General features: G+C 63.3%; 51 protein-coding genes and 1 pseudogene (2 of these 52 only partly in view). 32 read left to right on the top strand and 20 right to left on the bottom strand.

Annotated features, from left to right (window positions below; all coding sequences use genetic code 11):
- On the bottom strand, positions 1-801 hold the 5' portion of the coding sequence (locus L6D64_RS02235; RefSeq protein WP_176507857.1) for a LysR family transcriptional regulator. The gene continues 111 nt to the left of window position 1, outside the view; 801 of the gene's 912 nt are visible here — the first part of the coding sequence; the start codon lies at positions 799-801; its stop codon lies beyond the left edge, outside the window.
- Positions 802-930: 129 nt separating this feature from the next.
- On the opposite strand from L6D64_RS02235, the gene L6D64_RS02230 reads away from it, so the two are divergent.
- From L6D64_RS02230 to L6D64_RS02215, 4 genes are read left to right on the top strand one after another with little or no spacing between them, the layout of a single operon-like run.
- Entirely contained in the window at positions 931-2,217 is a 1,287-nt protein-coding gene (locus L6D64_RS02230) for an MFS transporter (RefSeq protein ID WP_176507858.1), read from the top strand.
- A 9-nt stretch (positions 2,218-2,226) separates the two neighbouring features.
- Positions 2,227-3,006 carry a 5-oxoprolinase subunit PxpA gene (locus tag L6D64_RS02225; RefSeq protein ID WP_176507859.1) on the top strand — a complete coding sequence of 260 codons (780 nt, stop codon included), beginning with the start codon at positions 2,227-2,229 and terminating at the stop codon, positions 3,004-3,006.
- Positions 3,003-3,689 carry a 5-oxoprolinase subunit PxpB gene (gene pxpB / locus L6D64_RS02220; RefSeq protein ID WP_176507860.1) on the top strand — a complete coding sequence of 229 codons (687 nt, stop codon included), beginning with the start codon at positions 3,003-3,005 and terminating at the stop codon, positions 3,687-3,689. Before L6D64_RS02225 ends, pxpB begins: the two co-directional genes overlap by 4 nt.
- Complete coding sequence (locus tag L6D64_RS02215; RefSeq protein WP_176507861.1) at positions 3,686-4,603, top strand: 5-oxoprolinase subunit C family protein; 918 nt, start codon at positions 3,686-3,688, stop codon at positions 4,601-4,603. Before pxpB ends, L6D64_RS02215 begins: the two co-directional genes overlap by 4 nt.
- 52 nt (positions 4,604-4,655) lie before the next feature.
- Here the strand turns inward: L6D64_RS02215 and L6D64_RS02210 are convergent, their stop codons facing one another.
- The 3 genes from L6D64_RS02210 to L6D64_RS02200 all read right to left on the bottom strand — a co-directional run bounded on the left by L6D64_RS02210 (position 4,656) and on the right by L6D64_RS02200 (position 7,877).
- Positions 4,656-5,834, bottom strand: a complete 1,179-nt coding sequence (locus L6D64_RS02210) for a vWA domain-containing protein (protein WP_176507862.1) — start codon at positions 5,832-5,834, stop codon at positions 4,656-4,658.
- Between the two features lie 13 nt (positions 5,835-5,847).
- Positions 5,848-6,693, bottom strand: coding sequence for an AAA family ATPase (locus L6D64_RS02205; protein WP_054883962.1), 846 nt, complete (start codon positions 6,691-6,693; stop codon positions 5,848-5,850).
- 110 nt (positions 6,694-6,803) lie between these two features.
- The gene (locus L6D64_RS02200) at positions 6,804-7,877 is read right to left on the bottom strand and encodes a DUF748 domain-containing protein (protein ID WP_176507863.1); all 1,074 of its coding nucleotides are present in this window, start codon (positions 7,875-7,877) and stop codon (positions 6,804-6,806) included.
- A gap of 133 nt (positions 7,878-8,010) precedes the next feature.
- Between L6D64_RS02200 and cysK the strand changes: the two genes are divergently transcribed.
- From cysK to L6D64_RS02185, 3 genes are all read left to right on the top strand, one after another.
- The gene (gene cysK, locus L6D64_RS02195; protein ID WP_054883960.1) at positions 8,011-8,985 is read left to right on the top strand and encodes a cysteine synthase A; all 975 of its coding nucleotides are present in this window, start codon (positions 8,011-8,013) and stop codon (positions 8,983-8,985) included.
- 172 nt (positions 8,986-9,157) lie between these two features.
- Positions 9,158-10,093 carry an aspartyl/asparaginyl beta-hydroxylase domain-containing protein gene (locus L6D64_RS02190; RefSeq protein ID WP_176507864.1) on the top strand — a complete coding sequence of 312 codons (936 nt, stop codon included), beginning with the start codon at positions 9,158-9,160 and terminating at the stop codon, positions 10,091-10,093.
- 394 nt (positions 10,094-10,487) lie between these two features.
- Complete coding sequence (locus L6D64_RS02185) at positions 10,488-11,369, top strand: DMT family transporter (protein ID WP_176507865.1); 882 nt, start codon at positions 10,488-10,490, stop codon at positions 11,367-11,369.
- A 3-nt stretch (positions 11,370-11,372) separates the two neighbouring features.
- Here the strand turns inward: L6D64_RS02185 and L6D64_RS02180 are convergent, their stop codons facing one another.
- Positions 11,373-11,831 (bottom strand): DUF4265 domain-containing protein, encoded by a 459-nt coding sequence (locus tag L6D64_RS02180; RefSeq protein WP_176507866.1) that lies wholly within the window; start codon positions 11,829-11,831, stop codon positions 11,373-11,375.
- A 13-nt stretch (positions 11,832-11,844) separates the two neighbouring features.
- Entirely contained in the window at positions 11,845-12,720 is an 876-nt protein-coding gene (locus tag L6D64_RS02175) for a DMT family transporter (RefSeq protein WP_176507867.1), read from the bottom strand.
- A gap of 224 nt (positions 12,721-12,944) precedes the next feature.
- On the opposite strand from L6D64_RS02175, the gene aceK reads away from it, so the two are divergent.
- A complete protein-coding gene (aceK, locus tag L6D64_RS02170) occupies positions 12,945-14,660 on the top strand; it encodes a bifunctional isocitrate dehydrogenase kinase/phosphatase (RefSeq protein WP_176507868.1) in 1,716 nt (571 codons plus the stop codon).
- A 2-nt stretch (positions 14,661-14,662) separates the two neighbouring features.
- Here aceK and L6D64_RS02165 read toward each other — a convergent pair whose 3' ends face one another.
- Entirely contained in the window at positions 14,663-15,523 is an 861-nt protein-coding gene (locus L6D64_RS02165; protein WP_176507943.1) for a DUF6279 family lipoprotein, read from the bottom strand.
- A gap of 130 nt (positions 15,524-15,653) precedes the next feature.
- On the opposite strand from L6D64_RS02165, the gene L6D64_RS02160 reads away from it, so the two are divergent.
- Positions 15,654-16,490: a CvfB family protein gene (locus L6D64_RS02160; protein WP_176507869.1), complete on the top strand. Its 837-nt coding sequence runs from the start codon at positions 15,654-15,656 to the stop codon at positions 16,488-16,490.
- Here the strand turns inward: L6D64_RS02160 and L6D64_RS02155 are convergent, their stop codons facing one another.
- Together L6D64_RS02155 and L6D64_RS02150 are read right to left on the bottom strand one after the other, a co-directional pair.
- Positions 16,491-16,871, bottom strand: coding sequence for a hypothetical protein (locus tag L6D64_RS02155; RefSeq protein ID WP_099815538.1), 381 nt, complete (start codon positions 16,869-16,871; stop codon positions 16,491-16,493). It lies immediately after the preceding gene.
- Positions 16,872-17,045: 174 nt separating this feature from the next.
- Positions 17,046-18,515 carry a right-handed parallel beta-helix repeat-containing protein gene (locus L6D64_RS02150; RefSeq protein ID WP_176507870.1) on the bottom strand — a complete coding sequence of 490 codons (1,470 nt, stop codon included), beginning with the start codon at positions 18,513-18,515 and terminating at the stop codon, positions 17,046-17,048.
- Between the two features lie 223 nt (positions 18,516-18,738).
- Here L6D64_RS02150 and L6D64_RS02145 point away from each other — a divergent pair, with 223 nt between their 5' ends.
- From L6D64_RS02145 to def, 3 genes are all read left to right on the top strand, one after another.
- Complete coding sequence (locus L6D64_RS02145; protein ID WP_060510377.1) at positions 18,739-18,918, top strand: CsbD family protein; 180 nt, start codon at positions 18,739-18,741, stop codon at positions 18,916-18,918.
- A 145-nt stretch (positions 18,919-19,063) separates the two neighbouring features.
- Positions 19,064-20,017 (top strand): YihY/virulence factor BrkB family protein, encoded by a 954-nt coding sequence (locus L6D64_RS02140; protein ID WP_176507871.1) that lies wholly within the window; start codon positions 19,064-19,066, stop codon positions 20,015-20,017.
- Positions 20,014-20,550, top strand: coding sequence for a peptide deformylase (gene def, locus L6D64_RS02135; RefSeq protein ID WP_176507872.1), 537 nt, complete (start codon positions 20,014-20,016; stop codon positions 20,548-20,550). Before L6D64_RS02140 ends, def begins: the two co-directional genes overlap by 4 nt.
- On the opposite strand, the gene L6D64_RS02130 is transcribed toward def, so the two are convergent.
- Positions 20,505-20,873 carry a GNAT family N-acetyltransferase gene (locus tag L6D64_RS02130; RefSeq protein ID WP_176507944.1) on the bottom strand — a complete coding sequence of 123 codons (369 nt, stop codon included), beginning with the start codon at positions 20,871-20,873 and terminating at the stop codon, positions 20,505-20,507. The two genes, def and L6D64_RS02130, sit on opposite strands and share 46 nt — an antisense overlap.
- A 355-nt stretch (positions 20,874-21,228) precedes the next feature.
- On the opposite strand from L6D64_RS02130, the gene L6D64_RS02125 reads away from it, so the two are divergent.
- From L6D64_RS02125 to L6D64_RS02090, 8 genes are all read left to right on the top strand, one after another.
- Complete coding sequence (locus L6D64_RS02125) at positions 21,229-21,486, top strand: DUF2790 domain-containing protein (protein ID WP_176507873.1); 258 nt, start codon at positions 21,229-21,231, stop codon at positions 21,484-21,486.
- Positions 21,487-21,597: 111 nt separating this feature from the next.
- Positions 21,598-22,563 carry a threonine dehydratase gene (locus tag L6D64_RS02120; protein ID WP_176507874.1) on the top strand — a complete coding sequence of 322 codons (966 nt, stop codon included), beginning with the start codon at positions 21,598-21,600 and terminating at the stop codon, positions 22,561-22,563.
- A 132-nt stretch (positions 22,564-22,695) separates the two neighbouring features.
- Positions 22,696-22,863 (top strand): type II toxin-antitoxin system HicA family toxin, encoded by a 168-nt coding sequence (locus tag L6D64_RS02115; RefSeq protein ID WP_309295810.1) that lies wholly within the window; start codon positions 22,696-22,698, stop codon positions 22,861-22,863.
- Positions 22,860-23,192 carry a type II toxin-antitoxin system HicB family antitoxin gene (locus L6D64_RS02110; protein ID WP_054885700.1) on the top strand — a complete coding sequence of 111 codons (333 nt, stop codon included), beginning with the start codon at positions 22,860-22,862 and terminating at the stop codon, positions 23,190-23,192. The genes L6D64_RS02115 and L6D64_RS02110 overlap by 4 nt, the downstream gene beginning before the upstream one ends.
- Before the next feature lie 149 nt (positions 23,193-23,341).
- Positions 23,342-23,767 (top strand): YybH family protein, encoded by a 426-nt coding sequence (locus L6D64_RS02105; protein ID WP_054885699.1) that lies wholly within the window; start codon positions 23,342-23,344, stop codon positions 23,765-23,767.
- Between the two features lie 43 nt (positions 23,768-23,810).
- Positions 23,811-24,155 (top strand): YciI family protein, encoded by a 345-nt coding sequence (locus L6D64_RS02100; RefSeq protein WP_176507875.1) that lies wholly within the window; start codon positions 23,811-23,813, stop codon positions 24,153-24,155.
- Positions 24,156-24,176: 21 nt separating this feature from the next.
- Entirely contained in the window at positions 24,177-24,662 is a 486-nt protein-coding gene (locus tag L6D64_RS02095; protein WP_176507876.1) for an SRPBCC family protein, read from the top strand.
- A complete protein-coding gene (locus L6D64_RS02090) occupies positions 24,662-25,900 on the top strand; it encodes an RNA polymerase sigma factor (protein WP_176507877.1) in 1,239 nt (412 codons plus the stop codon). The genes L6D64_RS02095 and L6D64_RS02090 overlap by 1 nt, the downstream gene beginning before the upstream one ends.
- 89 nt (positions 25,901-25,989) lie before the next feature.
- Here the strand turns inward: L6D64_RS02090 and L6D64_RS02085 are convergent, their stop codons facing one another.
- Both L6D64_RS02085 and L6D64_RS02080 read right to left on the bottom strand, forming a co-directional pair.
- Entirely contained in the window at positions 25,990-26,460 is a 471-nt protein-coding gene (locus L6D64_RS02085) for a MaoC family dehydratase (protein ID WP_054885695.1), read from the bottom strand.
- Positions 26,461-26,493: 33 nt separating this feature from the next.
- A pseudogene (locus L6D64_RS02080) lies at positions 26,494-27,437 on the bottom strand (lysophospholipase).
- A 209-nt stretch (positions 27,438-27,646) separates the two neighbouring features.
- Here L6D64_RS02080 and fadD2 point away from each other — a divergent pair.
- On the top strand, positions 27,647-29,335 hold the full coding sequence (fadD2, locus tag L6D64_RS02075; protein ID WP_176507878.1) for a long-chain-fatty-acid--CoA ligase FadD2: 1,689 nt from the start codon (positions 27,647-27,649) through the stop codon (positions 29,333-29,335).
- A 355-nt stretch (positions 29,336-29,690) separates the two neighbouring features.
- A complete protein-coding gene (gene fadD1 / locus L6D64_RS02070; protein WP_176507879.1) occupies positions 29,691-31,388 on the top strand; it encodes a long-chain-fatty-acid--CoA ligase FadD1 in 1,698 nt (565 codons plus the stop codon).
- A 148-nt stretch (positions 31,389-31,536) separates the two neighbouring features.
- Here the strand turns inward: fadD1 and L6D64_RS02065 are convergent, their stop codons facing one another.
- Both L6D64_RS02065 and L6D64_RS02060 read right to left on the bottom strand, forming a co-directional pair.
- The gene (locus tag L6D64_RS02065; protein ID WP_176507880.1) at positions 31,537-32,844 is read right to left on the bottom strand and encodes an NAD(P)/FAD-dependent oxidoreductase; all 1,308 of its coding nucleotides are present in this window, start codon (positions 32,842-32,844) and stop codon (positions 31,537-31,539) included.
- Positions 32,845-32,874: 30 nt separating this feature from the next.
- Complete coding sequence (locus L6D64_RS02060; RefSeq protein WP_176507881.1) at positions 32,875-34,239, bottom strand: glutamine synthetase family protein; 1,365 nt, start codon at positions 34,237-34,239, stop codon at positions 32,875-32,877.
- Between the two features lie 531 nt (positions 34,240-34,770).
- Here L6D64_RS02060 and hrpA point away from each other — a divergent pair.
- Together hrpA and L6D64_RS02050 are read left to right on the top strand one after the other, a co-directional pair.
- Positions 34,771-38,676 carry an ATP-dependent RNA helicase HrpA gene (hrpA, locus tag L6D64_RS02055; RefSeq protein ID WP_176507882.1) on the top strand — a complete coding sequence of 1,302 codons (3,906 nt, stop codon included), beginning with the start codon at positions 34,771-34,773 and terminating at the stop codon, positions 38,674-38,676.
- Positions 38,677-38,884: 208 nt separating this feature from the next.
- Positions 38,885-40,006 carry a beta-ketoacyl-ACP synthase III gene (locus tag L6D64_RS02050; protein ID WP_176507883.1) on the top strand — a complete coding sequence of 374 codons (1,122 nt, stop codon included), beginning with the start codon at positions 38,885-38,887 and terminating at the stop codon, positions 40,004-40,006.
- A gap of 204 nt (positions 40,007-40,210) precedes the next feature.
- Here L6D64_RS02050 and L6D64_RS02045 read toward each other — a convergent pair whose 3' ends face one another.
- Positions 40,211-41,455 carry a putative porin gene (locus tag L6D64_RS02045; RefSeq protein ID WP_054885688.1) on the bottom strand — a complete coding sequence of 415 codons (1,245 nt, stop codon included), beginning with the start codon at positions 41,453-41,455 and terminating at the stop codon, positions 40,211-40,213.
- 261 nt (positions 41,456-41,716) lie between these two features.
- Here L6D64_RS02045 and L6D64_RS02040 point away from each other — a divergent pair, with 261 nt between their 5' ends.
- Entirely contained in the window at positions 41,717-42,844 is a 1,128-nt protein-coding gene (locus L6D64_RS02040; protein ID WP_176507884.1) for a GNAT family N-acetyltransferase, read from the top strand.
- Positions 42,845-42,931: 87 nt separating this feature from the next.
- On the opposite strand, the gene L6D64_RS02035 is transcribed toward L6D64_RS02040, so the two are convergent.
- The 4 genes from L6D64_RS02035 to L6D64_RS02020 form a co-directional block, all read right to left on the bottom strand.
- Positions 42,932-44,764: an ABC transporter ATP-binding protein gene (locus L6D64_RS02035; RefSeq protein WP_176507885.1), complete on the bottom strand. Its 1,833-nt coding sequence runs from the start codon at positions 44,762-44,764 to the stop codon at positions 42,932-42,934.
- Positions 44,765-44,825: 61 nt separating this feature from the next.
- Positions 44,826-45,383, bottom strand: a complete 558-nt coding sequence (locus L6D64_RS02030; RefSeq protein ID WP_176507886.1) for a peptidylprolyl isomerase — start codon at positions 45,381-45,383, stop codon at positions 44,826-44,828.
- Entirely contained in the window at positions 45,377-46,189 is an 813-nt protein-coding gene (locus tag L6D64_RS02025; RefSeq protein WP_176507887.1) for an alpha/beta fold hydrolase, read from the bottom strand. The genes L6D64_RS02030 and L6D64_RS02025 overlap by 7 nt, the downstream gene beginning before the upstream one ends.
- A 13-nt stretch (positions 46,190-46,202) precedes the next feature.
- A complete protein-coding gene (locus L6D64_RS02020; RefSeq protein WP_027918709.1) occupies positions 46,203-47,126 on the bottom strand; it encodes a LysR family transcriptional regulator in 924 nt (307 codons plus the stop codon).
- A gap of 48 nt (positions 47,127-47,174) precedes the next feature.
- Here L6D64_RS02020 and L6D64_RS02015 point away from each other — a divergent pair, with 48 nt between their 5' ends.
- From L6D64_RS02015 to L6D64_RS01995, 5 genes are all read left to right on the top strand, one after another.
- Entirely contained in the window at positions 47,175-47,489 is a 315-nt protein-coding gene (locus tag L6D64_RS02015) for a hypothetical protein (RefSeq protein ID WP_054885684.1), read from the top strand.
- 110 nt (positions 47,490-47,599) lie between these two features.
- Entirely contained in the window at positions 47,600-48,199 is a 600-nt protein-coding gene (locus L6D64_RS02010) for an FMN-dependent NADH-azoreductase (RefSeq protein WP_054885683.1), read from the top strand.
- 320 nt (positions 48,200-48,519) lie between these two features.
- Positions 48,520-49,395 carry a carboxylate/amino acid/amine transporter gene (locus L6D64_RS02005; RefSeq protein WP_176507888.1) on the top strand — a complete coding sequence of 292 codons (876 nt, stop codon included), beginning with the start codon at positions 48,520-48,522 and terminating at the stop codon, positions 49,393-49,395.
- 1 nt (position 49,396) lies between these two features.
- Positions 49,397-50,332: an AEC family transporter gene (locus tag L6D64_RS02000; protein WP_176507889.1), complete on the top strand. Its 936-nt coding sequence runs from the start codon at positions 49,397-49,399 to the stop codon at positions 50,330-50,332.
- Between the two features lie 275 nt (positions 50,333-50,607).
- On the top strand, positions 50,608-51,969 hold the full coding sequence (locus L6D64_RS01995) for a purine-cytosine permease family protein (protein WP_176507890.1): 1,362 nt from the start codon (positions 50,608-50,610) through the stop codon (positions 51,967-51,969).
- A gap of 51 nt (positions 51,970-52,020) precedes the next feature.
- Here L6D64_RS01995 and L6D64_RS01990 read toward each other — a convergent pair whose 3' ends face one another.
- Positions 52,021-53,322 carry a mechanosensitive ion channel family protein gene (locus L6D64_RS01990; RefSeq protein ID WP_176507891.1) on the bottom strand — a complete coding sequence of 434 codons (1,302 nt, stop codon included), beginning with the start codon at positions 53,320-53,322 and terminating at the stop codon, positions 52,021-52,023.
- A 106-nt stretch (positions 53,323-53,428) separates the two neighbouring features.
- Here L6D64_RS01990 and L6D64_RS01985 point away from each other — a divergent pair, with 106 nt between their 5' ends.
- Together L6D64_RS01985 and L6D64_RS01980 are read left to right on the top strand one after the other, a co-directional pair.
- On the top strand, positions 53,429-54,790 hold the full coding sequence (locus L6D64_RS01985; RefSeq protein WP_099815967.1) for a DEAD/DEAH box helicase: 1,362 nt from the start codon (positions 53,429-53,431) through the stop codon (positions 54,788-54,790).
- A gap of 155 nt (positions 54,791-54,945) precedes the next feature.
- Positions 54,946-56,393: the 5' portion of a ShlB/FhaC/HecB family hemolysin secretion/activation protein gene (locus L6D64_RS01980; protein ID WP_176507892.1), read on the top strand. 262 nt of this gene lie beyond the right edge of the window; 1,448 of the gene's 1,710 nt are visible here — the first part of the coding sequence; its start codon is at positions 54,946-54,948; its stop codon lies beyond the right edge, outside the window.

The following is a 56,393-nucleotide window of genomic DNA, read 5'->3' as shown; positions in this document are numbered from 1 at the left end:
CACCAACTCCAGGCTCGGCGGTGGCTGCAATCCCTCCAGCAGCACCAGCTCACCCCGGCTCAATTCGGCATCGACCAACGCCGGTGGCAAGGCACCAATGCCGAAACCGTCACGCAACAACCGGGTAATCGCCGCCACCGAGTTCACGCAGTTCAACCGCGGCGTCTCGGCACCGGCACTGTGCAGCAGGCTGAGCAGCTCCTGGTGCGGCCGGGAGTTCCTGGAAAAGGTCACGATGCGCTCGCGGCCCAGCTCAGTGAGCGAGGCGAAGTCGCGGTGGTACACGGAGCCGGCCGCCACCACCCAACCCATCGGGTAGCGCGCCAGGTCCTGGCTGCGGATCGATTGCTCGCGCAGCAGGTCGGTCTGCACGATCACGTCGAGAAAGCCCTTCTGCAACTGTTCGCGCAGGTTCAGCGCGGTGTCGGCGACCAGTTCGATCTCCACCTGCGGGTAGCGCTCGGTCAATTCCGCTACCAGCGCGCTCATCCAGGTGTGGATCACCGTGTCCATCACCCCTATGCGGATGTGCCCGACCTTCGTCCGATCGCTGTCGAGCGACTGCTTCATCGCCTTGGCCGTGTCGAGCATGCGCTCGGCGTACTCCAGCACTTTGCTGCCTTCCGGCGTCAGGCTGACCCCGCGGGAGTCGCGCAGCAGCAGCTTCACGCCAAGGTCGGCCTCCAGCGCGGCGATGCGGCTGGACACCGAGGCCTGGGTGGTGAACAGCTTCTCGGCGGTAAGGCGGAAGCTCTTGAGCCGAGCGACCCAGACGAAGGTTTCGAGGAAGCGGAGGTTCATGATCAGTTTTTCTTGTTCCAGACCGGCGGTTTTTCTCGTTGGACTCAGGCAGCACGGCCTCTGAACATGACGCCCAGGCCGCGACGCCCGACGTCGCCCGTAAAACAATACCAACAAGCCGAGGCAAGCATGAACCCAAGCGGCGTGCAGCAGCAGGTGCAATCCCCCCCTTCGACCGGGCCGTTCGCCTGGTACCGCGATATCGACCCCCAGCAGCGGCGCACATTCTGGAGCTGCAAGATCGGCTATGGCCTGGACGGCATGGACACCCAGATGCTCAGTTTCGTCATCCCGACCCTGATCATGCTGTGGGGCATCAGCACTGCCGAAGCCGGGCTGATCCACACCAGCACGCTGATTGCCTCGGCCATCGGTGGCTGGGTCGCCGGCATCCTCTCCGACCGCATCGGCCGCGTGCGCACCTTGCAATTGACGGTGCTGTGGTTCGCCTTTTTCACCTTCCTCTGCGGCTTTGCCCAGAACTACGACCAGCTGCTGATCGCCCGCACGTTGATGGGCTTTGGTTTCGGCGGCGAGTGGACCGCTGGCGCCGTGCTGATCGGTGAGGTCATCCGGGCCCAGGACCGTGGCAAGGCAGTGGGCATGGTGCAGTCGGGCTGGGCGCTGGGTTGGGGGCTGACAGCGGTCCTGTATGCGCTGCTATTCTCCTGGCTGCCGGCCGAGCAGGCCTGGCGTGCGCTGTTCCTGCTGGGGCTGGTGCCAGCGATCTTCGTGATCTTCGTCCGTCGCCTGGTCAAGGACCCGGAGGTCTATCGCCAGGCCAAGGCCGAGGAAAAGGCCGAGGCGCCCTCGCATTTCTACGAGATCTTCGCCCCCGGCATGCTCTGGACCACCGTGCGCGCCTCGCTGCTGACCACCGGCGCTTTGGGTGGGTACTACGCCATCACCTCGTGGCTGCCGACGTTCCTCAAGAACGAGCGCGGCCTGAGCGTGCTCGGCACGGGCGGCTACCTGGCGATGGTGATCGTCGGGTCCTACATCGGTTATGTGGTCAGCGCGTACCTTTCGGACCTGCTGGGGCGCAAGAAGAACTTCATCCTGTTCGCGGTGGGCTCGTTCATCATCGTGCTGCTGTATACGCAGATGCCGGTCAGTGACAACGTGATGCTGTGGCTCGGGTTCCCCTTGGGCTTCTTTGCCTCGGGCATCTTCAGTGGCATGGGCGCGTTTCTGACCGAACTGTTCCCGACTCGGGTGCGTGGTTCGGGGCAGGGCTTCTGCTACAACGTCGGCAAGGTCATCGCTGCACTGTTCCCGCTGCTGATCGGCTTGCTCGGCGAAAAGATCCCTTTGGGCCTGGGTATCGGCGTGTTCTCTGCGGTGTCTTATGGCGTGGTGATCGTGGCGGCGCTGAGCCTGCCGGAAACTCGCGGCAAACAACTCCAGGCGCGCTAAGGTAGGCCTATGAACATCGACACGGGAGCACGTCAGGTGAAACCCCTGCTACTCAATTGCGACATGGGCGAAAGTTACGGCAGCTGGCACATGGGCCTGGATGCCGAGGTGATGCCTTATATCGACTGCGCCAACATCGCCTGCGGCTACCACGCCGGCGACCCGGGCATCATGCGCCGCACCGTGGCCATGGCGCTGGAGCACGGCGTGACCATCGGCGCGCACCCGGCCTATCCGGACCTGGTCGGCTTTGGCCGCCGCTCCATGGCCTGCAGCCCGGAAGAAATCCGCGACCTGCTGCATTACCAGATCGGTGCCCTGGACGGCATCTGCAAGGTGCTCGGCGGCCGCGTGGCCTATGTGAAGCCCCACGGCGCGTTGTACAACGACATGATGGCCGACCCGCTCAAGCTGCGCACCGTGCTGGAAGCCGTGGCGGCCTATGACAGCGGCCTGCCGCTGATGCTCATGGCCACCGCCGACAACCGCGCCGCTCAGGCGCTGGGTGATGAAGTCGGCGTGCCGCTGTGGTTCGAAGCCTTTGCCGATCGCGCCTACACCGCCAGTGGTCACCTGGTGTCGCGGCGCCTGCCGGGCGCGGTGCACCATGACCCGGCACAGGTGGTCGAGCAGGCTTTGCGCCTGGCCCGCGGCGAAGCGCTGGTGGCGGCGGACGGCAGTGCGCTGAAACTGTTGGCCAGCACCCTCTGCGTGCATGGCGACAATGACAGTTCGGTAGCCGCCGTGCGGCAGATCCGTCAGGCCCTCGATGCGCTGGAGGCGCGATGAAGCTGCGTATCGAAGTCGTGGCCATCGACAGCCTGATGGTGCGCCTGTTCGACCGTATCGACGAAGCCAACATGCCGTGGATGCTTGCCGCCAGCCAGCGCCTCAGTGCGGCGTTCGGCAAACACCTGGTGGAGCTGGTGCCGTCCTACACCACGCTGATGGTGCAGTTCGATCTACCGCCGCGTGAAGCGCGGGCGCTGATCAGCCAGGCGCTGGACGGGCTGCAGCCGGACCCTGGCAGCGGTGGCCGGCACCATGAAATCCCGGTGTGGTACGACGCCAGCGTCGGCCCGGAGCTGCCCGTGCTGGCAGCGCGCAGCGGGCTGAGCGAAGCCGAGGTGATCCGCCTGCACAGCGAACGCGAGTACCCGGTATTTGCCCTTGGCTTCGCCCCCGGCTTCGGCTTCATGGGGCTGGTCGACGAACGTCTGGCCAGCCCGCGGCTGAGCACCCCGCGCAAGCGCGTGGCGGCGGGCAGCGTGGGCATTGCCGAACGCCAGACGGCGGCTTACCCCGCGGTATCGCCGGGCGGCTGGAACCTGATCGGGCGCACACCGGTGCGCCTGTTCGACCGCGAACGCGAGGGCTACAGCCTGCTGCAACCGGGCGACCGGGTGCGCTTCGTGGCGGTGTCGCGTGACGAGTTCCTGGCCCTGGGCGGCGATGTGGAGGCGCAAGGATGAAGCGGTTGAAGATCGAAGCCAGTACTGCCTTGTGCCAAATGCAGGATGCCGGGCGTTTTGGCGTGCGCCACCTGGGCGTGACCCAGGGCGGGGCGCTGGACTGGGTGGCGATGCATTGGGCCAACTGGCTGCTGGGCAACCCGCTGGGTGCGCCGGTGGTCGAGGTGGCGCTGGGTGGCTTTGCGCTGGTGGCCGAGCAGGATTGTGTGCTGGCGCTGGCCGGGGCTGACCTGGATGCACGGGTGGATGAGCAGCCACTGCTGCCATGGCGCAGCTTCATCCTGGCCAAAGGGCAGCGCTTGACCCTGAAGCAGCCAAAGCAAGGAGTGCGGGTGTACCTGGCCGCCCCGGGCGGGTTCCAGGGTGAAGATGTGCTGGGCAGCTGTGCCACGGTGGTGCGCGAGGGGCTGGGTGGTATCGATGGACGGGGTTCAGCACTTGGCAAAGGGCAAACGCTCACTTTTGCCGGTGGTTCGCCGGCTTTGCGTGAGGTGCCGGCGGCCATGTGCCCGCGCTACGTGGCAAAACCTGTGCTCGACCTGGTGATGGGGGCGCAGATCGGTGATTTCAGCGGGACCAGCCTGTTTGAAGCGTTCAACCGTGACTGGACGCTGGACAGCCGGGCCGACCGCATGGGTATCCGTTTGCTGGGGCCAGAGCTGGTCTACCAGGGGGCGCCAATGATTTCCGAAGGGATTCCGTTGGGGGCGGTGCAGGTGCCGCCGGATGGGCAGCCGATCGTGCTGCTCAATGATCGGCAGACCATTGGCGGCTATCCGCGGCTGGGGGCGTTGACGCCGTTGGCGTTGGCTCAGCTGGCGCAGTGCATGCCAGGTGCAGTGGTGCGATTCAGGGCCGTGGTGCAGGAGGAGGCCTGGCGGGAGCAACAGGCATTTCTGGGGCGTTGGTTGTAAGGCTACCGGCCCTTTCGCGGGCAAGCCCGCGAAAGGGCCGGGGCTGGCAACATCATTTGGACAGGTAACGCATCCCGTCTTCCAACCCCTGCAAGGTCAGCGGATACATCTTGTCCTCGATCAGATCTCGCACCAGATGGGTCGAAGCGGTGTAGTCCCAGGCCTGCTTGGGATACGGGTTGATCCAGATGATCTTCCTGAATTTCTCCATGAAGCGCTGCATCCACACATACCCGGCTTCTTCGTTCCAGTGCTCGACGCTGCCCCCCGGTTGGGTGATCTCGTAAGGCGCCATGGCCGCATCACCGACGAACACCACTTTGTAGTCATCGCCGTACTTGTGCAGCAGGTCGAAGGTGGAGAAGCGCTCGGAGGTGCGGCGCAGGTTGTTCTTCCACACCGATTCGTACACGAAGTTGTGGAAGTAGTAGTACTCCAGGTGCTTGAACTCGGTCTTGCAGGCCGAGAACAGCTCTTCGCAGACCTTGACGTGGGCGTCCATCGAACCGCCGATGTCGAACAGCAACAGTAGTTTCACCGTGTTGCGCCGTTCCGGGCGCATCTGGATGTTCAGCAGGCCGGCGTCACGGGCGGTATGGTCGATGGTGCCGTCGATGTCGAGTTCTTCGGCGGCGCCTTCGCGGGCGAACTTGCGCAGGCGGCGCAGGGCCAGCTTGATGTTGCGCGTACCCAGCTCGACCTGGTCGTCGAGGTTCTTGTACTCGCGCTGGTCCCAGACCTTGACCGCCTTGCCCTGGCGCTTGCCGGCCTCGCCGACGCGGATGCCTTCGGGGTTGAAGCCGCCCGAGCCGAACGGGCTGGTGCCACCGGTGCCGATCCACTTGTTGCCACCGGCGTGACGTTCCTTCTGCTCTTCGAGGCGCTTCTTGAATTCCTCGATGAGTTTGTCCAGGCCGCCCAGCGACTGGATCTGTGCGCGTTCTTCGTCGTTCAGCGAGCGCTCGAATTCCTTGCGCAGCCATTCATCGGGAATAAGCGCCTCGATGTGCCGGTCGAGGTTTTCCAGGCCCTTGAAGTAGGCGGCGAACGCGCGGTCGAACTTGTCGAAGTGGCGCTCGTCCTTTACCAGGATGGCACGGGCCAGATAGTAGAAGGCGTCCATGTCGGCGAACACCACGCCTTTTTGCAGGGCGTGGTGCAGGTCGAGCAGTTCGCGCACCGAAACCGGTACCTTGGCCGCACGCATTTCATTGAACAGGTTGAGCAGCATGGCCCGGCTCCTGTCAGCGGTTGCCGCGCCGGCTCATGAAGGCCAGGCGCTCGAGCAGTTGCACGTCCTGCTCGTTCTTCACCAGGGCGCCGGCCAGCGGCGGGATGGCCTTGGTCGGGTCGCGTTCGCGCAGCACGGCTTCGCCGATGTTGTCGGCCATCAGCAGCTTGAGCCAGTCGACCAGTTCGGAAGTGGAGGGCTTTTTCTTCAGGCCCGGCACCTTGCGTACATCGAAGAACACGTCCAGTGCCTCGCTGACCAGCGACTGGCTGATGTTCGGGTAGTGCACGTCGACGATCTGCTGCAGGGTGCTGCGGTCAGGGAAGGCGATGTAGTGGAAGAAGCAGCGGCGCAGGAAGGCGTCGGGCAGCTCCTTTTCGTTGTTGGAGGTGATGATGATGATCGGGCGCTGCTTGGCCTTGATGGTCTCGTCGATTTCGTAGACGTAGAACTCCATCTTGTCGAGTTCCTGCAGCAGGTCGTTGGGGAACTCGATGTCGGCCTTGTCGATCTCGTCGATCAGCAGGATTACCCGCTCGTCGGCCTCGAAGGCCTCCCACAGCTTGCCTTTCTTCAGGTAATTGCGCACGTCGTGGACCTTGTCCACACCCAGCTGCGAGTCGCGCAGGCGGCTGACCGCGTCGTACTCGTAGAGGCCTTGGTGGGCCTTGGTGGTGGACTTGATGTGCCAGGTGATCAGGCGTGCGCCGAACGAGGCCGCGAGTTGCTCGGCGAGCATGGTCTTGCCGGTGCCGGGCTCGCCCTTGACCAGCAGCGGGCGTTCGAGGGTGATGGCCGCGTTCACCGCCAGTTTCAGGTCGTCTGTGGCGACGTAGTCGCGGGTGCCTTCGAACTTCATGGGTCTGTCCTCTGCAGGGTGCCTATAGTTTGTCAACGACTATAACGCGGGCCCAGGCAGCTGGAAACGCAGACCGGGTATTCAGTCCCTGAATGGCCCGTCACGAAAAATCAGTCAGACTTGGGTGGGGGTTGTTCATAACGTGCATTGAACGCCTCGATGAAACCGTTGCGCAGTATCTGCAAGAACGCCTCGAAACCACTGATGTTCTGCTGGTGCACACTGCCGCTGAGCTCGACGCGGGTGGCGAACTGGTTTTTCGGCTGGTTCTTGAGCACGGTCTCGGTGGCACCTACCACCGCTTCCCACACCGAGCGGAAAAACCCTTTGTCCTTTTCCTCCACGTCCTGCTGCCAGTCGAATACATCGACATCGCGCAGCAGCGGCTTGATGTAGCCATTTAGCCTGCCATTCTCGGCCTGGGCCTCGATCACGACATCCCCGTGCCCGGCATTGAAATCGAACTTGCCGTAGGCGCTGGCGAAGTCATTGAGCCGGCGCAATTCGATGCCGGTGGCACGCAGCCGGAACTCGAAATCATCGAAGTCGCTGAACGGGTCGAAGGTGGCGCGGCTTTCCACCTTGGCGTCCCCGGCGATCAGCGCAGTCCCGTCGAAACTGGCATCGCGTCGGCCTTTTTCGTCGCGTACATTGGTCAGGTTGCGGATATCGGCGTTCAGCTGCGTGGCTTTCAGGTCGACCCGTGGCTTGGAGTTGAAATTGCGAAAGGTCAAGGTACCGTTTTCAACGTGCACCTCGTTCAGGGTGATCGGCAGCAGCTTGTCCAGCTGCTGGCGCCAATCGGTGCCCTGGCCCGTCTGCGAGGCCTGTTTGCTGCCGCCGTCGACGAAGTTGAGCACGGGGCGGGCGAACGCCACCTTGGCCACCACGGCTTTGTCGTAGATCAGCGAATGCCAGCTCACCGACAGGTCGATCAACGGTGCCTCCAGGAACGGAACCGGCACCTTGCCGCTGGTCTTGACGATTTTCAGGCCGTTGATCTGATAGGCGCCACGCCACCATGCCAGGTCGACATCCGTGACCTGGCCACGGTATTCGCCCATGTCGGCCAGTTTGTCGTTGAGGTAGTCGCGCACCAGGTAGGGCAGGGCAACATGCAGTGCCACCAATAGCACGACCAAGCTGGCCAGGCCGATCAACGGCCAGCGGTAGCGAGCTTTCATCGCAGGGTTCTCCAAAGCCGGTCGAGCGGTTGACCACGCCGCGCCTGGCTTGGTTCGAACGGGCTTTACGGGGTGCCGGGGCAGGCTTACCCTTGAGGTCTTTCCCTGCTCTTTTCATGTCAAGGACCCTGCCATGAGCCGTATCTACGCAGACAACGCCCATTCCATCGGCAATACGCCGCTGGTACAGATCAACCGCATTGCCCCGCGCGGGGTGACGATCCTGGCCAAGATCGAAGGGCGCAACCCGGGCTACTCGGTCAAGTGCCGGATCGGCGCGAACATGGTCTGGGACGCCGAGAGCAGCGGCAAACTCAAGCCGGGCATGACCATCGTCGAGCCGACTTCGGGCAACACCGGTATCGGCCTGGCGTTCGTCGCCGCCGCCCGTGGCTACAAGCTGATCCTGACCATGCCAGCCTCGATGAGCCTGGAGCGCCGCAAGGTGCTCAAGGCGCTGGGTGCAGAGCTGGTGCTGACCGAGCCGGCCAAGGGCATGAAGGGCGCCATCGAGAAGGCCAACGAAATCGTGGCGTCCGACCCTGCCCGGTACTTCCTGCCGGGCCAGTTCGACAACCCGGCCAACCCGGCGATCCACGAGAAGACCACCGGGCCGGAGATCTGGAACGACACCGACGGCGCTGTCGACGTGCTGGTTGCCGGCGTGGGTACCGGTGGCACCATTACCGGCGTGTCGCGCTACATCAAGCACACCCAGGGCAAGTCGATCCTGTCGGTGGCAGTGGAACCGGTGGCTTCGCCGCTGATCAGCCAGACCCTGGCCGGTGAAGAGCTCAAGCCCAGCCCGCACAAGATCCAAGGCATCGGCGCCGGTTTCGTGCCGAAGAACCTCGACCTGTCGATTGTCGACCAGGTCGAGACCGTGACCGATGAAGAGTCCAAGGCCATGGCCATTCGCCTGATGCAGGAAGAAGGCATCCTCTGCGGTATTTCCTGTGGCGCGGCGATGGCAGCCGCGGTGCGTCTGGCCGAAAAACCGGAGATGCAAGGTAAGACCATCGTCGTAATCCTGCCCGACTCGGGCGAGCGCTACCTGTCCAGCATGCTGTTCAGCGACCTGTTCAGCGAGCAGGAAAACCAGCAGTAATCGGCCCTGCCGCTGACCCGGCGCAACATTCAGCGGCCTGGTTCATTGCAAAATCTTCATGAGTGAGATCCCGCCCGGGTTGTTTTTACCAGGGCGGGATGGGTTTATGATGGCCGGATGATTTTTCTGGGAGCTGGCAGCGCTGGCCTGCTCCCACTCCAAGGAGTGTTGCATGACCTTTTCCTTCCTCGCCAAGGCAGGTGTGCTGCTGGTGTTCTTCGGCAGCGTGCTGTACGTGCACCTGCGCGGCAAGGCGCGCCTGCCAGTACTGCGCCAGTTCGTCAACCATTCGGCGCTGTTCGCACCTTATAACAGCTTGATGTACCTGTTCTCCGGGGTGCCGTCCAAGCCCTACCTGGACCGCCAGCACTTCCCGGAGCTGGATGTGCTCAAGGACAACTGGCAGGTGATCCGCGAGGAGGCCATGCGCCTGTTCGACGAGGGGTACATCCGTGCCGCCGAGAAGGACAACGACGCCGGCTTCGGTTCGTTCTTCAAGAAGGGCTGGAAGCGCTTCTACCTGAAGTGGTACGACAAGCCGCTGCCGTCTGCCGAAGCCCTGTGCCCGAAAACCGTCGAGCTGGTCAGTAGCATTCCCAACGTCAAGGGGGCAATGTTCGCCCTGCTGCCCGGTGGCAGCCACCTGAACCCGCATCGTGACCCGTTTGCCGGTTCGCTGCGCTACCACCTGGGCCTGTCGACCCCCAACTCCGACGCCTGCCGCATCTACGTCGATGGTGAGGAATATGCCTGGCGTGACGGCGAGGACGTGATGTTCGACGAGACTTACGTGCACTGGGTCAAGAACGAAACCGACGTGACTCGGGTGATCCTGTTCTGCGATATCGAGCGCCCGTTGAGCAGCCCGCTGATGACCCGCATCAACCGCAAGGTCAGTGCCTTCCTCGGCCGCGCCACCGCGCCGCAGAACACCGATGACGAGCGTGTCGGCGGGATCAACCAGGCGTATGCCTGGAGCAAGCGCTTCAGCAACAGGATCAGCAGCCGCATGAAGCAGTTCAAGCGCGCCAACCCCAAGGCCTATCGCATCCTGCGGCCGGTGCTTGCGGTGGTGGTGGCTTACTTCCTGTACCGCTGGTTATTCTGAAGCAGGTCCGGCCTCTTCGCGGGTAAACCCGCGAAGAGGCCCGCCCAGGCTATTGCCCATCCTCTGATTCACCGCTATATTCCGAACCACGTCTCTTCCCTGAAGACCCGCTCATGCCAGCCATCCCTTCCACCACAAGCTTTGCCCTCGCGCCAGTCGCGGGCATGGTCGTGCGTGGCAGCCAGCAGCCGGTCATGATCAGTCACTACCCACCACCACCTGTCAGTGGCGTCGTAGGCGGCGTAGCTCCGCCTCCTTGCGTGGTCGTACTGGGCTGATCGGCTTCTGGCCGCATCCCTTCGCACCCGCAACCTACTGAACACGGTCGGCACCTTCCCTCGCTGAAGTTCACGCCCGCCGTCTGGCTTATTTGCCTTACATCAGGTGGCAATACATGTCTGTCTTCAACAAAGCATCCGTGGCCTCGGCGGCCACCACCAGCCTGTTCGTCCTGCTCTGGAGCAGTGGCGCGATCGTTTCCAAACTCGGCCTGGCCCATGCCAGCCCCTTCGCCTTCCTGTTGCTGCGCTCGGCGCTGGCCCTGGCCGGCCTGCTGCTGATCGGCCCGTTGCTCGGCCTGCGCTGGCCGCGTACACGCGGGGCGATCTTGCGTGCTCTGGGCACCGGCTGCGTGCTGCTCGGCGCCTACCAGATCTTCTACCTGCTGGCGCTCAACACCCATGTCACCCCCGGCGTGATGGCCACGGTGATGGGCGTGCAACCGATCCTCACTGTAGTGCTGATGGAGCGCCAGCGCTCATGGAGCCGCTTGTTCGGCCTGGGCCTGGGGCTGGGTGGGCTGGTGATGGTGGTCTATCAGGGCATCAACCTCGGCGGGGTGTCGCTGCTCGGCATGCTGTTCGCGTTGCTGGCCCTGGCCAGCATGACCTTCGGATCGATCCTGCAGAAGCGCATCACCGACAACCCGATGGGCACACTGCCGTTGCAGTACATGGCCGGGTTCGCCCTGTGCGCGCTATTCGCACCGCTGCAACCGTTGCAGGTCGACTGGACCGGTGGTTTTATCGGCGCGCTGCTGTGGATGGGGCTGGTGGTGTCGCTGCTGGCCACCCTGCTGCTGTATCGGCTGATCGCCAAGGGTAACTTGGTCAACGTCACCAGCCTGTTCTACCTGGTGCCGGCAGTGACAGCAGTGATGGACTTGCTGATCTTCGGCAATCGCCTGGCGCCCTTGAGCCTGCTGGGCATGGGGCTGATCGTGGTCGGCCTGCTGTTCGTGTTCCGCAAACCGGCGGCGCGGCTGGCCGAGGCGTAAGGCCTAGCGGAACTCTTCGGGGATGGCGTGGCGCAACACGCCTTCCTCGAAGTCCAGGGTGCCGGCTTCGCGCTGGGTCAGCAGGTAGTAGAGCAGGGTGTCGGCCGATTGCCTTTCCGGCACTTCGACGGCTAGCATCCTCACCGCTTTTTCCACCTCGCAGGTGCAGCCGAACTCGGTCAGGGCCGCGTGCACCTGCTCCACGGTTTCCGGTGGCCTGACGACGACCCGGAACACCGACGTCCCGGCGCTTTGCTGCAAGGCGTCGAACCAGGCCTGGTCGCCCTCGTGGCGAATGCTGATGATGTCGCCGGGGGCGATTCCATAGACGTGGAAGGGAATGCTGTCGACCCGATAGCCCCCTGCGACCGACCGTGTCCACAAACCTTCCACCGAGGCTGGCGGGTAACCGCTTGCGTCCTGTTCCAGGCGGAACAGCACCTTCTTGACTGTGTTGCTCATGGTCCGCATCGCCTCACGTGCGCGCCGGCCGCAGCACCAGCCACAGCGCCACGCCAATCAGCATGCCGCCGTACAGGTGCGCCATCGACAGCGGCTCGTCCAGCAGCCAAGCGCCCCACAGCACACCGAACACCGGGATGAGGAAGGTCACCGTACTGGCCTTGACCGGGCCGATCTCGGCCAGCAGGCGGAAGTACAGGATGTAGGCGAAGGCGGTGCACAGCAGGCCCAGGCCCAGCAGCGACAGCCAGACCTGCCAGCCGCCCCAGCTCGCCGGTGGCTGGGTCAGGGCGCTCCAGGCGAACAGCGGGCTCAGCATCAAGGTGGCGCCGAGCATGCTGCCCAGGGCCGACAGGCGGCTGTCCAGGCCGCCGATCCAGCGCCGGGCGAGGAAACCGGCGAAGCCGTAGCAGGTGGTGGCAGCCAGGCAGGCCAGGGCGCCTTGCACCAGGGCCATGTCCAGGGCGACCGGGCCGGCGCCGCTGAGGATGCCGACCCCGAACAGGCCGAGGAAAATGCCGCCCAGCTTGGGCAGGGTCATGGCTTCGCGGAAGAACAGCGCGCCGATCAACACCCCCATCAGCGGGGTGGTGGCGTTGAAGATGGCCGAATAACCAGCGGGCAGCACTTGTGCGGCCACGGAATAGAAGGTAGCGGGTATCCCCGAGTTGATCATGCCCAGCACCAGGCAGGCGCCGAGCTTGCCGTCGAAATTCCAGCGCACCCGGGTGGCGGCGAGGATGGCGATCAGGCCCAGGCAGGCGATGGCGACGCGGAAGAACGCCGTGGGCAGGGTGCCTAGCTCCGGGGCGATGATGCGCATGAACAGGAAGCTCGCCCCCCAGACAGCGGCAAGGGTCAGCAGGCGGGCTAGGGCGATGGGGCTCACAGCGGTCTCCGGGTACAGGGCAGGGCGCGAGTGTACGTGACTCGCTGGGGTGATTCTTGTGCTTTCTTGCGCTGAAACCTGTATCAGCCTCTTCGCGGGCACGCCTGATCCCACAGGGCCTGTACTGGGCTTTGCGGCGGCGACACCCTGTGGGAGCGGGTTTGCCGGCGAAGAGGCTGGTACAGGCTAATCTCATAAGCTCACCCAGCCCCGAGGTCCTTAGCATGCCCCAGCCCTGGCCCGCAGCCGATATCGCCCGGACGATCCTCGACGGCTTCGACCACTACCGCGAGCACTTTCGCCAGATTACCCTGGGCGCCCGCGAGCGCTTCGAGCAGGCGCGCTGGCAGGACATCCAGCGTGCCTCGGCGGCGCGCATCAACCTGTATGAAGAAAAGGTCGCCGAGGTCAACGGCTGGCTGCGCCAGGCTTTCCCGGAAGCGGTGTTGCTGGATGTGGAACAGTGGCCGCTGGTGAAAAATGCCTACATCCGCCTGATCGACCCGCGGCTGGACGACGAGCTGGCGGAGACTTGGTACAACTCGCTGTTCTGCAGCCTGTTCAGCCACGACCAGATCAGCGACGGCTGCATGTTCATCCACACCACCCGGCCGTCGATTCGTGCCCACGAGCGCGCGGCGCAGACCCGCACCTACCCGCTCGGGGCCGGCCTGAAGAGCCTGCTGCGGGCCATCTTCGCCGATTACCCGTTCGACGCGCCCTACGGTGACCTGGAAGGCGACCTCGTACGCCTCGAGGAGCAACTGCGCGAATGCCTGCCAGACTGGGTATGCAAGGACCCGGCGCTGGCCGTGGAGCTGTTCGTACCGGTGCTGTACCGCAACAAGGGCGCCTACCTGGTCGGCCGCCTGTACAACAGTGACGAGCAGTGGCCGCTGGTGATCGCGCTGCTGCACCGTGAGGGCCATGGCATCGAGGCCGATGCCTTGATCACCGACGAGGCCGAGGTGTCGATCATTTTCTCGTTCACCCGTTCGTACTTCATGGCCGATGTGCCGGTACCGGCGGAGTTCGTCAACTTCCTCAAGCGCATCCTGCCGGGCAAGCACATTGCCGAGCTGTACACCTCGATCGGCTTCTACAAGCAGGGCAAGTCAGAATTCTACCGCGCCCTGATCAACCACCTGGCCAGCAGCGACGACCGCTTCGTCATGGCCCCCGGGGTGCGCGGCATGGTCATGAGCGTATTCACACTGCCGGGCTTCAATACCGTGTTCAAGATCATCAAGGACCGCTTCTCGCCGTCCAAGACCGTGGACCGCGCCACGGTGATCGACAAGTACCGGCTGGTGAAAAGCGTCGATCGGGTAGGGCGCATGGCCGATACCCAGGAATTCGCCGATTTCCGCTTCCCGCGTGGCAAGTTCGAGCCCGAGTGCCTGGCCGAACTACTGGAAGTGGCACCCTCGACCGTGGCGCTTGAAGGCGACACGGTGCTGGTGCGCCACTGCTGGACCGAGCGGCGCATGACCCCGCTCAACCTGTACCTGGAGCATGCCAGTGAAGGGCAGGTGCTCGAAGCGCTCGAGGACTACGGGCTGGCCATCAAGCAACTGGCGGCGGCGAACATCTTCCCGGGTGACATGCTGCTGAAGAACTTCGGCGTTACCCGGCATGGGCGGGTGGTGTTCTACGACTACGACGAAATCAGCTTCCTCACCGAGGTGAACTTCAGGCACATCCCGCCACCGCGCTACCCGGAGGATGAGATGTCTGGCGAGCCGTGGTACTCGATCGGGCCACACGATGTGTTTCCCGAGGAGTTCCCGCCGTTCCTGTTTGCCGATATCGGCCAGCGCCGGCTGTTCAGCCGGTTGCATGGGGAGTTGTATGATGCGGACTACTGGAAGGGGCTGCAGGCGGCGATCCGTGAAGGCAAGGTGATCGACGTGTTTCCGTATCGGCGCAAGGCTCGCTGAGCTCAACCCTTCAGGCATTTCAATTCACTGAAATCGCTGCGCACCTTGGCCAGCCGCTCTTGCAGGTATTGGCGTTGCGCCGGCGTGCTCAGGTGCAGCAGGTCGATCAACAGGCTGCGGGCCTGCTGCTCGGTATTCTGGTAGGCGGCGCGGTATTCCGGCGTCCACAGGCTTTCCTTGCGTTGCAGCAAGGTGGCCATGCGCGGCGCGAAGCTGGCGTCGTTGCGCTGGTTCATGGCCAGCATCAACTGTTGCTGCCAGTGCTGGCGGTTGGCGATCCACTGGCGGTTCTGGTCACCCAGCGCTTGCGACCAGGCCTGGACACGCTGGTGTTGGGCGGCATTGAGCTCACCAAACCAGTTGTTCAGGCGTTTTTCCATGCGTTCGCTGCGGCGGGCTATCTGCCTGGGCAGCGGGGTGTCGACGTATTCCTTCTGCCGCTCGCTGATATCGTCGTTAAAGGCCTGCTGCATCTCGGCCACCTGCTTGTCGCTCATGCCACGCAGCAGTTCGGTGGCCGAAGGGGTGATCGCTTCCGCTACCCGGCCGATTGCCTGGCGTGCCTCGACAGTACGTTGCTGCAAGGCCTGGTCGGTCACCTGGTCCTTGGCGACCATGTCGCGCACCCGGTCGAGCCAGTCGAGGTAGCCCGGCAGCTGGGTCTTGCAGTGCCAGGCCAGGTGCTCCTTGAGCCGTTCGTCGAGCAATGCCTTCTGCTCGCGGTTCATCGCCAGGTAGTCGCCCAGTGACCAGGGCACCAGGTGGTCGAGGTTGCGGTACGCCAGGTCGATGCGGCTACAGGCCGCCAGCGCCACGGCGCAGGCGATGGCGATGAGCAGGGCTTTGCACAGGCGTACCGGCATGTTCAGGTCCTGGTGCTGACGGATACGGGTATGACGCAATGGGCGCCAGCGCGGTTCCGCCGCATCGGCGATCGGGCAGCGCAGTGGCTTCAGGTGTAGAATAGCCGCCTTGTCTTGAGGAACATCGGAAATGGCTCTGCTTGGGCGTTACAACAGTTTGCAAATCGTGAAACACGTGGAATTCGGCCTGTACCTGGACGGCGGCGCCGATGGCGAAATCCTGCTGCCCGGGCGCTATATCCCGAAGGACGCCGAAACCGAGGTCGACGACTGGCTGAACGTGTTCATCTACCTGGACAGCGAAGACCAGCTGATTGCCACCACCGAGAAGCCCAAGGTGCAGGTTGGCGAGTTCGCCAGCCTCAAGGTCAAGGACATCAACGGTGCTGGCATCTTCCTCGACTGGGGCCTGTCCAAGGACTTGCTGATGCCGTATTCGGAAGAGTCACGCCAGTTGAAGATCGGCGATTACTGCGTGGTGCACGCCTATCTCGACAAGCGTACCCGGCGCATTACCGCCACCTCGCGCCTGGACCGCTACCTCGACCGCACCCCGGCTGACTATCAGGTTGGCCAGCCTGTCCAGTTGCTGGTGGCCGGCGAAACGCCGATGGGCTTCAAGGCGATCATCAACAACCGCCATTGGGGCCTGATCCACAAGAACGAAGTGTTCAAGTTCCTGCGTTCGGGCATGCATGTGGACGGTTTCATCAAGGAAGTGCGCCATGACGGCAAGATCGCCCTGAGCCTGCAGCCGGTCGGCAAGGCCTTGGGCGATGACCTGCAGGCGCGCATCATGGTGCGCCTGGAGGCCGAAGGCGGGGTGCTGGCGGTGAGCGACAAGAGCGCTCCGGAAGTGATCAGCCAGATGTTCAACGTCAGCAAGGGCAACTTCAAGAAGGCCATTGGTGGGTTGTTCAAGCAGGGGCGCATCGTCATCCATGACGATCGCATCGAAAAGGCCTGATCAGGCCTGCACGAAGGTGCGGAAGTCCAGCTGCTCGCCACCCGGGCGGGTGTCGCGCAGCAGCGAATCACGGTCGGCGCTCAAGGCCAGGCTGATGGTCGAGCGGCGCTTGCCGGGGTTGCGCACTTCCATCTGCTCTTGGTGAGCACGAAGGAAGTTGACCGGCACCTTCAGGTGCTGCAACTCGTCGCTTTCCGGGGTGTGCAGCAGCAGGTTGACCCAGTCGGGCTGGCCCTTGCGCAGCAATGCCACCGGCACCTCGAACCACCACAGGTTGCGCTTGCGGTCGAGGATGGCGAACAGGGTGTTGGCGCTGGTCAGCACCGGGTTGGCCAAGGCCTGGTTACGGCGGGCGATGGCGGTGGGTTTGTCGAGTTTCATGCAGGTTCCTGCGGGTTGACGCTTGATTAGGGCTGCATTGTGAGGGGTACCACCGCCCCTCGCAAGGTTTGACGGCCTCTTCGCAGGTGAACCCGCTGCCACAGGTTCAGCACATACCTCGACGGCAGTGCTATCCCTGTAGGCGCGGGTTTACCCGCGAAAGGGCCATCAGCGTTAGCGACGAACCGGCAGGCTCAACTCGGAAGTGGCGCCATCCGCCGTAGTGACCGTCGCAGTGAAGCTCTTCAACTCACTGATGTTCTCCAGCACCTGGGCAAACCGCGCCTGCCCCTGTTCATCCGTGTTCACCAGCACATCCCCCAGATACTGCTCCGCCTCGGTGCCATCCGCCTGGGCATTGCCAAACACCTCGATGCGCAACAGGCTCGACACCGGCCCCTGCACCTCGCCACGCAGTACATTGCCGTCCAGGGCGATCAGCCGTGGCGCCTGCTGGTTGCGGTTGGGCAGCGGCTGGCAGGGCGTGGGTTCGCCCTTGGCATCGCAAATGATCGCCTGGTCCTTCTTCGGCAGATCCGCACCGACCCCGCGCGATCCCACGTACAGCGCATGGGCCTGGGCCGGCACGCCAAAGACGATGGCGCCGGTACGCTGGTTCGGCACGCAGGACCCACCGGCTTCGCAGCGGCGGATGTCCTGGCTGTTACCCCAGATGCGATTGCCGCTCAGGCGCGTGGTGGTGACGTCCGGTTCCGGTCGCAAGGCTACGCCGATGCGGTTGCCGTGGATCAGGTTGCCGTCGAGGATGTTGCCTTCGCCAGTGACACTGACGCCAATCGAGTTACCGCTGAAGGTGTTCGCGCCCAGGTAGTTGCGCTTGCCCCAGTTGATCTGCAGGCCGTCGGAGTAGTTTTCGAAGCGGTTGCGCACCACGCTGTTGTCGTTGCCCAACAGGATCTCGATGCCCTGTGACGGCTCAGGGTTGGCCGCGGTCGAGCGAAACAGGTTGTCGGCCACCAGGTTGAACGCCGCGCCGCGGGTCAGCTCCAGGCCATCGCCGTTGTCGATCAGCTGGTTGCGCAGCACTTTGTTGTTGACCGTGGTGCTGGCAGTCGGGTTGCCGGCACCGTCGTCGCCGGTGAGCATGATGCCGGCGCCGCCCTTGTTGGCGACGATGCGGTTGTCTTCGATGACGTTGCCGCTGGCGCGGTTGACCAGGATGCCAATGCAGAAGTTGCGCACCTCCAGGCCACTCAGGTGCACGCCCTGGGTGTCGCGCAGCACCAGCCCCGGGTGGGTGGTGGTGCGCACGTTGGTGCCTAACTGGCCGGGCAGGGCGCCTGGGCAGGTGCGCACGCCCTGGTCCTTGATGTAGCCCGAACCGTCGATGGCGATGTACTGGCCGTCACGGGCCCAGGGCAAGCCGGTGATCTGCACTGGCCCCTTGATCTCCGGCAGCGCGCGGGTCGGGCGAATGACATACGGCGGCTTGCCGACGGCTGCGATCTCGATGCGGTAATGGCCGGGGTTCTGGTTGCTGGTCTCGATGGCCCAGCGCAGGGTGCCGGGTTGGCCATCGTCGGCGTAACGCTCGACTTTCAGGGTTTCGCTGGCCGGTGCGGCGGCCAGGGCAGGCAAGGGCAACAACGGCAGCATGGCCGCGAACAGGGGCATCAAACGCATGGGGCAAATATCCGGAAACTGTTGTTCTTATACGCAGGTTGGCAGCGATTCTAGGCCAGCCTTCTGCCCTTGAGCAGTGCGCCAGGCCCTATTCGGTGCGATATTCGCCCGCAGATTCACCGCTTGGCTTGAACCGGGCAAATTGTTTGAAACTCTTGGAGAAAGTGTTCGGTCCACCGACTGTCGACACGGTCCACGTGTCTCCATTCGCAGGAGTTTTGCCATGAGCGGTACCAAAGACAAAGCCAAAGGCCTGGCCAACGAAGCGGTCGGTAACGTCAAGCAGGGCGTCGGCAAGGTGACCGACAACGACAAGCTGCGGGCCGAGGGCAAGGCCCAGGAACTCAAAGGCGAGGCACAGCAGATCAAGGGCAATGTGAAGGATGCGGTGAAGAAGCCTTAAGGTGAACGGACCTGTTTCCGCCTCTTTGAGAGGCGGAAACAGGTGTAGGCATTTTCTTCTGGCATGGCCGGGAGCAGTACATCACCGGCGCGGTCTATTAGACTTCACCGTTGTACTTACGAATCAAGCGGCGAAAGGAGACGCTATGATTTTCCCCGACCTGCGCGGCCTGCCCGTGCACCGCGTACTGGTACGCACCGTCAAGGAGTTCCTCGATGACGAGATGTCGACCTATGCGTCGGCAATGGCCTACCAGATGCTGTTTTCGCTGTTCCCGTTCCTGCTGTTCCTGATCGCCCTGATCGGTTTTCTGCACCTTCCGGATTTCTTCTCCTGGTTACGCCTGCAATCAGAGCTGGTGCTGCCGCCCCAGGCGCTGGAGCAGGTGAACCCGGTCATCGACCAGCTGCAGCAGTCCAAGGGCGGGCTGTTGTCGGTGGGTATCGTGATCGCGCTGTGGACTGCATCGGCCGGCGTGCGCCTGATGATGAGCGCCATGAATGCCGCCTATGACGTGCCTGAGGGCCGCCCGGTGTGGAAACGCATTCCCTTGTCGATCATCTATACCGTCGGTATTGCCGGCATGCTGCTGGCGGCAGCCGCGCTGATGGTGCTGGGGCCGCAGGTGATGGAGTGGATTGCCGCTCAGGTCGGCCTGCAGGAAGTGATCGTCACCGTGTGGACCGTGCTGCGCTGGCCCGCGATCATCATCCTGATGATGATCGCGGTGGCATTGATCTATTACGTGATGCCGGACGTCAAACAGAAGTTTCGCTTCATCACCCCCGGCTCGGTGCTGGCGGTAGTAGTATGGATCATCGCCTCCCTGGGCTTTGCCTACTACGTCAAGACCTTTGCCGACTACAACGCCATGTATGGCAGCATCGGTGCGATCATCGTGCTGCTGCTGTACTTCTACATCTCTGCCGCCGTGCTGTTGCTGGGCGCTGAAATGAATGCGGTGATCGAGCACATGTCGAGCGAAGGCAAGGACCCGGGCGAGAAGGAATTCGAGGGCGCCAAACCCCAGGAAACCATCACCGTGCTCGGCCATGAACACCCGGTCGAGCCCCAACCGACCGAGCCGAACCCGCGATGATCCGTGACATTCTCAAGATGGGCGACGAGCGCCTGCTGCGCATCGCGCCGCCGGTGCCTGAACATCTGATCGGCAGCAGCGAATTGCAGCACTTGATCGACGACATGTTCGAAACCATGCACCACGTGGGTGGCGTAGGGCTGGCTGCACCGCAGATCGGCATCGACCTGCAGCTGGTGATCTTTGGTTTCGAACGCAGCGAGCGTTATCCGGATGCCGAGCCGGTACCACAGACCATCCTGCTCAACCCGGTGATCACCCCGCTGACCACCGAGATCGAGGAGGGGTGGGAGGGCTGCCTCTCGGTGCCCGGCCTGCGCGGGGTGGTGCCGCGCTTCAAGCACATCAGCTACGAAGGCATCGACCCGCAGGGCAATCCGATCAGCCGTTTTGCCGACGGGTTTCATGCGCGGGTGGTGCAGCACGAGTGTGATCACCTGATCGGCCGGCTGTACCCCTCGCGTATTCAGGATTTTTCCCGGTTCGGCTATACCGATGTGCTGTTCCCGGGGCTGGATGACCACGACGACTGAGCGCGTACCATGGCCAGCAAGTCCTTGCTGCGCTGGTAGCGTTGCAGGCGCGAGGCCAGGGCTTCGGGCAGTTGCGCAGTGATGCTGAAGCCCAGGCGCTGGTAGTAAGCCGTGAGGTCGGGGTGGCAAAACAGCCAGGTCGGGCCGCTGTGCCCGGCCAGCGCCGCCTCGATCAGTTGCGCGGCCACCCCGCGCTTGCGGTGGTCTGGGGCGACGAACAAGCTGGTGAGCCAGTGGCCGTCAGCGACGGCAGTGAGGCAGAGGCCGGCAATGATCCCATCACTGCGTGCCACCCATGATTCACCGTCATTGGCTGCGCGCATGCGCGAACCCTGGTGCTTGTAGAAATGTTCGAGCAATCGACGCTCGGGGCCGAAAAGCCGGGTGCAATGCAGGGCAGTCATGGCGATACCTGGAGCGATGGGCTCTACCCAGGGGGCCAGGGTCATCGAGCTGTTGCGCTTTGTCGCAGATTGTTGCAAATCCCGCAAGGGTGAATGTCCGAGTTCAGGGTTCAACTATTCCTGGTCGAGAGTAGAATTTCAGCTATTCCCACTCGCAGTAGACGAAGCGGGATCGGTACTTCGTGTCATCTTTGCAGTTGATGACAACTTCTCCGCGCCATTGACGGCATCAGAAGTCACTCGATCAGCTGGATTGCTTTAAAGGCCAAACCCCATGAAACCATTACTGATTCTTGCACTGGTCGGTATGTCCTCGTTCGCCCTCGCCGATGAGGCCAAGCCGGCCTCCAGCGAGCCCGTGGCCCAGCAGTACGACTATTCCATGAACCTTGACATCAAGCGGGTGATCAACCTGTCGACCATCCCCAATGTCTGCGAAGTGGTGCCTGCGACCATGACCTATGAAGACCATCAGGGCCAGGTACATACCATTCAGTACCGGGCGATGGGCGAAGGTTGCCAGCAAGGCTGATGGGCTGATGGCCCTGTCGCCGCTCGGTCGGTGACAGGGCCCTGCGCAATTTACCAAACCTGCCCAAGGCGATTAGGATCGGTGCCTTACCGACCGATAAGGATGATCGCCATGTTCGACCTCGCCGCCCTGCGCGAAGCCGCCGATTTCGTTCACCAGCATGTCCAGCCCACGCCACAGCGCGTCTGGCCGCTGTTGGCCGAGCGAGTCGGCTGCAAGCTGTGGGTCAAGCACGAAAACCACGCCCCTACGGGTGCCTTCAAGGTGCGCGGCGGGTTGGTGTATGTGCGTTCGCTACTGGCCGCCGGCAAGCCTCCGCGGGGCCTGGTTACCGCCACCCGTGGCAACCACGGCCAGAGCATGGCGCTGGCTACGAGCCAGGCGGGCGTGCCGCTGGTGATCGTGGTGCCTGAGGGCAACTCGAAAGAGAAGAACGCTGCCATGCGTGCATTGGGCGCCGAGTTGGTGGAACACGGTGTCGACTTCGACGTGGCCCGCGAAGAGGCTGCCCGCCTGGCGCAGGAGCTGGGTTATGACATGGTGCCGTCGTTCCACCCAGAGTTGGTACGCGGTGTGGCCACCTATGCCCTGGAGCTGTTCGAGGCGGTGAGCGAGCTTGATTGCGTGTACGTGCCGATCGGCATGGGCTCGGGCATCTGCGGGCTGATCCAGGCGCGCAACCTGCTGGGACTCAAGACCGAGATCGTCGGTGTAGTCTCCAGTGCCGCCGATGCCTATGCGCAGAGTTTCGAGCAAGGCCGCATCGTCACCACGGCCACGGCCGATACCTTTGCTGATGGCATGGCCTGCCGGGTACCTCACCCGGATGCTTTCGCCCTGGTCCGTGAACATGCCGCACGCATCGTGCGGGTTACCGACAGCGAAGTGGCAGCGGCCATGCGCATCTATCACGAAACCACCCACAACACCGCCGAAGGCGCTGGTGCCGCAGCGCTGGCCGCGTTGCTGCAGGAGCGCCAGCGCCAGGGCGGCAAGCGTGTGGCCGTGGTGCTGAGCGGGGCCAACGTCGACCGCGAGCGTTATGCGCAGGTGCTGGCAGGTACGGAAAAATCCTGAATGGATATCGGGGAATAAGTGCTATCTTAATTTGATAGCATTTTCCGATGAACACTCGATACCGAAAAATACGACGCTATCTTCAGAACGCCCACCACGGCCTCTCTGGCGTTTTCCGAGGTCGAAGCCCTGGTGCTTCACCTGGGTGGGCAGGTGCTTGAGCGGCAAGGATCCAGGGTCAAGCTGGTGCTTGGCGGCCAGAGCTGGAGGTGCCATCGCCCCCATCCTGGCAAGGAAGCCAAACGGTATCAGATTGAAGAGGCCCGCGAATTTTTGCTGCGGGCAGGAGTAAGCCTATGAGTTGCATGCGCTACAAGGGCTATGCCGCCCGTATCGAATACGATGAGCGTGATGATATTTTTGTTGGCCGTGTGCTGGGCATGCGCGACATCATCAGTTTTCACGCAAGCTCGGTGCCCGAGCTTCATGAAGCCTTCCGGGAGGCGTTGGAGGATTATCTGGCCGACTGCGCGGAGCAAGGCATTACCCCGGAAAAACCGGCTTCAGGCAAGGTCATGCTGCGCATTCGTCCAGAGGTGCATGCGGCAGCCAGTGTTGCAGCCCGCGCTGCCGGCAAAAGTCTCAATCAGTGGGCGGATGAGGTGTTCGAGCAGGCAGCTCTGGCTTGATCACTCACCCCGTTGGCTGTGGACACATGCCTGTCTCCAGCAAAATTATCCCGTGGCCGGTCGATTTCTCCGGCTACCGTTCGACCATGAGCTGAAGGCGCAAGACATCCTTGTGCCAGAACGCTCATGAACGATCGGAGGAACACCCGATGAACACGGCAGCCGAAAATGAAATCCGTCAGCTTATCGACCGCTGGATGCAAGCCGTGCGTGACCGTGATATCCCCGCCATCACGGCGCCCTACGCCGACGACATCGTCGCTTTCGATGCCATCCAGTCCCTGCAGTTCAAGGGTAAGGCCGCCTACCAGGCGCATTGGGAAATGTGCATGAGCATGTGCCCCGGGCCAATGGTCTTCGAACTTGCCCAACTCACCGTGCACGCCGAGGGCGAGCTGGGCCTGGCTCACTGGTTGAACCGCTGCGGCCCCGGGGATGACGAGAGCCAGTGCGGCTTCATGCGTGCCACCGTCGGTTACCGCAAGGCCGCTGGCCAGTGGCAAGTGATTCACGAGCACTGGTCGGCTCCGTTCGACATGCAGACCCAGAAAGCACTGTTCGATCTCAAGCCTTGATCGGCTATCGCCAAATGCACGTTGCCAACGCCTGGAGACGACCATGAAATACCTGTGCCTGGTCTATTGTGACGAAGGGCTGCTGCACAGCCTGCCCGACAGCCCGGAAGACGCCGAATGCATGGCTTACGCCGAAGCCCTGCATAACTCCGGTCGCATCATTGCGGCCGAGGCGCTGAAAACCGTACAGACCGCAACCACCGTGCGTGTGCGTGCCGGGCAAATGAGCATTACCGATGGCCCATTTGCCGAGACCAAAGAGCAGCTTGCCGGTTTCTATCTGGTCGATGCCCGTGACCTCAACGAGGCGCTGAACATCGCCAAGGGCATTCCGGCGGCGCGAGTCGGCAGCGTGGAAGTGCGGCCAGTGCGTGAACTGCAACCCTGACAGCAACGGAGAACAACAAGAATGACACTTGCCCAACCCGCGCCCGGGCAGCACGAGCTGTCCATCAGTCGCTTGATCGATGCCCCGCCTGCCAAGGTATTCCGTGCCTGGACCGAGCCCGAATGGCTGATGCAGTGGTGGGGGCCCCACGGCATGACCACCGCGGAATGCGAGATGCAGCTGTGGATCGGTGGCCTTTTCCGTACCCTCATGCGTGCCCCGGATGGCTCCGAGTACCCTACCCAGGGCGTGTTCCTGGAAATCGCCGCCCCGCGCCGGCTGGTGTTCACCGATGCCTTCACGCCCGGTTGGGTGCCGTCGGACAAAGCCTTCATGACTGCGGTGATCAGCTTTGACGAAGAACACGGCAAGACCCGCTATACCGCACGTGCCTGGCACTGGAACGCGGCCGACAGCCGCGCCCATGAAGAAATGGGTTTCCATCAGGGCTGGGGAGAGAGCCTGGACCGCCTGGTGGAGGTCGTGACCCAGCGGATGCCGGACTGATGACGGGGCCGGCGCAGGTTCGTGCTGAAGTCGAAGCGGTGTACCGGCGGGATTCACGGCGCATCCTGGCGACGTTGATCCGCCTGCTGGGGGATTTCGACCTGGCCGAGGAGGCCCTGCACGATGCCTTCTTTGTCGCCGTCGAACGCTGGCAGCGTGACGGCATCCCTGACAATCCACGGGCCTGGCTGGTCTCGACCGGGCGCTTCAAGGCCATTGACGCATTGCGCCGGCGTGCCCGCTTCGACCGCTCCCAGGCCGACCTGATCATGTTGATCGAAGGCCAGGGGCAAAACCCCAGCGAAGAGGAACTGCTGGGCGATGACCGCCTGCGGTTGATTTTCACCTGCTGCCACCCGGCCCTGGCGGCCGATGCCCAGGTACCGCTGACCCTGCGTGAAGTCTGCGACCTGACCACCGAGCAGATCGCCCGCGCCTTCCTGCAAAGCCCTGCGACCATCGCCCAGCGCATCGTCCGCGCCAAGGCCAAGATTCGTGATGCCGGCATTCCCTATCAGGTCCCGGAACTGCATGAGCTGCCCGAGCGCCTGGAGAGCGTGCTTCGTGTGATTTACCTGGTATTCAACGAAGGTTATTCGGCATCCTCGGGCGAGGCCGTGCTGCAACAGGAACTGAGTGACGAGGCGATCCGCCTCGGCCGCCTGCTGGTGCAACTGCTACCGGACGCCGAGGCCGTCGGGTTGCTGGCGCTGATGCTGCTGCAGGCATCGCGGCAGCGGGCACGCTGCGATGCCGAGGGCAATCTGGTGCTGCTTGACCAGCAAGACCGCAGCCTGTGGGACCGCGAGCAAATCGCCGAAGGCTGCGAGCTGGTGCGCCTGGCATTGGCCAGCCGGGCTTTTGGTGCCTATACCGTGCAGGCGGCGATCGCGGCCGTACATGCCGAGGCCGTGACGGCTGAAGAAACCGATTGGGCAGAAATCGTCGGGCTATATGATGTGCTGCAACGGCATTGGCCGTCAGCCGTGGTGGCGCTCAATCGGGCGGTGGCGCTGGCCAAACGCGATGGTGCGCAGGCGGGGCTGGACGCGGTGGAGGCAATTCTGGCGGCGGGTGATTTGCGTGACTTTCACCTGGCCCATGCGGCGCGGGCAGAGATGCATCAACAGTTGGGGAATGTCGAGGAGGCGCGAGCGGCCTGGCAGCGGGCGCTGGAGTTGACCAGCCAAGGGCCGGAGCGGCGGCATATCGAAAGGCGATTGCGCGGATTGATCTAGTGGCTCTACCGGCCCATTCGCGGATAAACCCGCTCCCACAAGGATCAACTGTGGGAGCGGGTTTACCCGCGAAGAATCCAACGCCGGTTTCAGCTGGCGACGAAGTTCGGCGGCGATACCAGCTCGACGGTCTGTTGCTTGCGCGGCGCGAGGATCTCGGCCACGCCCTCGACCACCAGCTCATCGTTCTGGTTGTAGACGTTGGTGGCGATACGCACCTTGAACTTCGGCAGTTTCTCGAGGATTTCCAGGCGCACGGTCAGGGTGTCGCCGATCTTCACGGGCTTCTGGAAGCTCATCTGCTGGCCCAGGTAGATGGTGCCGGGGCCCGGCAGGGTGCAGGCCACCGCAGCGCTGATCAGCGCGCCACTGAACATGCCGTGGGCGATGCGTTCCTTGAACATGCTCTTGGCGGCGAACTCGGCATCCAGGTGCACGGGGTTGTGGTCACCGGACATTGCGGCGAACAGCTGGATATCACGTTCTTCCACGGATTTTTCATAGGTGGCCTTCTGGCCGACTTCAAGGGCTTCGTAAGGCGTGTTGGTGACCTGGGTCATTGGGCTTCCTTAAGGGGCGGGCGAGGGCGCCTATCATTCACTGCGCGCAGGGCGGCCAAGGGCCAGCGCTTGCTCTAACCAAGCGAGGATATCAGCGGTGACCTCGTCGCGGTTGAGTTCGTTGAGTACTTCGTGCCGCGCATCAGGATAGACGCGCAGCTGTACATGTCTATTGCCGGTCGCACGCAGGGCGTCGGCCAGATGGGTGAGACGCTTGCCAGCACTCACCGGATCACATTCACCGCCAATCACCAGCAGGGGCAGGTTCGGGTCGATCTGCGCCAGATTGCGGGCCTGGCTGATCTGCGCCAGCCCCTGGAGCAGGTCGAGCCACAGCTGGTTGCTGCAGCGAAAGCCGCACAGCGGATCGTTGACGTACTTGTCCACTTCGTCCGGGTCACGGCTGAGCCAGTCGAACGCCGTGCGGGTGGGCTTGAAGGCGTTGTTGAACGAGCCGAACGACAGCCACTCGATCAGCGCGCTCTTGCCCAGTGGCCCTGGCGCCAGGCTTCCACGCGTGCAATCAGGCGCGCCACCCGGTACAGCGCAGCGGGCTGGAAGTTCGAGCCGCTGAGGATCGCCACTTGCAGGCTGGCGCTGTGGTGCATGAGGTAGGCCTGGGCGATGTAGCTGCCCATGCTGTGGCCGAACAGGAACAGCGGTGTGCAAGGGAACTGCTGGCCGATGTGCTGGGCCAGCAGGCCGAGGTCGTTGACCACGGCATTCCAGCCATGTTGCCGGGCGAACAGGCCGAGGCTGCCCTGCTCGGCGGTGCGCCCGTGACCACGCATGTCCGCTGCCAGCAGGGCGTAGCCAGCAGTGCACAGGGCCTCGCCCAGGCGCTGGTAGCGCCCGGCGTGCTCTGCCATGCCATGCGCCAGCAGCACGACGGCCTTGACCGGTGTGGCCGGCAGCCATTGGTGCACGTACAGCCTGCAATGTTCGCTGGCAGGTAGCCAGAAAGCGTCATGGGGCATGGCGAGTCCTTTGCGCGAAGGTGACCCGCACAGTGTATGCACAACCGGTCGAATTGCAGGAAGGGCACAAATAAGATTCACAATGTTAATGGCGGCACTTGGCGTATATGCCGCCTCGGGCTTACCTGCTAACGTCGGTTCAACGCCTGTCTGCCATCTGCAGGCAGGGCAAAGGATCCGTGCGGGCTCAGGCAGAGGAACAATAATAAATGCAAGCCGACTTCTGGAATGACAAACGCCCCGAGGGCGTGCCTTCCACCATCGACATCCGCGCATACACCTCGGTCGTCGAGGTGTTCGAGCGCAGCTGCAAGCGCTTTGCCGAGCGCCCGGCATTCAGCAACCTCGGCGTGACCCTGAGCTACGCCGAACTCGAGCGCCATTCGGCAGCCTTCGCTGCCTGGCTACAGCAGCACACCGACCTCAAACCCGGTGACCGCATCGCGGTGCAGATGCCCAACGTCCTGCAATACCCGATCGCCGTGTTCGGCGCGCTGCGCGCCGGGCTGATCGTGGTCAATACCAACCCGCTGTATACCGAGCGCGAAATGCGTCACCAGTTCAAGGATGCCGGCGCGCGCGCCCTGGTGTACCTGAACATGTTCGGCAAGCGCGTGCAGGAAGTGCTGCCCGATACCGGCATCGAGTACCTGATCGAGGCGAAGATGGGCGACATGTTGCCTGCGGCCAAGGGCTGGCTGGTCAATACCGTGGTCGACAAGGTCAAGAAGATGGTCCCGGCCTATCATCTGCCCCAGGCCGTCCCGTTCAAGCAGGTATTGCGCCAAGGCCGCAGCCTGACGCACAAGCCGGTGCCGCTCATCCTCGATGACATCGCCGTGCTGCAATACACCGGCGGCACCACGGGCCTGGCCAAGGGCGCCATGCTCACTCACGGCAACCTGGTGGCCAACATGCTGCAGGTGCTGGCCTGCTTCTCCCAGCACGGCCCGGACGGGCAGCGGCTGATCAAGGAGGGCCAGGAGGTGATGATCGCACCGCTGCCGCTGTACCACATCTATGCCTTCACCGCGAACTGCATGTGCATGATGGTCACCGGCAACCATAACGTGCTGATCACCAACCCGCGCGATATCCCCGGCTTCATCAAGGAGTTGGGCAAGTGGCGGTTTTCGGCGCTGCTGGGGTTGAACACCTTGTTCGTCGCGCTGATGGACCACCCGGGCTTCCGCCAGCTGGACTTTTCCGCCCTGAAGGTCACCAATTCCGGTGGCACGGCGCTGGTCAAGGCCACTGCCGAACGTTGGGAAACACTCACAGGCTGCCGCATCGTCGAGGGTTATGGCCTGACCGAGACTTCACCGGTAGCCAGCACCAACCCCTATGGCCAGTTGGCGCGGCTGGGTACCGTAGGCATTCCGGTGGCGGGCACGGCTTTCAAGGTCATCGATGATGAAGGCAACGAACTGCCGTTGGGCGAACGCGGCGAGTTGTGCATCAAGGGGCCACAAGTGATGAAGGGCTATTGGCAACAGCCGGAGGCCACGGCCCAGGCACTAGATGCCGAGGGTTGGTTCAAGACCGGCGATATTGCAGTGATCGACCCGGATGGCTTCACCCGCATCGTCGACCGCAAGAAGGACATGATCATCGTCTCCGGTTTCAATGTGTACCCCAACGAGATCGAGGATGTGGTGATGGGCCATCCGCAGGTAGCCAGCTGCGCCGCCATCGGCGTGCCGGACGAGCGCTCGGGCGAGGCGGTGAAGCTGTTCGTGGTGGCGCGGGAAGGTGGGGTGAATGTCGACGACCTCAAGGCCTATTGCAAGGCCAATTTCACCGCCTACAAGGTGCCCAAGCACATCGTGGTGCGCGAGTCGCTGCCCATGACACCCGTGGGCAAGATCCTGCGCAGGGAGTTGCGCGACATCGCTTGATAGCGCGCTGGCTTCTTCGCGGGCGCCCGCTTTCACAGAGACCGCACAGGCTTGAAGCTTGTGTTGCACCTGCGGGAGCGAGCTTGCCCGCGAAAGCTGGGAGGTGCTCTAGCAGGCAGCTTACAGCCCGATTTGCGACATTTTGGTCAATTACTCTAAAAATGACTCGCATATTTCATTGAGTCATTTTTGTGACCGTGAGGCCTATCTTGGCCTCTAGGCGACCCCAGTCAAAGCTGTTACTCTCGGCGCGCTTTTCAGATGATCCGGTTTGCAACGAACCGCCATCTCATATCAATAATAAACGCATAGACGCGTGAATCGAACTTCGCTGTTGCTGAAGGAGTGGGCTTCCATGATCGAAAATTTTTGGAAGGATAAATACCCAGCCGGGATTACGGCGGAAATCAATCCTGACGAATTCCCCAATATCCAGGCGGTACTCAAGCAATCCTGCCAACGCTTTGCCAATAAACCGGCCTTTAGCAACCTGGGCAAGACCATCACCTACGGCGAGCTCTACGCGCTGTCAGGCGCTTTCGCTGCCTGGCTGCAGCAGCACACCGACCTCAAGCCGGGTGACCGCATTGCCGTCCAGCTGCCCAATGTCCTGCAATACCCGGTAGCGGTATTCGGTGCCATGCGCGCCGGCCTGATCGTGGTCAACACCAACCCACTTTATACCGTGCGGGAGATGGAGCACCAGTTCAACGACTCCGGTGCCAAGGCGCTGGTGTGCCTGGCCAACATGGCGCACCTGGCCGAGAAGGTGGTGCCCAAGACCCAGGTCAGGCATGTCATCGTCACCGAAGTAGCCGACCTGCTGCCACCGCTCAAGCGCCTGCTGATCAACAGCGTGATCAAGTACGTGAAGAAGATGGTGCCGGCCTACAACCTGCCGCATGCCGTGCGCTTCAACGATACGCTGGCACTGGGCAAGGGCCAGCCGGTCACTGAGGCCAACCCCCAGGCTAACGACGTGGCCGTGCTGCAGTACACCGGTGGTACCACAGGCGTGGCCAAGGGCGCGATGCTGACCCACCGCAACCTGGTGGCCAACATGTTGCAATGCCGGGCGCTGATGGGGGCCAACCTGAAGGAAGGCTGCGAGATCCTCATCACCCCGCTGCCGCTGTACCACATCTATGCCTTTACCTTTCATTGCATGGCGATGATGCTGATCGGCAACCACAACGTGCTGATCAGCAACCCACGCGACCTGCCGGCAATGGTCAAGGAGCTGGGCAAGTGGAAGTTCAGCGGTTTCGTCGGCCTCAACACGCTGTTCGTGGCCCTGTGCAACAACGAGGCATTCCGTGCCCTGGACTTCTCCGCGCTGAAAATCACCCTGTCCGGGGGCATGGCCTTGCAACTGAGCGTGGCCGAGCGCTGGAAGAGCGTCACCGGCTGCGCCATCTGCGAAGGCTACGGCATGACCGAAACCAGCCCGGTGGCGGCGGTGAACCCGGCCGAGGCCAACCAGGTAGGCACCATCGGCATCCCGGTGCCGTCGACCCTGTGCAAGGTCATCGACGATGCCGGCAACGAACTGCCGCTGGGCGAAACCGGCGAGCTGTGCGTCAAGGGCCCGCAGGTCATGAAAGGCTACTGGCAGCGCGAGGACGCCACGAGTGAGATCCTCGACGCGGATGGCTGGCTGAAGACCGGCGATATCGCACTGATCCAGCCCGATGGTTACATGCGCATCGTCGACCGCAAGAAGGACATGATCCTGGTCTCGGGGTTCAATGTGTACCCCAACGAGCTGGAAGACGTGCTCGCCGCCTTGCCGGGCGTGCTGCAGTGCGCAGCCATCGGTGTGCCGGACGAGAAGTCGGGTGAAGTGATCAAGGTGTTCATCGTGGTCAAGCCGGGCATGACCGTGACCAAGGAGCAGGTGATGGAGCACATGCGCGCCAACGTCACCGGCTACAAGGTGCCGCGTTACATCGAGTTCCGCGATGCACTGCCGACCACCAACGTCGGCAAGATCCTGCGTCGTGAATTGCGCGATGAAGAGCTGAAGAAACAGGGGCTGAAGAAGATCGCCTGATCCAGACCTGCACGGTCAGTGTGGGAGCGGCCTTGTGTCGCGAAAGGGCCGCAAAGCGGCCCCAGGGTCTCAGCAGTGATGCCGAAATTGCTGGGGCCGCTCTGCGGCCCTTTCGCGACACAAGGCCGCTCCCACAGGGCCGATGCAATCAGCGCAGTCTTTCCAGCATCTGGTAGTACCACATCCCCGCCGCCAGCAGCGGGTTGCCCAGCAAGTCCCCCATCGGTACCCGCACGTGCTTGCACTGCGCGAAGGTATCGAACTTCTCCAGCGTTCCGGTCAGTGCCTCAGCCATGATCTCGCCCATGATGTGGCTGGTGGCGATGCCGTGCCCGGAATAGCCCTGGCAGTACCATACGTTGTCCGACAGCTTGCCCAGTTGCGGGATGCGGTTGACCACGATGCCCATCGCACAGCTCCACTTGAACTCGATCGGCACACCCTTGAGCGCCGGGAAGGTGCGCTCGATGCACGGGCGCAGTTCGCCTTCGATATCGCGCGAGTCCTTGCCCGAGTAGTTGGCTCCGCCACCGAACAGCAGGCGCTTGTCGGCCGTCAGGCGGTAGTAGTCGAGCACGAAGCGGCAGTCGTACACCGCCAGGTCCTGCGGGTTGATCTGCTCGGCCAGTTCGCCTAGCGGGGCGGTGGTGACGATACCGCCCATGGCCGGGAAGATCTTGCCCTTGAGCTGGCGCTTTTCCAGCTTGTGGTAGACGTCGCCGGCCAGCATCACCTGGCGTGCTTCGACCCGCCCGTGGGCGGTGACGACCGCCGGGCGTGGCCCGTGGACGATGTCCAGGACTTCGGAGTTTTCGAAGATCAGCGCGCCCAGGCTGTGGGCCGCGCGCGCCTCGCCCAGGCACAGGTTGAGCGGGTGCAGGTGCAGGTTGCGCAGGTTCTTCAGCGCGCCCAGGTACAGCGGGCTCTGCAGGTGCCGGGCGACACCCTCGCGGTCGAGCAGTTGCACCTGGTCGCCCATGCCGCGGCGTTCGGCTTCGGCCTGGAAGCTGCGCAGCTCCTCCATGTGCGAAGGTTTCATCGCCGCATGCAGATGGCCGCGCTTGAGGTCGCAGTCGATGCCATAACGCTCGACCCGCTGCTCGATGACCTGGTGCCCGCGCCAGCGCAGGTGCCAGATGAAATCATCGACTTCGGCGCCCAGGTGGTTGCGCATCTGTGTACGCATGGCCTCGTCACCCGACAGGCTGCCGGTGACCTGGCCGCCGTTGCGACCGCTGGCTCCCCAGCCAATCCGGTTGGTCTCGATGATCGCCACCTTCAGGCCGCGCTCGGCCAGCTCCACCGCAGTGGCCACGCCCGTGAAACCACCACCGATGATCGCCACGTCGACCTGCATCGTGCCCTTGAGTTGCGGGTACTCGGTGTGGTCGTTCAGCGAGGCGCTGTAATAGGACGGTGCACGCTGGGCTGGGCCAGTGTTCAATACTGCGTTCATGGGTGTTCCTTGTTCTGAATGGGGTAGGGCTCAGGCCTGGTGCAGGTACCAGCGCCAGTCCTGTTCGCTGACTTCGGCCATGAACTGGCGGTACTCGGCGCGCTTGACCTTCAGGTAGACGCCGAGGAACGCCTCGCCGAGCGCTTCCCGCGCCCAGTGCGAACGCTCCAGCGCATCGAGGGCTGTCAGCCAGTCGGTGGGCAGGTGCTCGGTGGCCTGGGCATAGCCGTTGCCTTCGACCGGCGCACCCGGGTCAAGCTGCTCGCGGATGCCACGATGGCTGGCAGCCAGAATCGCGGCGGCAGCCAGGTAAGGGTTGGCATCGGCGCCACAGATGCGATGCTCGACATGCCGGCTGTTGGCCGGCCCGCCCGGGACACGCAGGCTGACCGTGCGGTTGTCGACACCCCAGGTCGGTGCCAGCGGGGCGTAGCTGTTGGCCTGGAAGCGGCGGAACGAGTTGGCGTTGGGGCAGAACAGCAACAACGAGTCACGCAAGTGGTGGAGCATGCCGGCCACTGCCTGGCGCAGCAGTGGGGTACCGGCTTTGTCATCGCTGGCGAACAGGTTGTTGCCGGCGCTGTCGGCCAGGCTCAGGTGCATGTGCATGCCGGTGCCGGCCAGTTGCGCGAAGGGTTTGGCCATGAAGCAGGCCTGCATGCCGTGGGCATGGGCCACGCCCTTGACCAGGCGCTTGTAGCGCACGGCCTGGTCCATCGCCTCCAGGGCGTCGCCATGTTCCAGGGTGATTTCCACCTGGCCGGGGGCATATTCCGAAATCGCCGTGCGCGCCGGAATGCCCTGGGCTTTGCAGGCAGCGTAGAGGTCGGCGAGGAAGGGTTCGATCTGTTCCAGTTCACGCAGCCCGTAGACCTGGGTAGTGCGTGGGCGGCCGCCGTCGTGGTCCAGTGCGGGTTGCGGACGGCCTTGGGCGTCGCGCTGCTGGTCGAGCAGGTAGAACTCCAGCTCGCAGGCCATCACCGGGTGGTAACCATCGGCCTTGAGCGCTTCGATGGTACGCAGCAATACATGGCGCGGGTCGGCGACACTGGCGGGCAGGCCTTCGCTCGGGTGCATGCTGACCTGCACGGCGGCAGTCGGCACGCGGCGCCAAGGCAGGCGCACCAGGCTGCCTTGCAACGGGTAGGCGCGGCAGTCGATGTCACCGACATCCCAGACCAGGCCAGAGTTTTCCACGTCGTCGCCATTGAGGGTCAGGCCGAGGATGGTGCTGGGGAGCGGGCGGCCGCTCTGGTAGACCGCCAGCAGTTCCTCGCGGTGCAGCAGCTTGCCGCGTGGCACACCGTTGGCGTCGAGGATGAACAGTTCGAACAGTTCGATATCGGGGTTTTCGGCCAGGAAACGGCTGGCGTGCTCTACAGGTGCAAAGTGCATGATGGATTCGCTCACAGGCGCATGGGACCCGCGCGCAGGCGCGGTCCAGCGGAGACAAACGGCCGCACGGCGGCCGGGTTTGGTCACACAGGCGTGAGCGAAGCATCCGGTGGGCGTGCATGGCGGCAATGCCACAGGGCCCAGAAGGCGAGAATGATGTGGACCAGCGGATTTTCACCGGCGCGGGACCGGGCCTTCGCGAGCGAAGGGCGGGACGACGGTGGGACGATGGTCTGGACGGGAGTCATGCCTTTGATACTCACATGCGGCGTAAGGTTGATTAAAGCAGTGAATGGCAACGTTCACGTCTCTCCTGGCTAAACATTCGTACTGCCTGTGCCGGCCTCTTCGCGGGTAAACCCGCTCCTACAGGATTGCATCAGGCTGACTAAGGTGCGGTCCCTGTGGGTGCGGTTTTGCCCGCGAAGAGGCCGGCACAGGCAGCAGAAAACCGGCAAATCTGCGACAATCGCGCATCCTTCGAATGCCGATCATGAAAAAGCAGGCCCACCTGCATCACTAAAAAGCCCCATGACTGACCAAGCCATCGACAAACTGCTGCAAAACCTCGACCACGCCATGATCGCCGAGCGCCACCGCCTGCGTCGGCAACTGCATGAGCTGCGCAAGCGCCCCGACGAGGCCAAGCTGGCGCAGTGGGTAGAAAAGGTCCAGGCATCTTGCGCCCAGGTCACTGCCCGGCAGAACAGCGTGCCGCAGATCCGCTACGACGACAGCCTGCCGATTGCCGCCAAGCGCGACGAGATCAAGAAAGCCCTGGCCGAAAACCAGGTGCTGGTGATCGCCGGCGAAACCGGTTCGGGCAAGACCACCCAGTTGCCGAAGATCTGCCTGGAACTGGGCCGTGGCAGCCATGGCCTGATCGCCCATACCCAGCCGCGGCGAATTGCAGCGCGCAGCGTCGCCGCGCGGGTTGCCGAAGAACTCGGCACGCCATTGGGCGGGCTGGTCGGCTACCAGGTGCGCTTCGAAGACCAGAGTGATGCCAACACCTTGGTCAAGCTGATGACCGACGGCATCCTCCTGGCCGAAACCCAGCACGACCGCTTCCTCGAACGCTACGACACGATCATCGTCGACGAAGCCCACGAGCGCAGCCTGAACATCGATTTCCTGCTCGGCTACCTGAAGACCCTGCTGCACCGCCGTCCGGACCTGAAGCTGATCATCACCTCGGCGACCATTGACCTGGAGCGCTTTTCCAAGCACTTCGACAATGCGCCGATCATCGAGGTGTCGGGCCGTACTTTCCCGGTGGAAACCTGGTACCGCCCGCTGACCAGCGAGCAGGACGAGGAAGGCAATCAGGTCGAGGACGACCTGACCGTCGACCAGGCGATTCTGGCGTCCCTCGACGAGATCGCGCAGCACGAGCGCAGCGTGGGCAAAGGCCCCGGCGATGTGCTGGTGTTCCTCCCGGGCGAGCGGGAAATCCGCGATGCCGCAGAGATCCTGCGCAAGGCGCAACTGCGCCACACCGAGATCCTGCCGCTGTATGCGCGCCTGTCGCCGGCCGAGCAGCAGCGCATCTTCCAGTCGCACACCGGGCGCCGCGTGGTGCTCGCCACCAACGTCGCGGAAACCTCGCTGACCGTGCCCGGTATCCGTTACGTGATCGATACCGGAACCGCGCGCATCAGCCGCTACAGCTACCGCGCCAAGGTCCAGCGCCTGCCGATCGAGGCCGTGTCCCAGGCCAGCGCCAACCAGCGCAAGGGCCGCTGCGGCCGGGTCGAGCCGGGCATCTGCATCCGGCTGTACAGCGAAGAAGATTTCAACAGCCGCCCGGCCTTCACCGACCCCGAGATCCTGCGCACCAACCTGGCGGCGGTGATCCTGCAGATGCTGCACCTGCGCCTGGGCGCGATCGACGCTTTCCCGTTCATCGAGCCGCCCGATGGCAAGGCCATCAGCGATGGCTTCAACCTGTTGCAGGAGCTGTCGGCGGTCAACCGGGAGAACCAGCTGACGCCGATCGGCCGTCAGCTGGCGCGCCTGCCGATCGACCCGCGGCTGGGCCGTATGTTGCTCGAAGGTGCCCGCCAGGGCAGCCTGCAGGAAGTGTTGATCGTCACCAGCGCACTCTCGGTGCAGGACCCACGCGAGCGACCGCCGGAGCGCCAGCAGGCCGCCGACCAGGCCCATGCCCAGTGGAAGGACGCCGATACCGACTTCGCCGCGCTGGTCAACTTGTGGCGCGGTTTCGAAGAGCAGCGCCAGGCGCTGACGGCCAGCCCGCTGCGTAACTGGTGCCGCAAGAACTTCCTGAATTACCTGCGCCTGCGTGAGTGGCGCGATGCCCATCGCCAGCTGTCGCTGATCTGCCGCGAGTTGCAACTGACGGTCAACAAAGAGCCGTCCGACTACCAGAAGGTGCACAAGGCAATCCTCAGTGGCCTGCTCAGCCAGATCGGCCAGAAGACCGAAGAGGGCGATTACCAGGGCGCCCGCCAGCGGCGCTTCTGGGTGCATCCGTCTTCCGGCATCGGTCGCAAGCGCCCGCAGTGGGTAATGGCCGCCGAACTGGTGGAAACCACCAAGCTGTATGCGCGCATGGTCGCCAGGATCGAGCCTGACTGGATCGAGCCGCTGGCAACCCACCTGATCAAGAAGAATCACTTCGAGCCGCACTGGGAAAAGAAGCGTGGGCAGGTGGTGGCTTATGAACAGATCACCCTGTACGGCTTGATCCTGGTGGGCCGGCGCCCGGTGCATTTTGGCCCGATCGACCCAGTCACCTCGCGTGAGCTGTTCATTCGCGAGGGCCTGGTGGGGGGTGAAATCCAGTCCAAGGCCAAATGCCTGGCCGCCAACAAGCGCCTGCTCGAGCAACTCGACGAACTGGAGGCCAAGGCCCGGCGGCGTGACATTCTCGCCGATGAAGAAACCCTGTACGCCTTCTACGAAGCACGTTTGCCGGCGGAGATCCATCAGACCGCGATCTTCGATGCCTGGTACCGCATGACCAGCCAGAAGGACCCGAACCTGCTGATCATGCGCGAGGAAGACGTGTTGGCCCGCGAGGCCAGCGAAGTCACCGCCGCGCAGTACCCAGACAGCCTGCAGGTGGGTGAACTGCGCCTGCCGCTGAGCTACCACTTCGAGCCGGGCCACCCGCGTGACGGCGTGACCGTCAGGGTGCCGGCGCCGCTGTTGCCGAACCTGCCGGGCGAGCGCCTGGAGTGGCTGGTGCCAGGCTTGCTGGAGGCCAAGTGCGTAGCCCTGGTGCGCAACTTGCCCAAGGCGCTGCGCAAGAACTTCGTGCCGGTGCCGGACTTCGTCAAGGCCTCGCTGGCGCGCATGAGCTTTGGCCAGGGCGCGCTGCCCCAGGCGCTGGGCCAGGAGTTGCTGCGCATGACCGGCGCGCGGGTTTCCGATGAGGCCTGGGCCGAGTCGGTCAACCTGGTCGAAGGCCACCTGCGCATGAACATCGAAGTGGTTGATGGCCAAGGCAAGTTCCTTGGCGAAGGCCGTGACCTGGCCGAACTGACCGCGCGCTTTGCCGCCGCCAGCCAGGCCGCGTTGGCCGTGCCGCGTACCGAGAAGAACGAGCAGCCGGTGCAGGCCAAGGCCTTCAGCGAGGTCAAGCAGACCGCCCAGCAGAAGATCGCCGGCCTGTCGATGACCGTGTACCCGGCGCTGGTGGAAGAAAACGGCACTGTGCGTGAGGGCCGTTTCTCGACCCAGGCCGAAGCCGAGTTCCAGCACCGCCGGGCCTTGCAGCGCCTGTTGCTGCAGCAGTTGGCAGAACCTGCCAAGTTCCTGCGCGGCAAGCTGCCGGGGCTGACCGAGCTGGGCCTGCTGTATCGTGAACTGGGCCGGATCGAAGCGCTGGTGGAGGACATTCTGTTGGCCAGCCTGGACAGCTGCATCCTCGACGGTGAAGCGACGTTGCCGCGTGACGGAGCAGCCCTGGCCGGGCTGGCCGAACGCAAGCGCGGCAGCTGGGCCGAGCATGCCGAACGCCTTGCCCGCCAGACGCTGGAAGTGCTGAAGCTGTGGCACGGTTTGCAGAAGCGCTTCAAGGGCAAGATCGACCTGAGCCAGGCCGTGGCGCTGAACGATATCAAGCAGCAACTGGCCAACCTGGTCTATCCGGGCTTCGTGCGCGAGACCCCGGCAGCCTGGTTCAAGGAATTGCCGCGCTACCTCAAGGCGGTGGAATTGCGCCTGGAGAAGCTGGGCGCCCAAGTGCAGAAGGACCGCGTGTGGAGCGGCGAACTGGGCAACTTGTGGGCGCAGTACAAGGCGCGGGCCGACAAGCATGCCCAGGAAGGCAAGCGCGATGAACAGCTGACCTTGTACCGCTGGTGGCTGGAAGAGTATCGGGTGTCGTTGTTTGCCCAGCAGTTGGGCACCAAGGTGCCGATTTCCGACAAGCGATTGAGCAAGCAGTGGAGCCAGGTGGAAGGCTAACTGCCTTGATTTGTGGCACACTTCGTTGGATTTAGGGCCGCTTTGCGGCCCATCGCGTATAAATCCGCTCCTACACCGTTCTGTGGGAGCGGACTCATCCGCGATCGAGGGCGCAGCCCTCGCCGTAAAATTGGTACTAAAGTGCCATTGTTCTGTCATATTCCTAGCCAGCGCCCCGTGGCGATGGCCTTTGAGCAGAGGACCGATCGTGCATAACGTCGTGATCAGCGGCACCGGCCTGTATACCCCGGCCCAGAGCATTTCCAACGAAGAACTGGTGGCCTCCTTCAATACCTGGTCGCAGCAGTACAACCAGGACAACGCCGCCGCCATCGAGCGTGGCGAAATCGAAGCAGCCCCCCTGTCCGACGCCGCCTTCATTGAAAAGGCCTCGGGCATCAAGAGCCGTTTCGTCATGGACAAGGCCGGCATCCTCGACCCGCAACGCATGAAACCGCGCCTGCCAGAGCGCTCGAATGATGAGCAGTCGATCCTCTGCGAAATGGGCGTGGCCGCTGCACGCCAAGCCCTGGAGCGCGCGGGTCGTACCCCGGCGGACGTCGACGGCGTGATCGTCGCCTGCTCCAACCTGCAGCGCCCATACCCTGCCATCGCCATCGAAGTGCAACAAGCGCTGGGCATCGACGGCTTCGCCTTCGACATGAACGTGGCCTGCTCGTCGGCCACCTTCGGCATCCAGACCGCTGCCAACAGCGTGCAACTGGGCCAGGCGCGGGCACTGCTGGTGGTCAGCCCGGAAATCTGCACCGGCCACCTGAACTTCCGTGACCGCGATAGCCACTTCATCTTTGGTGATGCCGCCACGGCGGTGCTGGTCGAGCGTGCCGACCAGGCCACTTCGGCTCACCAGTTCGACATCGTTGGCACCAAGCTGCAGACGTCGTTCTCCAACAACATCCGCAACAACTTCGGCTTCCTCAACCGCGCAGCGGAAGAGGGTATCGGTGCGCCGGACAAACTGTTCGTGCAGGAAGGCCGCAAGGTGTTCCGCGAAGTCTGCCCGATGGTTGCCGAGCTGATCGGCAAGCACCTGGGCGAAAACGACCTGCAACCGTCTGACGTCAAGCGCTTCTGGCTGCACCAGGCCAACCTGAGCATGAACCAGCTGATCGTCAAGAAACTGCTGGGGCGTGAGGTGAGCGAGGAAGAGGCACCGGTGATTCTCGACCGCTATGCCAACACCAGTTCGGCGGGCTCGGTGATTGCTTTCCACCTGTACCAGGATGACCTGGCCCAAGGGTCGCTTGGCGTGCTGAGCTCGTTTGGTGCGGGTTATTCGATTGGTAGCGTGATTTTGCGCAAGCGCTGAGTTTTGTAGAGACTGTACCGGCCTCTTCGCGGGTAAACCCGCTCCCACATGGCAAGGCGCAGGCTTCCGGAGCTGTGCAGTACTTTGTGGGAGCGGGTTTACCCGCGAAGGGGCCGATGCATTTCTGGCAGGCGAAAAAAAGGCGGGAAACGCCGGATGGGGTCGGCATTTCCCGCCTCAGCGTGAAGCAGAGGAGTCTGCAGCTTAGAACTTGGCTTCCAGGTCCACCTGCAGGGTGTCTACGTCGGCGTCGCTGTTCGGCAGGTTGGAGTAGTCGGTCTTGGCCATCATGTAGGCCGCGCCGACGCCGAAGTTCTTGTCGATTTCATAACCGACCTTGAACTTGTGACCACGGGAACCGGTGAAGCCGTTACCGAAGTCGGAGTCGGTGAACAGGCTGACTACGCCGTTACGCTGGACGTCGCGGTAGTTGTAGTCCAGGCTCCAGGCGCCGATCTTGGACTTCAAGCCAGCCAGCCAGGCAGTGTCCTTGCCATCGGTACTTTCGGTGTTCTTCACGTACTGGCCATAAGCCGACAGCGGGATGGCGAAGCCGGTGAAATCGAGCTGGCCGAAGCCTTCCACGAGCTGGAACTCGTTGGTGGTGTTGCCCAGCGAAGCCAGGGCTGCCGAGGCCTTGTCGTTGTCGTAGCCATAGATACTGGCACCGACCGTGACCTTGACGGCGTCAGCGGCGTTGAACTTGGTCCCCAGCTGGGCAGCGTACAGCTGTGCGTCGTGCTTGTACTGCACGCCGTCGCCGTCGACGTTGTCCTTCAGGTTGTAATGGCCGATGCTGCCGAAGACTTCGGCCGGGCCGGCGTTGGTCTTGTAAGTGACGGCCACGCCTTCCGGGTTGATGTCGCTGTCCCAGATGATGTCGCCCATGCTCACCCACGGCTGCATCATCTTGCCGCCGATCAGGTGCAGGTTAGGGACGGCAGTCGGGTGCCAGTCGAGGTAGGCCAGGTCGACCCACAGCGATTTCTTCTCGAAGTAGTTGTCCAGGCTCTGGTTGGTCGAGCGGGCATCGGCGCTGCTGCCGGTGGCCACGCGCACGCCGGCGTCGACCTGCGGGTTGATCTCGCTGTAGAAGCCGACGCGGGCACGGACGCGTTCACGGTCCTGGTTGCCACTGCGGGCGATCGGGTTGTCGACGTTGACGTCTTCGTAACGCAGGCGTACATCACCTTTGATCTGGGTCTTGGCGGCCCATGCCACTTTTTGTTCGAAAGAGCTCATACGGTCGGACTGAGCTTTCTGGTCGGCCTTTTCCTTGGTTTCTTGTGCCAGGTCGCCCTGCAGTTCGTTGTACTGCGCCTGGTTGATCGAGCCATTGGCGCGGAGCATTTCGAGCAGCTTGGCGTCGACGGCCGCACTGGCCGGAGTACTCAGAGCCAGCATCATGCCGGTGAGGCTCACTCCGGTAAGTGTAGAAACAAGACGCATAAGGTTCTCCCTACTTGAAAGATTCGGGGAGGCTCAGCGCCCACCCCCATGTTGGCATGTCTTCGGAAAGGGCCTGACTAGACAGGTTCTAGGGTTCCGGAAAACAGGCGCAAGTATTGCGGGGGCGAATGACAGAATAATGTCCAATTAGTGGCACTGCTGTTAAGTAATTGAGAATGAAAGGCGAAACGGGCCAATGCTGATTTGAGCGATGGGCCTCTGTTGGCTGATACTGATGGCCTTGCACAGCGAGTCGAAAACGTGACCAGTCTCTACAGCCTTGCCCACCTGCGTGACCTGCCAGCGGCGACCTGGGATGCCCTGGTTCCCGCTGGCCAACCGTTCCTGCGCCATGCCTTTCTCAGTGCCATGGAAGACAGCGGCAGCGTTGCCCGCAGCACCGGTTGGGCCGCCGAGCACCTGGTGCTGGAGCGTGACGGGCAGGTGCGTGCGCTGCTGCCGGCGTATCGCAAATGGCATTCGTATGGCGAGTACGTGTTCGACCACGGTTGGGCCGATGCCTGCGAGCGTGCCGGCATCGCCTACTACCCCAAATTGCTCGGTGCCGTACCGTTCAGCCCGGTCAGCGGGCCGCGCCTGCTGGCGGCCGACGCTGCCGATGGCCTGCTGATGCTGCAGGCATTGCCGGAATACCTGGGCAAAGGCGGGTTGTCGGGGGCGCACATCAATTTCACCGACCCACCGCTGGATGCGCAGATGGCGGACCTGCCGGGCTGGATGGAGCGCCTCGGCTGCCAGTTCCACTGGCGCAATCACGGTTATCGCGACTTCCAGGATTTTCTCGACAGCCTCAGCTCACGCAAGCGCAAGCAGATGCGCAAGGAGCGTGAGCAGGTGGCGGGGCAGGGCATCGATTTTCGCTGGTATCGCGGCGACGAGCTGGACGAGGCGCAGTGGGACTTTGTGTTCCTGTGCTATGCCAATACCTATGCGGTGCGCGGGCGTTCGCCTTATCTGACCCGGGCGTTCTTCAGCCTGCTGGCTGAACGCATGCCCGAGGCGGTAAGGGTGGTGATGGCGCGCCAGGGCGGGCGTGAAGTGGCCATGGCCCTGAGCCTGGTCGGCGGCGATAGCCTGTTCGGCCGTTACTGGGGGTGCCTCGATGAGTTCGACCGGCTGCATTTCGAGACCTGCTTCTACCAGGGCATGGACTTCGCGATTGCCGAAGGGTTGCAGCGCTTTGATGCCGGGGCGCAGGGTGAGCACAAGCTGATTCGCGGCTTCGAGCCGGTGCTGACGCGGTCGTGGCATTACCTGCTGCATCCGGGGTTGCGGCGGGCGGTGGAGGATTTTCTGGTACAGGAGCGGGAAGGGGTACGGGGGTATGCCGAGCAGGCAAGGGAGATGTTGCCCTACCGCAAGGATTGAAGTCTCTGTCGCCCGTGCCGGCCTTTTCGCGGGTGAACCCGTGAACCTGTAGGAGCGGGTTTACCCGCGAAAGGGCCAGTACAGGTCTCAGTCGACCCCGACAAAACCCCCGGTTTGGTGGTGCCAAAGCCGGGCATACAGCCCTCGCTGCTCCAGCAGCTCACTGTGGCTGCCACTCTCGACGATGCGCCCCTTGTCCAGCACTACCAGCCTGTCCATCCGGGCGATGGTCGATAGCCGGTGAGCGATGGCGATCACCGTCTTGCCTTGCATCAGCGTCTCCAGGCTTTCCTGGATGGCCGCCTCGACCTCCGAGTCCAGCGCCGACGTGGCTTCGTCCATGATCAGGATCGGCGCATTCTTCAGCAGTACCCGGGCAATCGCGATGCGCTGGCGCTGGCCACCTGACAGTTTCACGCCACGCTCACCGACATGGGCATCGAAGCCAGTGCGGCCCTGGGCATCCGACAACAGCGGAATGAACTCGTCGGCCCGCGCCCGGCGCACGGCTTCGTGCAGCGCAGCTTCACTGGCGCCGGGGCGGCCATACAGCAGGTTGTCACGGATCGAACGGTGCAGCAGCGAGGTGTCCTGGGTGATCATGCCGATCTGCGCACGCAGGCTGGCCTGGCTGACCTCGGCGATGTCCTGGCCGTCGATGAGGATGCGCCCGCCCTGCACGTCGTAGAGGCGCAGCAGCAGGTTGACCAGGGTCGACTTGCCGGCGCCGGACGGGCCGATCAGGCCGATCTTCTCGCCGGGGCGGATGTCCAGGTTGAGCCCTTCGATCACATTGGCTGCCTTGCCGTAGTGGAAGTCGACGTCGTCGAAGCGCACCGCGCCGCGGCTGACCTTGAGTGGCGGCGCCTGGGGCTTGTCGGTCACCGTGACCGGCTGGGCGATGGTCTGCAGGCCATCCTGGACCATGCCGATGTTCTCGAAGATGCCGTTGACCACCCACATGATCCAGCCCGACATGTTGACGATGCGGATCACCAGGCCGGTCGCCAGGGCGATGGCACCCACGGTGATCAGCGACTGGCTCCACAGCCACAGGGCCAGGCCGGTGGTGGTGACGACCAGCAAGCCATTGAGGGTGGTGATGACCACGTCCATGCTGGTGACCACGCGCGCCGCCAGCTGGGTTTTTTCAGTCTGTTCGCGGATCGCCTCGCGCGCATATTGCTGTTCGTAGTCGGTGTGGGCGAACAGCTTGAGAGTGGCGATGTTGGTGTAGCCATCGACGATGCGCCCCATCAGCTTGGAACGTGCATCGGAAGAGATCACCGAGCGCTCTTTCACCCGCGGCACGAAGTAGTACAGCGCGGCGATGTAACCGATGATCCACACCAGCAGCGGCAGCATCAGGCGCCAGTCGGCCTCGGCGAACAGCACCAGCGAGGTCACCGCGTAGATCAGCACATGCCATAAGGCATCCACGGCCTGCACGGCCGAGTCGCGCAGCGAGTTGCCGGTCTGCATGATGCGTTGGGCAATGCGCCCGGCAAAGTCGCTCTGGAAGAAGTTCAGGCTCTGCTTGAGCACATAGGTGTGGTTCTGCCAGCGGATCAGGCTGGTCATGCCCGGGTTGATGGTCTGGTGCACGAGCAGGTCGTGCAAGCCGAAGAAAACCGGCCGCAGCAGCAGGATCACCACCAGCATCCAGATCAGCTCGCCGCTGTGCTCGCTGAAGAAGTCGGCGTTGGGCGTGCCCTGGGCCAGGTCGATGATGCGGCTCAGGTAGCTGAACATCGCCACCTCGATCAGCGAGGCGAACAGGCCCACCACCAGCAGGGCGAGAAAGCTCGGCCAGACCTGGCGCAGGTAGTACAGGTAGAACGGCCAGACCTGGCCGGGCGGCGAGTCGCTGGGCGCGTCGCGGAATATATCGATCAGTTGCTCGAAACGGCGGTACAGCATGGGTGACAAGACTCCTGTGCTACCCGACCCCGGAAGGTCTCACGTCCCTGTGAAACCTGGGTCAGTCGATGCGTTTGGCGGACTTGATGAACACCGGGTCGGTTGGCACGTCGCGCATGCCCTTCTTCACGGTGGTAGGCGAATTGACGATCTGGTCGACCACTTCCATGCCCTTGGTCACTTTGCCGAACACGGCGTAACCGGCGTCGCGGCCCGGGTTGAGGAAGTCGTTGTCGGCCACGTTGATGAAGAACTGGCTGGTGGCCGAGTTCGGGTTGGACGTGCGGGCCATGGCCAGGGTGCCGCGCGTGTTCTGCAGGCCATTGCCGGCCTCGTTCTTGATCGGGTCCTGGGTGTCTTTCTGCACCATCTGCTCAGTAAAACCACCGCCCTGGACCATGAAGCCCGGGATCACTCGGTGGAAGATGGTGTTGTTGTAGAAGCCGCTGTCGACATAGTGCAGGAAGTTCTTGGTACTGATCGGTGCCTTCTCGGCGTTGAGCTCGATTTCAACCTGGCCGAAGCTGGTGTCCAGCAGGACGTGCGGGGTTTTGTCGGAGGCCATGACGCTGGTGGCGAAGGCGACCGAGCAGGCGGTGAGCAGGAGTTTTTTCAGCATGGGCTCAATGATCCTTGAGAGGTGGAAGCGGCTGCGAGGAACTGCAGCAGGGTCTGGTTGAAGACCTCGGGTTGATCGAGGGGTGTAGCGTGCCGGGAATCGTCGATGACCACCAGCCTGGCGTGGGGCATCAGGGCGACATAGCGCTGTTTGAGGTGGATCGGGGTGTAGTCGTGGTCGGCGGCAATCACCAGCGTGGGACAGTGGATCTGCCCGATGCGTTCCTGCACGCCCCAATCGACGATGGCGTCGAAGCTCTTGAGGTAGGCACGCTTGTCGTTGCGTGCCCAGCGTTCGGCCATCTTCTTGCGCAGTTCGGCCTGCTCCGGCTTGGGGAACAGGCGTGCGGCCAGGCCCTGGCCGACCGTCTCGACACTGAGAATGCGCGCCAGGCCCCAGCGCTTGAGCCACCACAGCCAGTCGCTGCGGGTGCGGCGCTTGACTTCGGGGGCACTGTTGACGATGCACAGGCTGCGCAGCCATTGCGGGTGGTCCACGGCGAACTGGAACCCCACCATGCCACCCATGGACAGCCCGACGAAGTGCACCGGGCCGGTCTGCAGATGCTCGAGCAGGGCCAGCAGGTCTGCGCTGAAGGTGGCGATCTGGTAACCGTCGCGTGGCTTGTCGGAGCGGCCGTGGCCGCGGATGTCCATGAGGATCACCCGGTAGCGGCGGCTCAGCTCGGGCACCTGCAGTTCCCAGTCCTGGCTGCTGGAGCCCAGGCCGTGCAACAGCACCAAGGGCTCGCCCTGGCCATATTCCTGATAATGCAGCGAGCATCCTTCATGTTCGAAATAGGCCATGGGCGCGGTCCTCTCAGGCTTGTGGGGGGGCTGCGAAGGGCACGTCCAGCGGCGCAGTGTCGAAGTTACGCAGCAGGTCTATGAGAATCTGCGTGGCCGGGCCCAGGGTCTTCTCTTTGCTCGAATAAAGGTAGAACAGTGGGTGGCGGCTGCCACCCTGATCGAGCGGCAGCGGCTTCAGCACGCCGTCGTGCAGTTCGCGCTCGATCATGTGCCGTGGCAACCAGGCAAAGCCCAGGCCGCTGCCGACGAATGTGGCGGCAGTGCCCAGGCTGCCGACCGTCCAGCGCTGTTCGGCGCCGAGCCAGCCAACGTCCCGCGGCTGGGCGCGGCCGGAGTCGCGGATCACCACCTGCAGCTGGCTTTCCAGATCCTGGAAGGTGATCTCCCGGCCCAGCCGATGCAGGCTGTGTTCGGGGTGGGCGACGGCGACGAACTCCACCGAACTCAGTTCGGTGCCGAGGTAGCCGCCGATGCTGTAGCTGCTGATGGCAAGGTCGGCGATGCCTTCGTGCATCACTTCCTCGACGCCGGACAGCACTTCTTCACGCAGGCGCACCCGGCAACCGCGGCTTTGCGGCATGAACGCTGCCAGGGCGCGCACCAGGCGGGCGCTGGGGTAGGCGGCATCGACCACCAGGCGCACTTCGGCCTCCCAGCCTTGCTCCATGTGGTGCGCCAGGTCTTCCAGCTGGCTGGCCTGCTTGACCAGGTGTCGCGAACGGCGCAGCAGTACGTTGCCGGCCTCGGTCAGTACGGCCTTGCGGCCATCGATGCGCAGCAGCGGCACACCCAGTTGCTCCTGCATGCGCGCCACGGTGTAGCTGACCGACGACTGCGAGCGGTGCAGGGCTTCGGCGGCCTGGGCAAAACCGCCATGGTCGACCACTGCCTGCAAGGTCCGCCACTGATCCAGGGTCACGCGCGGCGCTTTCATGTTTGGCTCCTGTTGTCCTAAGCTGCGCTCTTTCAAGGAGAGCGCCCCATGAAGAAATGTTGTGCGGCAATTCTGATGTGCCTGCCCCTTGGGGCCATGGCTTACCCCATCGATGTGGAGAAGGAACTGACCGGGGTCAAGCTGGACTACACCACCTACGACACGGCTTACGACATCGGCTCCATTACCCTGAACAACTATGGGCAAGTGCCGGCGGCTTGCAAGGTGACCTTCCGCAATGGGCCCGAGGCGCCGCGCGTGCGCCGGGTCAACGTGCCGGCTGGCAAGCATGTCGATGTGACCGCCAAATTCAATCGGCAGATCATCAAGCTGCGCATCGCGCTGGACTGCACTGCGCAATAAAACTGATTAATCGATAGATTGCACCCACTTTTTACGCTTTTTTATCGATAGGTCAAGCCTTAATCTCACCTCCATCGAATCGCAACCGTTTTTTGCCGATGGAGGCACCCATGTCCCGCGTACTGATCATCGAAAGCAGCGCCCGCCAGCAGGATTCCGTTTCCCGTCAACTGACCCGTGACTTCATCCAGCAGTGGCAAGCGGCGCACCCGGCCGACGAGATCACCGTACGTGACCTGGCGCTGAACCCGGTGCCGCACCTGGATGCCAACCTGCTCGGTGGCTGGATGAAGCCTGAAGAACAGCGCAGCGCCGCCGAACTGGAGGCCCTGGCCCGCTCCAACGTGCTGACCGATGAAGTGCTGGCGGCCGACGTGCTGGTGATGGCTGCACCGATGTACAACTTCACCATCCCCAGCACCCTCAAGGCCTGGCTGGACCACGTGCTGCGTGCCGGCATCACCTTCAAGTACACCCCGACCGGCCCGCAAGGCCTGCTCACCGGCAAGCGCGCCATTGTCCTGACTGCCCGTGGCGGTATCCATGCCGGCGCCACCAGCGACCATCAGGAACCGTACCTGCGCCAGGTGATGGCCTTCATCGGTATTCACGATGTCGATTTCATCCATGCCGAAGGCCTGAACATGAGCGGCGAGTTCCACGAAAAAGGCCTGAACCAGGCCAAGGCCAAGCTGGCCGCGGTGGCTTGAGGCTCAACGAATTCCCATCCCTGACACCTGTTTTGCTCCTTGGGTGTACCTGCCCGGCCTGATGGCCGGGCTTTTTTATGTGCGGTGCACGCGGTCTGCTTTTGCTTTGTGTGGGAGCGGCCTTGTGTCGCGAAAGGGGTGCAAAGCGCCCCCAGGATCTCAGCACTGCTACACATAATGCTGGGGCTGCTCTGCAGCCCTTTCGCGACACAAGGCCGCTCCCACAAAGAGCGAGTATCCAGCCACCCCCACATTCCCCATGGTTGAACACACAGGCCGCAACCCGCTAAGGTCGCGCCCTTGATCCACGAGAGGCAACCATGGGCTACCTGATAATCGTCGCGCTGATCCAGGCGTTTTCCTTCAGCCTGATCGGCGAGTACCTGGCCGGGCACGTCGACAGCTATTTCGCTGTGCTCGCGCGCGTGGTGCTGGCCGGCCTGGTGTTTCTGCCGCTGACCCGCTGGCGCCAGGTCGAGCCGCGCTTCCTGCGCTCGATGCTGCTGATCGGCGCGCTGCAGTACGGCATCACCTACGTTTGCCTGTACCTGAGCTTCCGCGTGCTGAGCGTACCGGAAGTGCTGCTGTTCACCATTCTCACGCCGCTGCACGTAACCCTGATCGAAGACGCCCTGAACCGGCGCTTCAACCCGTGGGCGCTGCTAGCGGCCCTGGTGGCCGTGGCGGGGGCCGGTGTGATCCGCTTCGACAGCATCAGCGGCGATTTCTTCATGGGCTTCCTGCTGCTGCAACTGGCCAACTTCACCTACGCTGCCGGCCAGGTGCTGTATCGCCACCTGGTCGCCCGCCACCCCAGCGACCTGCCGCATTACAGGCGCTTCGGCTACTTCTACCTGGGCGCACTGATCGTGGTGCTGCCGGCGTTCCTGCTGTTCGGCAATGCCCAGCACCTGCCGAGCACCAACGTGCAGTGGGCGGTGCTGTTGTTCCTCGGCCTGTGCCCGACGGCCCTGGGCCTGTACTGGTGGAACAAGGGCGCATGCCTGGTTTCGGGCGCCACGCTGGCGGTGATGAACAACCTGCATGTGCCTGTGGGGCTGCTACTGAACCTGCTGATCTGGAACCGCGACGAACCGCTTGGCCGTTTGCTGCTCGGTGGCGCGATCATCCTCGCGTCGGTGTGGCTGAGCCGCCTGGGCAACCGCGTAACGGCGCCAGCGGCAGGCAAGGCCTGAGATGCACACCGTCTTGGTCATCGTCGCGCCGATCTTCGCCCTGATCCTGGTCGGCTTCCTGTGCCGCAAGACAGACAAGCTCGGTGACAAGGCCGCCGCCGAGATCAACAAGATGGTGGTCTGGCTGTGCCTGCCGGCGTTGCTGTTCAAGGTCACCGCCACGGCAACCTGGAGCGAGATCTGGCACCCGGGGTTCATCGTCGCCTTCGGCGCCGGCGCGCTGGCGATGTTCGTCGTGACCCTGGCCTGGCGCCTGTACGGCGGCCACGGCCTGGTGGCGGCGAGCATCGACGGGCTCAGTGCCGGTTATGCCAATACCGGCTACATCGGCATCCCCCTGTGCCTGCTGCTGTTCGGCCAGCCAGGGCTGCAGCCGGCGCTGATCTCGTCATTGATCGTGGTCTGCCTGGTGTTCGCGATTTCCCTGACGCTGATCGAGATCGGCCTGCAGGAGGAGCGGCAGATCGGCCGCGCCATTTTGCTGGTAAGCAAGGCGCTGGCGAAAAATCCGCTGGTGATCGCGCCGTTGGCGGGGGCAGGGTGGGCCATGAGCGGTCTGGGGCTGGCCGAGCCGGTGATGCATTTTCTCGACATGCTGGCCTTGGCGACCACGCCTTGCGCGTTGATCTCGCTGGGGGCGTTTCTGGCTGAGAAGCGTACCGGTTCGCAGGCCAGCCCGTGGCCGCTGGTGGCGCTGAAGCTGGTCGGGCAACCGGCGCTGACCTGGGTGTTAGCGTTCAAGGTGTTCAGCCTGCCGACCCTGTGGGCGGCGTCGGCGGTGCTGCTGGCGGCGCTGCCGACCGGTACCGGGCCGTTCATGCTGGCGGAGTATTACAACCGCGAGGCGGGGCTGATTTCGCGGACGATCCTGTTGTCGACCGTGGCGTCGTTGGTGACCCTGACCGCGCTGCTGTACCTGCTGGGCTATGCGGGGTAGCTGCCGGCCCCTTCGCGGGTAAACCCGCTCCCACAGGATCTGCGCAGGCCTGAACGCTGCGCGCTACCTGTAGGAGCGGGTTCACCCGCGAAGGGGCTGCAGAGCAGCCCCGACTATCTCAAGCCAGTTTGCTCATCTGGAACCAGCACGGGCCACTGGTAGCCTGACGTTATCAAGCAAGGCATGGCGCAGCTAGCTAAGACGCGTTCGTTAATGAACCCAAGCCCGGCGGGTGCGTACCCGATAATCATGAAAACAAAAATCGGGAGACCGGCGTGAAGCTAGAAACGCGAAGTATCGAATTCGTCCCACACGCTGAGCGTTATGGCACGCCTAAACGATTGTTCACCATCTGGTTCAGCTCCAACTTTCAGATAACCGCACTGATGGTCGGCACCTTGGGTATTGCCTCGGGGCTGAGTTTTGCCTGGACCTTGCTGGCCCTGCTGGTCGGCAACCTGATCGGCACCGTGTTCATGGCCGCGCACTCTGCCCAGGGGCCGCACCTGGGCGTGCCACAGATGATCCAGAGCCGGGCCCAGTTCGGCGTCCATGGCGCGGCGCTGCCTTTGCTGGTGATGGTCACGGCCGCTGTACTGTTTCTCGCCGCCAGTGGCGTGCTGATGCGCAATGCCGTGCAGGCACTGGTGCCGATGAGCGACGATCAGGCCATCGTGGTCGTCGGCGTGCTGACCTTCGTCATCGGCTTTGTCGGGTACGAACTGATCCACCGCCTCGGGGCATGGATGAGCCTGCTGTCCACACTGGTGTTTGCCGGCGCCCTGGTGCTGATCCTGCTGCACCCCGGCGACACGGCAGGCACCACGGCAGTAACGACCGGCTTTTCATTCACCGCCTTCAACCTGATCGTGGCCCAGGCCGCCTCCTGGACGTTGGGCTATGGCCCCTATGTGGCGGATTATTCGCGCTACCTGCCGGCGAACGTCAACCCACGCGCCACGTTCTGGGCCACCTATTGCGGTTGCGCGCTGGGCTCGTTCGCCATGATGGCGTTGGGCGCGCTGGTGGCTGTGCAATTACCTTCGGCACTGGGGCATGACCCTGCGACGGCCATTGCCGGGCTGTTTGGCCCGTGGGCGCCGTTGGCACTGGCCGTGATTGCGCTGGGGGTGATCCAGTACAACGTCCTGTGCCTCTACAGCGCCTACATGTCCTCGGTCACGATCTTCGGTGCCTTCAAGACCATCAGGCGCGTGACCGCGACGGCCAAGGCACTGGTGATGGCGGGCCTGACTGCCGCGGCAACGCTGATTGCCATCGCGACCCAACACAATTTCGATACGTTCTTCGCCGACATCCTGATCGGCCAGCTGTACCTGTTGATCCCCTGGAGCGCGATCAACCTCGTGGATTACTACTGGGTGTGCCGGGGCCAGTATGACGTGGGGGCGTTGTACGACGCCAAGGGCCGTTACGGCTGCTTCAATCGTCGAAGCCTGGCGGTGTATGCCGTATCGATCATCGGCATCATCCCGTTCATGAAGCTGTCGTTCTACACGGGCTTCGTGGCCGAGTGGCTGGGGGCGGACATCAGCTGGGCGATGGGCCTGATCCTGGCCGGCGCGCTGTACTGCATGGTCAACGCCCGGGAAAGCAGGCCGCTTCTGGCAAGCTAGGCCTCTGACTCGGCCTTGGGGGGAGGGGGCTGCAACGCAGCCCCGGCCATCTCAAGCCTCGTTCATTTCTTCAAGGCGGCGCGGCATCGGCTCGGGGGCCGCTCGCCCTGCCAACCCCACGCGCATGTCATTGCCACTCGGTTGCTGGTACAGGCTCAAGCCAAATTCCGGCAACACTGCCAGCAGGTAATCGAAGATGTCGCCCTGGATCCGCTCGTAATCCGCCCACACCGTGGTGGTGGTAAAGCAGTAGATCTCCAGCGGCACGCCTTCGGCGGTGGTCTGCATCTGCCGGACCATGCAGGTCATGTTCGGGTGTACGTTGGGGTGCTTCTTCAGGTAGGCCAGGGCAAAGGCGCGGAAGGTGCCGATGTTGGTCAGCCTGCGGCGGTTGGCCGACAGCTCCGCTACCGGCCCCAGCGCTTCGTTCCAGGCCAGTAGTTCCTGACGCTTGCCGGCCAGGTAGTCACTCAGCAGGCTCACCTGGCTCAGGCGCTGTTCTTCGTCCGGGGTCAGGAAGCGCACGCCTGCGGCATCGATGAACAGGCTGCGCTTGATGCGTCGGCCTCCGGACTGCTGCATGCCGCGGTAGTTGCGGAACGACTCGCTCATCAGGCGCCAGGTCGGGATCGAGACGATGGTCTTGTCGAAGTTCTGCACCTTGACCGTGTGCAAGGTGATATCCACCACGTCGCCATCGGCACCGACCTGTGGCATCTCGATCCAGTCGCCCACGTGCAGCATGTCGTTACTGGTCAGTTGCACGCTGGCGACGAACGACAGCAGCGTGTCCTTGTACACCAACAGCAGCACCGCCGACATCGCACCCAGGCCCGACAGCAGCAACAGCGGCGAGCGGTCGATCAGGGTGGCGACGATGACGATCGAGGCGAAGATCCACAGCATCATCTTGGCCAGCTGCACGTAGCCCTTGATCGAGCGGGTGCGGGCGTGTTCGGTGCGGGCGTAGATGTCCAGCAGGGCATCGAGCAGGCACGACAGCGCCATGGTCATGAACAGCAGGGTGAAGGCCAGGGCAAGGTTGCCGAGGAAGTGCTGGGCGGTGTCGGACAGCTCCGGTACCAGTTTCAGGCCGAACTGGATGACCAGTGACGGGGTGGTCTGGGCCAGGCGATGGAAGACTTTGTTGTGGCGCAGGTCGTCGAGCCACTTGAGTGCCGTCTGCCGGGCCAGCAGGCGAGCGCCGTGCAGCACCAGGAAGCGTGCCAGGCGCCCGAGCACCAGTGAAACCAGCAGCAGTACGGCCAGGCCGATAGAGGCGTGAAGCAGCGGATGTTGGTCGAGGGTGCCCCACAGGTCGAGGCTGTCACGCCAGATGCGTTGGATGTCCATGAGCTTGTAAACCGGTCTATTGCAGCAAAACGAAGCGCCATTAGAGCGCGGATGCCGACGAAGTTGCCAAAAGAAATTCGGCTAAGGCGGCAGAAAACGTTACCCTATGCAACTGAATTTCCCGCACTTGCCTGAGGTTACCTCCGTGTTCTCCCAATTCGCCCTGCACGAACGCCTGCTTAAAGCCGTGGCCGAGCTTAAATTTGTCGAGCCAACCCCGGTGCAGGCCGCGGCCATCCCCCTGGCCCTGCAAGGGCGCGACCTGCGCGTGACCGCGCAGACCGGCAGCGGCAAGACCGCGGCATTCGTCCTGCCGCTGCTCAACCGCCTGGTCGACCTGAAAGGCGGGCGCGTCGAGATCCGCTCGCTGATCCTGCTGCCGACCCGCGAGCTGGCCCAGCAGACCCTCAAGCAAGTGCAGCTGTTCTCGCAGTTCACCTACATCAAGGCCGGCCTGGTCACTGGCGGTGAAGACTTCAAGGAGCAGGCCGCCATGCTGCGCAAGGTGCCGGACGTGCTGATCGGCACCCCGGGCCGCCTGCTCGAGCACCTCAACGCCGGCAACCTCGACCTGTCCCACGTGCAGGTGATGATCCTCGACGAAGCCGACCGCATGCTCGACATGGGCTTCGCCGAAGACATGGAGCGCCTGTGCAAGGAGTGCGAGAACCGCGAGCAGACCCTGCTGTTCTCCGCCACCACCGGCGGCGCGGCCCTGCGCGACATCATCGGCAAGGTCCTGAAAAACCCTGAGCACCTGATGCTCAACAGCGTCTCGCAGCTGGCAGAGGGCACCCGCCAGCAGATCATCACCGCCGACCACGACCAGCATAAAGAGCAGATCGTGCAGTGGCTGCTGGCCAACGAGACCTTCGACAAGGCGATCATCTTCACCAACACCCGCGCCCTGGCCGACCGCATCTATGGTCACCTGGTGGCCAAGGACGTGAAGGCCTTCGTGCTGCACGGCGAGAAGGACCAGAAGGACCGCAAGCTGGCCATCGAGCGCTTCAAGCAGGGCAGCTCCAAGGTACTGGTGGCCACCGACGTGGCAGCCCGTGGCCTGGACATCGACGGCCTGGACCTGGTGATCAACTTCGACATGCCACGCAGCGGTGACGAGTACGTGCACCGTGTGGGCCGTACCGGCCGTGCCGGTGGCGAAGGCCTGGCGATCTCGCTGATCACCCACAATGACTGGAACCTGATGTCGAGCATCGAGCGCTACCTCAAGCAGCAGTTCGAGCGCCGGGTGATCAAGGAAGTCAAAGGTACCTACAGCGGGCCGAAGAAGGTCAAGGCCTCGGGCAAGGCGGCGGGTGCCAAGAAGAAGAAGGTCGACAAGAAGACGGGCGAGAAGAAAGCCGCTGCCAAGCGCAAGCCGACCGCCAAGCCACGGCCGAATGCACCGCTGGCCAGCGCCGATGGCCTGGCACCGCTGAAGAAGCGCAAGCCGGCGGCTGAGTAAGCTGCCCGGATCAGCCCCGTCGCCAGCATGCCGGTGATGGGGCTTGCAGTGCCTGGTCCCGGCTGTCGGTTATTTGGCGGATTTTGCAGGTGAAAATTTGACGCAAGGGTAGTGGCACAATAATATCGCCCCCTGTTTTTTTCCAGGGAGTGGATATGCGGGCGCATGTTCAACTGGCGCCTCGCAAAGCGCTTTTCATCTTGCTGTTGGCATTTTCCGACGATACCGCACTTGCGGCCTCGCCTGGCGACCAGGACCTGATCCGCGACCGCCAGGACCGTCTGCTCCAGGAGCAGCAGCGCCGCCTCGAAGAACTGCGCACCTTGCCCGGCAAGTCGGCGCTCCCTTCCGCGCCGCAACCTGCGGCCGATACCCGCTGCTTCACCATCCACACCATCGAGCTCAAGGGTGCCGACAGCCTGTCGGCGGCTGATCGCGATGCGCTGCTCAAGCCCTTCATCGACCAGTGCCTGGGCGTTCCCCAACTCAACGCCTTGCTCAAGGCCATCACCGACCACTACCTGGGCCGTGGCCTGGTGACCAGCCGCGCCTACCTGCCACAGCAGGATCTGTCTTCCGGCCATTTGCAGGTGCTGGTGGTGGAAGGGCGCGTGGAAGGGCTGCGCCCTGAAAAGGACAGCGGCCTCAGCGCGCGCGAGCTGGCCATGGCCTTCCCGGGTGAAGTCGGCCAGCGCCTGAACCTGCGGGAAATCGAGCAGATGGTCGACCAGCTCAACCGCCTGCCGTCGAACAAGGCACAGATGGAGCTGACCCCGGGCAAGGCGGTCGGCGGCAGCGAGGTGCTGGTCCGCAACACGTCGCAGAAACCCTGGCGCGCCTCGCTGTCGCGCAACAACGAAGGCCAACGCAGCACTGGCGAGCAGATGGCCAATGTCGGCCTCGAATGGGACAGCCCTTTGGGCCTGGCCGACCAGTTGATCCTGCGCGGCGGCCACGACGTGGTCAGCGATCACACCGTCGGCTCGAAGAACGGCGTGCTGGCCTACAGCCTGCCCTGGGGCTGGTGGAACTTCAGCTACAGCTACAGCGAGACCGAATACCGTGCCAAGGCCCAGGTGAGTGGTTTTGACTTCAAGCAGACCGGCGACAGCCAGAACCATCAGTTGCGTGCCGAGCGTGTGGTGCACCGCGATGCCACCAGCAAGACCTCGCTGAGTGCCGGCGTCGCCCACCTGCGCACCAACAACTACATCGAGGACACGCGCCTGGCGGCCAGCAGCAACCGCCTGAGCGAGGTGCAGTTCGGCATCAACCAGGGTCGCCGCCTGGGCAATGCCTTCGTCAACCTCGACCTTGGCATGCAGGACGGCATCGGTGCTTTCGATGCCCAGGGCAACGGTGACCCGGCCCCGGGTGAACCGGTGGCGCGCTACCGCAAGTACAGCGCCACGATCAGCTATGTGCAGGGCTTCGAGGTGCTTGGCGAGCGCTTGAGCTTGAGCAGCCTGGCCACCGGCCAGCGCAGCGAGGACGTGCTGTTCAGCCCGCAGCGCATCAGCCTCGGCGGGTTGTCGTCGGTGCGCGGCCTGAAAGACCAGTCGTTGTCCGGCGACAGCGGCGGCTACTGGCGCAGCGACCTGCG

The sequence above is a fragment of the Pseudomonas urethralis genome (genome assembly GCF_021602465.1).
GTDB classification, from domain to species: Bacteria; Pseudomonadota; Gammaproteobacteria; order Pseudomonadales; family Pseudomonadaceae; genus Aquipseudomonas; species Aquipseudomonas vlassakiae.
This window is presented reverse-complemented; position numbering and strand designations above follow the sequence as displayed.

Coding starts and splice junctions, on each gene's coding strand:
- L6D64_RS02020 (WP_027918709.1), bottom strand. CDS start 47,126: ATGAAAGCGCCGCGCGTGACCCTGGATCAGTGGCGGACCTTGCAGGCA.
- aceK (WP_176507868.1), top strand. CDS start 12,945: ATGCCCCAGCCCTGGCCCGCAGCCGATATCGCCCGGACGATCCTCGAC.
- L6D64_RS02125 (WP_176507873.1), top strand. CDS start 21,229: ATGAAACCATTACTGATTCTTGCACTGGTCGGTATGTCCTCGTTCGCC.
- L6D64_RS02110 (WP_054885700.1), top strand. CDS start 22,860: ATGAGTTGCATGCGCTACAAGGGCTATGCCGCCCGTATCGAATACGAT.
- L6D64_RS02065 (WP_176507880.1), bottom strand. CDS start 32,844: ATGAACGCAGTATTGAACACTGGCCCAGCCCAGCGTGCACCGTCCTAT.
- L6D64_RS02085 (WP_054885695.1), bottom strand. CDS start 26,460: ATGACCCAGGTCACCAACACGCCTTACGAAGCCCTTGAAGTCGGCCAG.
- L6D64_RS02150 (WP_176507870.1), bottom strand. CDS start 18,515: ATGCGTTTGATGCCCCTGTTCGCGGCCATGCTGCCGTTGTTGCCCTTG.
- L6D64_RS01990 (WP_176507891.1), bottom strand. CDS start 53,322: ATGGACATCCAACGCATCTGGCGTGACAGCCTCGACCTGTGGGGCACC.
- L6D64_RS02165 (WP_176507943.1), bottom strand. CDS start 15,523: ATGCCGGTACGCCTGTGCAAAGCCCTGCTCATCGCCATCGCCTGCGCC.
- fadD1 (WP_176507879.1), top strand. CDS start 29,691: ATGATCGAAAATTTTTGGAAGGATAAATACCCAGCCGGGATTACGGCG.
- L6D64_RS02225 (WP_176507859.1), top strand. CDS start 2,227: ATGAACATCGACACGGGAGCACGTCAGGTGAAACCCCTGCTACTCAAT.
- L6D64_RS02035 (WP_176507885.1), bottom strand. CDS start 44,764: ATGCTGTACCGCCGTTTCGAGCAACTGATCGATATATTCCGCGACGCG.
- L6D64_RS02155 (WP_099815538.1), bottom strand. CDS start 16,871: ATGAAACTCGACAAACCCACCGCCATCGCCCGCCGTAACCAGGCCTTG.
- L6D64_RS02015 (WP_054885684.1), top strand. CDS start 47,175: ATGAAGAAATGTTGTGCGGCAATTCTGATGTGCCTGCCCCTTGGGGCC.
- L6D64_RS02005 (WP_176507888.1), top strand. CDS start 48,520: ATGGGCTACCTGATAATCGTCGCGCTGATCCAGGCGTTTTCCTTCAGC.
- L6D64_RS02120 (WP_176507874.1), top strand. CDS start 21,598: ATGTTCGACCTCGCCGCCCTGCGCGAAGCCGCCGATTTCGTTCACCAG.
- L6D64_RS01985 (WP_099815967.1), top strand. CDS start 53,429: ATGCAACTGAATTTCCCGCACTTGCCTGAGGTTACCTCCGTGTTCTCC.
- L6D64_RS02145 (WP_060510377.1), top strand. CDS start 18,739: ATGAGCGGTACCAAAGACAAAGCCAAAGGCCTGGCCAACGAAGCGGTC.
- L6D64_RS02095 (WP_176507876.1), top strand. CDS start 24,177: ATGACACTTGCCCAACCCGCGCCCGGGCAGCACGAGCTGTCCATCAGT.
- L6D64_RS02010 (WP_054885683.1), top strand. CDS start 47,600: ATGTCCCGCGTACTGATCATCGAAAGCAGCGCCCGCCAGCAGGATTCC.
- L6D64_RS02210 (WP_176507862.1), bottom strand. CDS start 5,834: ATGCTGCTCAACCTGTTCAATGAAATGCGTGCGGCCAAGGTACCGGTT.
- L6D64_RS02190 (WP_176507864.1), top strand. CDS start 9,158: ATGACCTTTTCCTTCCTCGCCAAGGCAGGTGTGCTGCTGGTGTTCTTC.
- L6D64_RS02130 (WP_176507944.1), bottom strand. CDS start 20,873: ATGCGCGCAGCCAATGACGGTGAATCATGGGTGGCACGCAGTGATGGG.
- fadD2 (WP_176507878.1), top strand. CDS start 27,647: ATGCAAGCCGACTTCTGGAATGACAAACGCCCCGAGGGCGTGCCTTCC.
- cysK (WP_054883960.1), top strand. CDS start 8,011: ATGAGCCGTATCTACGCAGACAACGCCCATTCCATCGGCAATACGCCG.
- pxpB (WP_176507860.1), top strand. CDS start 3,003: ATGAAGCTGCGTATCGAAGTCGTGGCCATCGACAGCCTGATGGTGCGC.
- L6D64_RS02160 (WP_176507869.1), top strand. CDS start 15,654: ATGGCTCTGCTTGGGCGTTACAACAGTTTGCAAATCGTGAAACACGTG.
- L6D64_RS02185 (WP_176507865.1), top strand. CDS start 10,488: ATGTCTGTCTTCAACAAAGCATCCGTGGCCTCGGCGGCCACCACCAGC.
- L6D64_RS02025 (WP_176507887.1), bottom strand. CDS start 46,189: ATGGCCTATTTCGAACATGAAGGATGCTCGCTGCATTATCAGGAATAT.
- L6D64_RS02000 (WP_176507889.1), top strand. CDS start 49,397: ATGCACACCGTCTTGGTCATCGTCGCGCCGATCTTCGCCCTGATCCTG.
- L6D64_RS02215 (WP_176507861.1), top strand. CDS start 3,686: ATGAAGCGGTTGAAGATCGAAGCCAGTACTGCCTTGTGCCAAATGCAG.
- L6D64_RS02105 (WP_054885699.1), top strand. CDS start 23,342: ATGAACACGGCAGCCGAAAATGAAATCCGTCAGCTTATCGACCGCTGG.
- L6D64_RS02200 (WP_176507863.1), bottom strand. CDS start 7,877: ATGAAAGCTCGCTACCGCTGGCCGTTGATCGGCCTGGCCAGCTTGGTC.
- L6D64_RS02205 (WP_054883962.1), bottom strand. CDS start 6,693: ATGAAGTTCGAAGGCACCCGCGACTACGTCGCCACAGACGACCTGAAA.
- L6D64_RS02090 (WP_176507877.1), top strand. CDS start 24,662: ATGACGGGGCCGGCGCAGGTTCGTGCTGAAGTCGAAGCGGTGTACCGG.
- L6D64_RS02045 (WP_054885688.1), bottom strand. CDS start 41,455: ATGCGTCTTGTTTCTACACTTACCGGAGTGAGCCTCACCGGCATGATG.
- L6D64_RS02140 (WP_176507871.1), top strand. CDS start 19,064: ATGATTTTCCCCGACCTGCGCGGCCTGCCCGTGCACCGCGTACTGGTA.
- L6D64_RS02100 (WP_176507875.1), top strand. CDS start 23,811: ATGAAATACCTGTGCCTGGTCTATTGTGACGAAGGGCTGCTGCACAGC.
- def (WP_176507872.1), top strand. CDS start 20,014: ATGATCCGTGACATTCTCAAGATGGGCGACGAGCGCCTGCTGCGCATC.
- L6D64_RS02230 (WP_176507858.1), top strand. CDS start 931: ATGAACCCAAGCGGCGTGCAGCAGCAGGTGCAATCCCCCCCTTCGACC.
- L6D64_RS02030 (WP_176507886.1), bottom strand. CDS start 45,383: ATGCTGAAAAAACTCCTGCTCACCGCCTGCTCGGTCGCCTTCGCCACC.
- L6D64_RS02060 (WP_176507881.1), bottom strand. CDS start 34,239: ATGCACTTTGCACCTGTAGAGCACGCCAGCCGTTTCCTGGCCGAAAAC.
- hrpA (WP_176507882.1), top strand. CDS start 34,771: ATGACTGACCAAGCCATCGACAAACTGCTGCAAAACCTCGACCACGCC.
- L6D64_RS02180 (WP_176507866.1), bottom strand. CDS start 11,831: ATGAGCAACACAGTCAAGAAGGTGCTGTTCCGCCTGGAACAGGACGCA.